Source organism: Streptococcus oralis, assembly GCF_001983955.1.
In the GTDB taxonomy this organism is placed as follows: domain Bacteria; phylum Bacillota; class Bacilli; order Lactobacillales; family Streptococcaceae; genus Streptococcus; species Streptococcus jiangnanensis.
The window spans coordinates 519,045-576,715 of the sequence record NZ_CP019562.1 but is presented as its reverse complement, the minus strand read 5'-3'; the positions used below and the strand labels follow the sequence as shown (position 1 = coordinate 576,715).

Annotated in this window: 51 protein-coding genes, 1 tRNA gene and 5 pseudogenes (2 of these 57 cut by a window edge); 11 read left to right on the top strand and 46 right to left on the bottom strand. The window is 38.9% G+C overall.

The window, feature by feature from the left end:
- Positions 1 to 503, top strand: the 3' portion of a protein-coding gene (locus tag BWR56_RS02730; RefSeq protein WP_076984422.1) for a 16S rRNA pseudouridine(516) synthase. 223 nt of this gene lie to the left of the window's left edge; only the last 503 of its 726 coding nucleotides appear in the window; its start codon lies off the left edge, out of view; its stop codon occupies positions 501 to 503.
- A gap of 39 nt (positions 504 to 542) precedes the next feature.
- Here BWR56_RS02730 and BWR56_RS02725 read toward each other — a convergent pair whose 3' ends face one another.
- The 3 genes from BWR56_RS02725 to BWR56_RS02715 form a co-directional block, all read right to left on the bottom strand.
- Entirely contained in the window at positions 543 to 776 is a 234-nt protein-coding gene (locus BWR56_RS02725) for a hypothetical protein (RefSeq protein ID WP_049504694.1), read from the bottom strand.
- Positions 777 to 862: 86 nt separating this feature from the next.
- On the bottom strand, positions 863 to 1,243 hold the full coding sequence (locus BWR56_RS02720) for a rhodanese-like domain-containing protein (protein ID WP_000158121.1): 381 nt from the start codon (positions 1,241 to 1,243) through the stop codon (positions 863 to 865).
- Positions 1,240 to 1,473, bottom strand: a complete 234-nt coding sequence (locus BWR56_RS02715; RefSeq protein ID WP_044135604.1) for a YqgQ family protein — start codon at positions 1,471 to 1,473, stop codon at positions 1,240 to 1,242. The genes BWR56_RS02720 and BWR56_RS02715 overlap by 4 nt, the downstream gene beginning before the upstream one ends.
- A 102-nt stretch (positions 1,474 to 1,575) precedes the next feature.
- On the opposite strand from BWR56_RS02715, the gene BWR56_RS02710 reads away from it, so the two are divergent.
- Both BWR56_RS02710 and BWR56_RS02705 read left to right on the top strand, forming a co-directional pair.
- Positions 1,576 to 2,484, top strand: coding sequence for a LysR family transcriptional regulator (locus tag BWR56_RS02710; RefSeq protein WP_001222584.1), 909 nt, complete (start codon positions 1,576 to 1,578; stop codon positions 2,482 to 2,484).
- Between the two features lie 51 nt (positions 2,485 to 2,535).
- On the top strand, positions 2,536 to 4,335 hold the full coding sequence (locus BWR56_RS02705) for an N-acetylmuramoyl-L-alanine amidase (protein WP_076984421.1): 1,800 nt from the start codon (positions 2,536 to 2,538) through the stop codon (positions 4,333 to 4,335).
- A gap of 31 nt (positions 4,336 to 4,366) precedes the next feature.
- Here BWR56_RS02705 and BWR56_RS02700 read toward each other — a convergent pair whose 3' ends face one another.
- From BWR56_RS02700 to BWR56_RS02605, 19 genes are all read right to left on the bottom strand, one after another.
- The gene (locus tag BWR56_RS02700; RefSeq protein ID WP_000734665.1) at positions 4,367 to 4,684 is read right to left on the bottom strand and encodes a LiaF transmembrane domain-containing protein; all 318 of its coding nucleotides are present in this window, start codon (positions 4,682 to 4,684) and stop codon (positions 4,367 to 4,369) included.
- Positions 4,685 to 4,909: 225 nt separating this feature from the next.
- Positions 4,910 to 5,779 (bottom strand): DUF6287 domain-containing protein, encoded by an 870-nt coding sequence (locus BWR56_RS02695; protein ID WP_076984420.1) that lies wholly within the window; start codon positions 5,777 to 5,779, stop codon positions 4,910 to 4,912.
- 417 nt (positions 5,780 to 6,196) lie between these two features.
- The gene (locus BWR56_RS02690) at positions 6,197 to 12,649 is read right to left on the bottom strand and encodes a S8 family peptidase (protein WP_076984419.1); all 6,453 of its coding nucleotides are present in this window, start codon (positions 12,647 to 12,649) and stop codon (positions 6,197 to 6,199) included.
- 431 nt (positions 12,650 to 13,080) lie between these two features.
- On the bottom strand, positions 13,081 to 13,866 hold the full coding sequence (locus BWR56_RS02685) for an ABC transporter permease (RefSeq protein WP_076984418.1): 786 nt from the start codon (positions 13,864 to 13,866) through the stop codon (positions 13,081 to 13,083).
- A 1-nt stretch (position 13,867) separates the two neighbouring features.
- Positions 13,868 to 14,686: an ABC transporter permease gene (locus tag BWR56_RS02680; protein WP_000240154.1), complete on the bottom strand. Its 819-nt coding sequence runs from the start codon at positions 14,684 to 14,686 to the stop codon at positions 13,868 to 13,870.
- Between the two features lies 1 nt (position 14,687).
- Positions 14,688 to 15,680: an ABC transporter ATP-binding protein gene (locus BWR56_RS02675; RefSeq protein ID WP_001240789.1), complete on the bottom strand. Its 993-nt coding sequence runs from the start codon at positions 15,678 to 15,680 to the stop codon at positions 14,688 to 14,690.
- A gap of 319 nt (positions 15,681 to 15,999) precedes the next feature.
- Positions 16,000 to 16,545: a histidine phosphatase family protein gene (locus BWR56_RS02665; RefSeq protein ID WP_001066186.1), complete on the bottom strand. Its 546-nt coding sequence runs from the start codon at positions 16,543 to 16,545 to the stop codon at positions 16,000 to 16,002.
- 51 nt (positions 16,546 to 16,596) lie between these two features.
- Complete coding sequence (locus tag BWR56_RS02660) at positions 16,597 to 17,529, bottom strand: alpha/beta fold hydrolase (protein ID WP_196769370.1); 933 nt, start codon at positions 17,527 to 17,529, stop codon at positions 16,597 to 16,599.
- 129 nt (positions 17,530 to 17,658) lie between these two features.
- Positions 17,659 to 18,540 (bottom strand): class II fructose-bisphosphate aldolase, encoded by an 882-nt coding sequence (locus BWR56_RS02655; protein ID WP_001018995.1) that lies wholly within the window; start codon positions 18,538 to 18,540, stop codon positions 17,659 to 17,661.
- A 139-nt stretch (positions 18,541 to 18,679) separates the two neighbouring features.
- Complete coding sequence (vncS, locus tag BWR56_RS02650; protein ID WP_076984415.1) at positions 18,680 to 20,008, bottom strand: sensor histidine kinase VncS; 1,329 nt, start codon at positions 20,006 to 20,008, stop codon at positions 18,680 to 18,682.
- Complete coding sequence (gene vncR / locus BWR56_RS02645; RefSeq protein WP_001166283.1) at positions 20,005 to 20,661, bottom strand: response regulator transcription factor VncR; 657 nt, start codon at positions 20,659 to 20,661, stop codon at positions 20,005 to 20,007. Before vncR ends, vncS begins: the two co-directional genes overlap by 4 nt.
- A gap of 141 nt (positions 20,662 to 20,802) precedes the next feature.
- Positions 20,803 to 22,182, bottom strand: coding sequence for an ABC transporter permease subunit Vex3 (gene vex3, locus BWR56_RS02640; protein WP_042902562.1), 1,380 nt, complete (start codon positions 22,180 to 22,182; stop codon positions 20,803 to 20,805).
- Positions 22,183 to 22,232: 50 nt separating this feature from the next.
- Positions 22,233 to 22,880 (bottom strand): ABC transporter ATP-binding subunit Vex2, encoded by a 648-nt coding sequence (gene vex2 / locus BWR56_RS02635; RefSeq protein ID WP_000173736.1) that lies wholly within the window; start codon positions 22,878 to 22,880, stop codon positions 22,233 to 22,235.
- Between the two features lie 12 nt (positions 22,881 to 22,892).
- Complete coding sequence (locus tag BWR56_RS02630) at positions 22,893 to 24,170, bottom strand: ABC transporter permease (RefSeq protein WP_001068266.1); 1,278 nt, start codon at positions 24,168 to 24,170, stop codon at positions 22,893 to 22,895.
- A 393-nt stretch (positions 24,171 to 24,563) separates the two neighbouring features.
- Positions 24,564 to 24,649, bottom strand: a tRNA-Leu gene (locus BWR56_RS02625).
- 80 nt (positions 24,650 to 24,729) lie between these two features.
- On the bottom strand, positions 24,730 to 25,305 hold the full coding sequence (locus BWR56_RS02620) for a cysteine hydrolase family protein (protein WP_076984414.1): 576 nt from the start codon (positions 25,303 to 25,305) through the stop codon (positions 24,730 to 24,732).
- Positions 25,305 to 26,093, bottom strand: coding sequence for a GTP-sensing pleiotropic transcriptional regulator CodY (codY, locus tag BWR56_RS02615; RefSeq protein WP_000940725.1), 789 nt, complete (start codon positions 26,091 to 26,093; stop codon positions 25,305 to 25,307). The genes BWR56_RS02620 and codY overlap by 1 nt, the downstream gene beginning before the upstream one ends.
- Positions 26,094 to 26,375: 282 nt before the next feature.
- Positions 26,376 to 27,953, bottom strand: a complete 1,578-nt coding sequence (locus BWR56_RS02610; RefSeq protein ID WP_049505228.1) for a degradosome RNA helicase CshA — start codon at positions 27,951 to 27,953, stop codon at positions 26,376 to 26,378.
- Between the two features lie 195 nt (positions 27,954 to 28,148).
- Positions 28,149 to 29,375, bottom strand: coding sequence for an L-lactate MFS transporter (locus BWR56_RS02605; RefSeq protein WP_076984413.1), 1,227 nt, complete (start codon positions 29,373 to 29,375; stop codon positions 28,149 to 28,151).
- 192 nt (positions 29,376 to 29,567) lie between these two features.
- Between BWR56_RS02605 and BWR56_RS02600 the strand changes: the two genes are divergently transcribed.
- The 4 genes from BWR56_RS02600 (at position 29,568) to BWR56_RS02585 (ending at position 34,319) form a co-directional block, all read left to right on the top strand.
- Entirely contained in the window at positions 29,568 to 30,884 is a 1,317-nt protein-coding gene (locus tag BWR56_RS02600; protein ID WP_000958953.1) for an FAD-containing oxidoreductase, read from the top strand.
- 99 nt (positions 30,885 to 30,983) lie between these two features.
- Positions 30,984 to 32,327 carry a lipid II isoglutaminyl synthase subunit MurT gene (gene murT, locus BWR56_RS02595; protein ID WP_076984412.1) on the top strand — a complete coding sequence of 448 codons (1,344 nt, stop codon included), beginning with the start codon at positions 30,984 to 30,986 and terminating at the stop codon, positions 32,325 to 32,327.
- On the top strand, positions 32,327 to 33,109 hold the full coding sequence (gatD, locus tag BWR56_RS02590; RefSeq protein WP_076984411.1) for a lipid II isoglutaminyl synthase subunit GatD: 783 nt from the start codon (positions 32,327 to 32,329) through the stop codon (positions 33,107 to 33,109). Before murT ends, gatD begins: the two co-directional genes overlap by 1 nt.
- Before the next feature lie 127 nt (positions 33,110 to 33,236).
- Positions 33,237 to 34,319, top strand: a complete 1,083-nt coding sequence (locus BWR56_RS02585; RefSeq protein WP_076984410.1) for a M24 family metallopeptidase — start codon at positions 33,237 to 33,239, stop codon at positions 34,317 to 34,319.
- 59 nt (positions 34,320 to 34,378) lie between these two features.
- On the opposite strand, the pseudogene BWR56_RS02580 reads toward BWR56_RS02585, so the two are convergent.
- Positions 34,379 to 34,867 (bottom strand): annotated as a pseudogene (locus BWR56_RS02580) (IS30 family transposase); the annotation flags it as partial.
- Between the two features lie 8 nt (positions 34,868 to 34,875).
- On the opposite strand from BWR56_RS02580, the pseudogene BWR56_RS09975 reads away from it, so the two are divergent.
- The 3 genes and pseudogenes from BWR56_RS09975 to BWR56_RS02570 form a co-directional block, all read left to right on the top strand.
- Positions 34,876 to 35,346 (top strand): annotated as a pseudogene (locus tag BWR56_RS09975) (iron chelate uptake ABC transporter family permease subunit); the annotation flags it as partial.
- A pseudogene (locus tag BWR56_RS09970) lies at positions 35,328 to 35,459 on the top strand (metal ABC transporter substrate-binding protein); the annotation flags it as partial. The pseudogenes BWR56_RS09975 and BWR56_RS09970, both read left to right, overlap by 19 nt.
- Positions 35,440 to 36,132: an alpha/beta hydrolase-fold protein gene (locus tag BWR56_RS02570; protein ID WP_076984409.1), complete on the top strand. Its 693-nt coding sequence runs from the start codon at positions 35,440 to 35,442 to the stop codon at positions 36,130 to 36,132. The pseudogene BWR56_RS09970 and the gene BWR56_RS02570, both read left to right, overlap by 20 nt.
- Before the next feature lie 186 nt (positions 36,133 to 36,318).
- Here the strand turns inward: BWR56_RS02570 and BWR56_RS02565 are convergent, their stop codons facing one another.
- The 5 genes and pseudogenes from BWR56_RS02565 to xerA all read right to left on the bottom strand — a co-directional run bounded on the left by BWR56_RS02565 (position 36,319) and on the right by xerA (position 42,137).
- Positions 36,319 to 39,432 carry a type I restriction endonuclease subunit R gene (locus BWR56_RS02565; RefSeq protein WP_076984408.1) on the bottom strand — a complete coding sequence of 1,038 codons (3,114 nt, stop codon included), beginning with the start codon at positions 39,430 to 39,432 and terminating at the stop codon, positions 36,319 to 36,321.
- A gap of 40 nt (positions 39,433 to 39,472) precedes the next feature.
- Positions 39,473 to 39,937: a hypothetical protein gene (locus BWR56_RS02560; RefSeq protein WP_076984407.1), complete on the bottom strand. Its 465-nt coding sequence runs from the start codon at positions 39,935 to 39,937 to the stop codon at positions 39,473 to 39,475.
- A 36-nt stretch (positions 39,938 to 39,973) separates the two neighbouring features.
- A complete protein-coding gene (locus BWR56_RS10070; protein WP_206285420.1) occupies positions 39,974 to 40,588 on the bottom strand; it encodes a restriction endonuclease subunit S in 615 nt (204 codons plus the stop codon).
- A 15-nt stretch (positions 40,589 to 40,603) separates the two neighbouring features.
- Positions 40,604 to 41,137, bottom strand: a pseudogene (locus BWR56_RS10065) (restriction endonuclease subunit S); the annotation flags it as partial.
- A gap of 13 nt (positions 41,138 to 41,150) precedes the next feature.
- Positions 41,151 to 42,137, bottom strand: coding sequence for a site-specific tyrosine recombinase/integron integrase (xerA, locus tag BWR56_RS02550; protein ID WP_076984405.1), 987 nt, complete (start codon positions 42,135 to 42,137; stop codon positions 41,151 to 41,153).
- A 70-nt stretch (positions 42,138 to 42,207) separates the two neighbouring features.
- On the opposite strand from xerA, the gene BWR56_RS02545 reads away from it, so the two are divergent.
- Positions 42,208 to 42,762 (top strand): restriction endonuclease subunit S, encoded by a 555-nt coding sequence (locus tag BWR56_RS02545; RefSeq protein ID WP_076984404.1) that lies wholly within the window; start codon positions 42,208 to 42,210, stop codon positions 42,760 to 42,762.
- Here the strand turns inward: BWR56_RS02545 and BWR56_RS02540 are convergent.
- From BWR56_RS02540 to rplA, 18 genes and pseudogenes are all read right to left on the bottom strand, one after another.
- The gene (locus BWR56_RS02540) at positions 42,747 to 43,304 is read right to left on the bottom strand and encodes a restriction endonuclease subunit S (RefSeq protein ID WP_076984403.1); all 558 of its coding nucleotides are present in this window, start codon (positions 43,302 to 43,304) and stop codon (positions 42,747 to 42,749) included. The two genes, BWR56_RS02545 and BWR56_RS02540, sit on opposite strands and share 16 nt — an antisense overlap.
- Positions 43,294 to 44,799, bottom strand: a complete 1,506-nt coding sequence (locus BWR56_RS02535) for a type I restriction-modification system subunit M (RefSeq protein WP_076984402.1) — start codon at positions 44,797 to 44,799, stop codon at positions 43,294 to 43,296. The genes BWR56_RS02540 and BWR56_RS02535 overlap by 11 nt, the downstream gene beginning before the upstream one ends.
- Before the next feature lie 103 nt (positions 44,800 to 44,902).
- Positions 44,903 to 45,409, bottom strand: a complete 507-nt coding sequence (locus tag BWR56_RS02530) for a methylated-DNA--[protein]-cysteine S-methyltransferase (RefSeq protein WP_076984401.1) — start codon at positions 45,407 to 45,409, stop codon at positions 44,903 to 44,905.
- Positions 45,410 to 45,435: 26 nt separating this feature from the next.
- Positions 45,436 to 46,341 (bottom strand): DNA-3-methyladenine glycosylase family protein, encoded by a 906-nt coding sequence (locus BWR56_RS02525; RefSeq protein ID WP_076984400.1) that lies wholly within the window; start codon positions 46,339 to 46,341, stop codon positions 45,436 to 45,438.
- A gap of 204 nt (positions 46,342 to 46,545) precedes the next feature.
- Positions 46,546 to 47,487, bottom strand: a pseudogene (locus BWR56_RS02520) (IS30 family transposase).
- A 76-nt stretch (positions 47,488 to 47,563) separates the two neighbouring features.
- The gene (locus tag BWR56_RS02515) at positions 47,564 to 48,034 is read right to left on the bottom strand and encodes an ECF transporter S component (protein ID WP_076984399.1); all 471 of its coding nucleotides are present in this window, start codon (positions 48,032 to 48,034) and stop codon (positions 47,564 to 47,566) included.
- Positions 48,012 to 48,785, bottom strand: coding sequence for a bifunctional hydroxymethylpyrimidine kinase/phosphomethylpyrimidine kinase (locus BWR56_RS02510; RefSeq protein WP_076984398.1), 774 nt, complete (start codon positions 48,783 to 48,785; stop codon positions 48,012 to 48,014). Before BWR56_RS02510 ends, BWR56_RS02515 begins: the two co-directional genes overlap by 23 nt.
- On the bottom strand, positions 48,775 to 49,524 hold the full coding sequence (gene truA / locus BWR56_RS02505) for a tRNA pseudouridine(38-40) synthase TruA (protein ID WP_076984397.1): 750 nt from the start codon (positions 49,522 to 49,524) through the stop codon (positions 48,775 to 48,777). The genes BWR56_RS02510 and truA overlap by 11 nt, the downstream gene beginning before the upstream one ends.
- Positions 49,525 to 49,621: 97 nt before the next feature.
- Complete coding sequence (locus BWR56_RS02500) at positions 49,622 to 50,773, bottom strand: MFS transporter (RefSeq protein WP_076984396.1); 1,152 nt, start codon at positions 50,771 to 50,773, stop codon at positions 49,622 to 49,624.
- 112 nt (positions 50,774 to 50,885) lie between these two features.
- On the bottom strand, positions 50,886 to 51,509 hold the full coding sequence (locus BWR56_RS02495; RefSeq protein ID WP_076984395.1) for a Pr6Pr family membrane protein: 624 nt from the start codon (positions 51,507 to 51,509) through the stop codon (positions 50,886 to 50,888).
- 2 nt (positions 51,510 to 51,511) lie between these two features.
- The gene (locus BWR56_RS02490) at positions 51,512 to 51,850 is read right to left on the bottom strand and encodes a zinc ribbon domain-containing protein YjdM (protein WP_001061600.1); all 339 of its coding nucleotides are present in this window, start codon (positions 51,848 to 51,850) and stop codon (positions 51,512 to 51,514) included.
- A gap of 209 nt (positions 51,851 to 52,059) precedes the next feature.
- Positions 52,060 to 52,578 carry a Dps family protein gene (locus tag BWR56_RS02485; RefSeq protein WP_049505238.1) on the bottom strand — a complete coding sequence of 173 codons (519 nt, stop codon included), beginning with the start codon at positions 52,576 to 52,578 and terminating at the stop codon, positions 52,060 to 52,062.
- Positions 52,579 to 52,767: 189 nt separating this feature from the next.
- A complete protein-coding gene (gene tpiA, locus BWR56_RS02480; RefSeq protein ID WP_049505239.1) occupies positions 52,768 to 53,526 on the bottom strand; it encodes a triose-phosphate isomerase in 759 nt (252 codons plus the stop codon).
- Between the two features lie 96 nt (positions 53,527 to 53,622).
- A complete protein-coding gene (locus tag BWR56_RS02475) occupies positions 53,623 to 54,300 on the bottom strand; it encodes a DnaD domain-containing protein (protein WP_076984394.1) in 678 nt (225 codons plus the stop codon).
- A gap of 8 nt (positions 54,301 to 54,308) precedes the next feature.
- Positions 54,309 to 55,253 carry a homoserine O-acetyltransferase MetA gene (gene metA / locus BWR56_RS02470; RefSeq protein WP_076984393.1) on the bottom strand — a complete coding sequence of 315 codons (945 nt, stop codon included), beginning with the start codon at positions 55,251 to 55,253 and terminating at the stop codon, positions 54,309 to 54,311.
- Positions 55,254 to 55,438: 185 nt separating this feature from the next.
- Positions 55,439 to 55,951 (bottom strand): adenine phosphoribosyltransferase, encoded by a 513-nt coding sequence (locus BWR56_RS02465; protein ID WP_001049316.1) that lies wholly within the window; start codon positions 55,949 to 55,951, stop codon positions 55,439 to 55,441.
- An 86-nt stretch (positions 55,952 to 56,037) separates the two neighbouring features.
- Positions 56,038 to 56,796 carry a class I SAM-dependent methyltransferase gene (locus BWR56_RS02460; protein WP_076984392.1) on the bottom strand — a complete coding sequence of 253 codons (759 nt, stop codon included), beginning with the start codon at positions 56,794 to 56,796 and terminating at the stop codon, positions 56,038 to 56,040.
- A 484-nt stretch (positions 56,797 to 57,280) separates the two neighbouring features.
- Positions 57,281 to 57,671, bottom strand: the 3' portion of a protein-coding gene (rplA, locus tag BWR56_RS02455) for a 50S ribosomal protein L1 (RefSeq protein WP_001085675.1). Its footprint extends 299 nt past the window's final position; 391 of the gene's 690 nt are visible here — the last part of the coding sequence; its start codon lies off the right edge, out of view — the gene reads right to left on this strand; it ends in the stop codon at positions 57,281 to 57,283.

Here is a 57,671-nt window from a genome sequence, read left to right as displayed (position 1 = left end):
AGGATAAGGACCTACCAACCGTCATGGACCTCCTTCCACCTGACATCCAGTCTGACCAGCTCTACGCTATCGGCAGACTAGACCGCGATACGACGGGACTGCTCCTTTTGACAGACAATGGACCTCTTGGTTTTCAACTCCTTCATCCCCAGTACCATGTTGATAAATCTTATCAAGTGGAAGTCAACGGACCACTCACGTCAGACCATATCCAAAAATTCAAAGACAGAATTGTCTTTTTAGACGGGACCACTTGTAAACCAGCAAAGCTAGAGATTCTAGCCGCAAGCCCAACAGAGAGCCGGGCCTCCATCACCATCTCAGAGGGGAAATTCCATCAGGTCAAGAAGATGTTTCTATCAGTTGGTGTCAAGGTGACTGCCCTAAAACGTGTCCAATTCGGTGACTTTACATTAGACCCAGAACTAGCAGAAGGGCAATACCGTCCCTTGAATCCAGAGGAATTGAAAATTATTAAAAACTATTTAGAGATGAGTCGATAAAACAAAAAAGCTTTATATTTAAAGCTTTTTTGTTTTTGATTATCTAAAAAATATTGCGATTGCTAGAATCCAGTTCAGAACAGAAACTACAAGTCCTACGATATTGAGAATCTTTTCTGTTTTATAGTCCAGTCCAGATTCTTTTTGGTATGAAAAAGCCAAGACCAATCCTATAATCCCCAAAATCAGACCCACTATTGGAGATAGCAAACCAAGGACGATAGATAAGATACCTAAAATAAGTGAAGGTTTTTTCTTTTGTTGTGAATTCATATTATAAAACCTCCTTAAATTTAATATAAATGATGATACCTTAAGATACTAGCTTTATCTACCATTCGACAGTTTTTAACAGAAGCTTAGCTCGTCTTGACCTTCCCGTTCCAAGAATCCAATCCATAAGAAAGGATATAAATTTCAGAGAAACCTTGTTTTTTCAGATAAAGTGCTGCATTGGTCACTCGTTGTCCGCGTTGGTTTTCGTAGAGAAGGACAGGTTTATCCTTACGAAGGGCTGCAAGGCTTGACTTCAACTGATTTGAAGGAATATTGCGAGCTCCAAGGATATGTTTTCTGTGAAATTCTGCTGGTTCACGGACATCAATCAACTGCCCTTTTCGAATCAAGGCTTCAAATTCTGCATTATCCACAATCTTAGCCGCACGACGAATACGAAGGTAGTTATAACCCATCCATGCCGCCATCGCCAATACGATTCCCCAAACAATCCAAATTGTCATAAGTTCTTATCTCCATTTTTCTCTATGTAGTCTAATTCTATCTTGTGCTCTCTACGAAGAACAGCTTCCGCCTCTAGATAGTCTAGCTTGTCCATCAGACCTGCATCATAGATCCGAGAGAGTTCGAGCTTCATCAGTTCAATATCATACAAGCGCTTCCCCATGTAAACAATAATGCCAAACTGTTTGAGAAATTGCTGCACATCATAGAATGTTTTCATAGCTTCCATTTTAGCAGATTCTAGACTTTTTTTCAATACTGGACCAGCTCTTTCCCCCTATTTTCTTCGTCTTCATTGCCCATTCTTCCGCAAGTGTGGTACAATAAAAACATGAGAATTCAACAACTACACTATATTATCAAAATTGTCGAAACTGGCTCTATGAATGAGGCAGCCAAGCAGCTCTTTATCACCCAACCCAGTCTCTCTAATGCTGTTCGAGACTTGGAAAATGAAATGGGTATTGAAATCTTTATCCGCAATCCCAAGGGCATTACCTTAACCCGTGATGGGATGGAGTTTCTCTCCTATGCCCGTCAGGTCGTTGAGCAAACTCAGCTTCTGGAAGAACGCTATAAAAATCCTGTCGCCCACCGCGAACTTTTCAGCGTTTCCTCTCAGCACTATGCTTTTGTAGTCAATGCCTTTGTCTCTTTGCTCAAGAAAAGTGATATGGAGAAATACGAGCTTTTCCTTCGTGAAACTCGGACTTGGGAGATTATCGATGACGTCAAGAACTTCCGTAGCGAGGTCGGTGTCCTCTTTTTAAACAGCTACAACCGCGATGTTTTAACGAAAATGCTGGATGATAACCACCTGCTAGCGCACCACCTCTTTACCGCTCAACCCCATATCTTTGTCAGCAAGACCAACCCTCTAGCTAAAAAAGATAAGGTCAAACTGGCTGATTTGGAAGACTTCCCTTATCTGAGTTATGACCAGGGGACGCACAACTCCTTCTACTTTTCAGAGGAGATTCTTTCACAAGAGCACCACAAAAAATCCATCGTAGTCAGTGACCGTGCCACCCTCTTTAACCTTTTGATTGGTTTGGATGGTTACACCATTGCAACAGGGATTTTGAACAGTAACCTCAACGGAGACAATATCGTTTCCATTCCGCTGGACATTGACGACCCGATTGAACTAGTCTATATCCAACATGAAAAAACCAGCCTGTCTAAGATGGGCGAACGCTTTATCGAATACTTACTAGAAGAAGTTCAATTCGATAATTAATAGAAAAATGAAAAATGAAAAAGGGAAAAAGAAAAAGTTAGGAAATAAAAAGTGAAAAAGATACTACTGACCAGTGCTTTAATCCTTTCAATCGTAGGATTAGCACCCGCATCCGTCTTAGGAGAAGAAAACACAACTCAATCTACATCTGCTGTCAAGGAAGCAATTGCCAAAGAAGAAAAGAAAGAGTCGAGTGTTGAGGAAAACTCTAAATCAGAAGTTCTTCCGAAAGTAGATGTGCAAGAAGACAAGCCCAAAAAAGAAGGATGGCACCAAGAAAATCACCACTGGCGTTTTTACCAAGATGATAAACCTGCTTTGAACTGGAAACAAATTCAAGGCAAATGGTACTACTTCGATCAAGATGGTAATCGTCTTCATTCTACTATCTACAAAGGCTATGCCTTTGACCAAGATGGAGTCATGACAGAAAATAGCTGGACCAAACTGGACAATCAATGGTATTATGCTGATTCCTCTGGACGACTAGCTCAGAACACCTGGAAAAAAATTAACGGCTCCTGGTACTATTTTGACCAAATTGGAAGTATGCTCAGCAACACCGCCGTTGACGGCTATCTTCTCACAAAAAGCGGAGCTATGGCAGAAAAGGGCTGGACTAAATTAGACCAAATTTGGTACTATGTCGCTCCTTCTGGAAAAATCTCACAGGATAAATGGGAGAAAATAAACGGTTCTTGGTACTACTTTGACAAAGACGGTGGAATGCTGAGTGCGACAACCTTCAAGGGCTACCTCTTCAACCAGAGTGGAGCTATGACAGAAAACAACTGGGTCAAAATCAAGGATACTTGGTTCTATGCGAACGGATCAGGGAGATATATCCGAGACAACTGGCAAAAGATTCAGGGTTCCTGGTACTCATTTGACCAGAATGGTGGGATGCTAGCAGACAAATGGAAAGGAAGCTACTACCTTAAAACCAGTGGAGCCATGGCGGAGAATGAGTGGATCTTCGATAAAGCCTACAAGAGCTGGTTCTATCTAAAAGCCGATGGCCGTTATGCAAATCAGGAGTGGATTGGAGCATACTACCTCAAGTCAGGTGGTTACATGGCAAAGAGCGAATGGATTTACGATAACTCTGACAAAGCACGCTACTACCTAGATGATAATGGGCATTATGTTTCAGGAACTTACAAGATAGACGGTAAGGAACACCTGTTCCAAAAATACGGCCAATGGATTTCAGAAGTTTCAACTGAAGGCGGATTTACAAAAGGCCTATACAGCAATACCATTTTCCTAGACCCTGGGCATGGTGGTCGAGATTCAGGTGCCTTTTACTACAATGTAGCTGAAAAAGATCTCAACATGCAGATTTACCGTAAGCTTCGTACTAAGTTAGAAGAACTAGGCTACAAGGTCCTCACTTCTCGTGATAGTGATATTGACGTTGATTTTGTTACCGAACGTTCTCGTATGGTTAATAAGACCAACTCTGATATTTTTATCAGTATTCACTTCAACGCTACTGGTAATACCTACTCAAAAGCGAGCGGTATTCAAACCTACTCCTATAGCGATGAACCTGATTATCCAAGTAAGATTAATCCATACTGGCACAACCATCCTGATCGCATTAGTGAAAGTAAGCGCCTCGCTGCTGCTATCCACTCCTCTCTCTTAGCCGAAACAGGGGCTAAGGATGCTGGTCAGTTAGAAAGAAGTTTTGCCGTCCTACGCGAAACAGCTAAACCAGCCGTCCTCCTTGAACTTGGTTATATGGATAATTTCACTGAAAGCCAACAAATCAGAGATAGTCGCTACCAAGATAAACTGGTGGCAGGCATTGTAAAAGGAATTCAAAAATATTACGCTGGTAAATAAAAATAAAGTCTCGAGAAACCTCGAGACTTTTCTATTTGTCTTCTTTTTTATCTTTATCAGGAAAGAGGTAGCCAAGTCCTACACAAGCTAGCACTCCCGCACCAATCACCAAACCACTTGAAATTGGCAAGAGATCAAAAATAGCATTTGCAATGATAAAAGCAATAATTAAGCACATCAGACTAGCCTTATAGTCTTTTTTCAAAAGATTTTCTAGAGTGAAATAGAGGAATAAGCCGACTGGAATCAGTGACCAAAGGTTGACATCCAAGCTTGGCCATCCAACAGATCCGAAATACAATACTAGCGCTGCTGCTACTAAAAATACAAGTCCCAATAATTTTTTCATTTTTTGTCTCCATTTTCTTTTTAATTGACTTGAGTTGTCTGATACTGACCTCTCACGTCCCTTACAAAAATCATTATAGCAGAGGAATTTCTCAAGAACAAGACCTTTTGCCTATCTGGTCAATATCTCTGTCTATGTGGTTGAATAGTGGTGATAAAAGAAAAAGAAGCCCGTTTGGGCTTCTTGATTCTGCCGATTGTAACAGTATTTTTGAACGAATACCATCTAGTTTTTCTTTTCCTTTGACTCTAGAGAAGATTTGATTGCTTCACTATCTGCTTGCAGTTGAGCTAAGTTCTTTTCTGCTTCCTCAAGTTTACTGGTATCTGGTTTCACACGATAATAAACATCTTCTGGTTTCATTAACATAGACCCATAATCTTGGCCCGAAAGTAGTCTTTCTTCAGCATGATTGCTTTTATCCGTAATCTTTCCGTCATCAGCAGGTTGCATAACAACTCCACTTGGCACAGCTACTACTACAAATCCTCCAGCAACAGAATCTTTTACCCACGCACTGATAGAAGCTGTCTCAGGGTTACGACTATCTTGACCTTTTGATACCTTTAATCCAACTACAGATTCGTACTTTTGATCATTTGTAAACCAAGTCGCATCTACTTCTCCAGAATTCTTAATAATGTATTCATTGCCAGATTGACTACGCCAAGTGCCATCTAAACTAGACAAATCATTGTTCTTGATTGCTTCAATATCTAGTTTTGGAACGGTAGTTTCTTTCTTCAACTTGCTAACAAGTGCTTCTGCTTCCGTAATTTTGGTATCTAAAGCAGTCAGTTGATCCTTGAGTTTCTGAATTTCCTCTTGTTTATCCTTATCAGTCTCATCCGTTTTTCCTTGGCTTGTAGAAGCTTGACTTGTTGTCTCTTTAGTTGAAACTGCAGACGATGCTTGATTTGACTCTTTCTTTCCAATCAGAAGATATGAGAAAATACTTACCAAGATGAGAGTGACTAAAACAGAGAGTGCTATGCCAATATAGATTTTTATATTTTTATTCGGAGCCGACTTTGATTCAGACCGCTTAGGTCCATTGATCTCTTCAAATTGTTTTTCCCGTTCTTTCTTATTCATAATTTTCTCCTTTTTGATTGATATTCAGCCAAGCTTACGATACTTCATTCGTTACTATCCATGAACTTTTATGACTTTTAAAAAAAAATCCAAGCAAAAATTTCTAGAATAAATAACTATAAAAATATCTCTAGATTGGTATCAAAACAAGTATTTATTACAATACATTATACCACAAAATATAAACAACCGTTTGTATTTATATTTTTATAAGCCAAAGAAATGGATTTTAAACAGAACCCATCTCCATTAGAAAAAGCCTGTCCTGAGACAAGGCTTTTACATATATCTCTTTAAAATCTCCTATTTTCATAGAAATCTAAATAATATATTTCTAAATCAATATTTTCACAAAACTATGTCATCACCTCACCATCTAATCTCAGTACATAAACCATTTTTTCTATAGCTTTTGTCTTAATCTTTATTTTTTCTCTTCAATCCAAGAAAAGCTCCTACTATAAACATGATTCCGGCAGCTAATAGTGTCTGGGCTCCGCTTGCTGTTCCGGTTTTTGGCAACTCATTAGGATTGTTACTAGTTGATTTACTATTGATGTTGGTATTTTTATTAGTTAAGTTCCCTTGTTCATTTAGATAAACGTTCTTGTTAATTTCAAAGTTTTTATCATTTTCATCAGAAACAATACTATTGACATCATTAGTTGAATTAGATTGTGTTTTTTCTTTCTTTTTCGATACATCAAAAGTAGGTTTATTTTCCTCCTCCTTTTTCTCCTCTATTTTCTTGAATACAGGTTTTATAAAGGTATCTTTTGATAGATTAATAACATAGCCGGCGTCTTTTTTACCTTCGAAACCAGAAATTTCCCAACCATCAAATTGGTATCCTTTTTCTAATTCACCCTTATAGACAGGTAACATAAAATCTTCTTCCGACACTATCGTTGAACTCATTTCTTTTCCATTTTGAATGGTCACAGTTACCCTATGAGGTTTTAATTCACTTACCTCTCCCGTATCTTTGTTTAAAATGAATTCTTTTACGGTAGTATTTCTTGCAAAATCTTTTACAACAATCTTAATGTTTAGTGTCTTGTCTGTTAGTTGTTTAATATCATCAAATGATTTGTATTCTTTTCCATTTACATAAATATGTTGTTCTTGAATCTCACCATCGAATCCATTATTTCTCTTATCATTAATATTAAACACTACAGATTTTCCGTTAGCATATTCGATACTAGTATTTCCCTTAGGATCAATGTTTACTGCTGGTTTTACATTATCATATAAAAATTGATAGTGTACTCCAACCGCTTTCGCATTCAAATCGCTATAGCCAGTTTGAAGATAAACATTTCCATCCATATCTGTTACCTTATCTGGAAATCCGTTTGCTTTATAGTCTTTCATCCCCCAGTCCATGATGTCACCGTCTTTAACATTAAGCTTAATGTTAAAATCTCTAGTGTTATCAATGTGTAAATCTCCGTAGATTAAATAATTATCTACAACCGATTCATTAACTCTCAACTCCCAGTTAAAACCACCCTTATCAGAAATCTTACCTCTTAAATAAAATTCTGGATTTCGTACATAAATTTTATTAGTTTTAGATGGATTAAAGTAGTTCTTGTCCATTGAAAGATTTACTGGTTTTGCATCAATAAATAACGTAGAGCCATCTTCTTTTATAGCTTCTACATTGGACTTATCCTCTCCTGTGTACTCTTTACCATCCTTACCAAATAATACCAGTTTAGAAGGATTTGTTACAAGATTGCCATCTTTATCGATTGCCTCCCCTTTATCATTCATTTTAAATGTAAACACTTGATATCTTACAATGTTAAAGCCGTCCAAAGCCGACATTAATACTGATTGAGTACTTCTTCCATCTTCAACATTTCTACTATCAGCATAAATTGTTGTTTCTGATAAGACTCTTAGATTAGGATTGGCCTTTTGGATTTTTGCTATATCTTCCTTGCTATAGACTCCATTCCCTTCTAACATATCCGTTTTCCCAGGATTATAGGTAGTCACTTTTAGTGCATAGCCTTCCCTTAGAATGATGTTATCCTTTAACAGATATTGTTGTTTTTCTGAGTCAGCATAGATTTTACCAGATTCCATGTCCGTTAAATTGTTTGGTTTGTTTTTTGAAAGATCTCCTTCTCCTAATTCTATTACATTCCCATAACTTGATGCATACGGATATTCTGTTTTAGTTTCCTTATTTTTTTCAGGCATTCTAATTTTAGTTTCAGCTTTTATCTGATCACCATCTTTAACAAAAAATCTCATATCTCCTGCAAAAGCTAATCCATCCACAATATCATTAATATTAGCGTATAAATCAAATGTCATCGCTTTTGAATGTGAATCATACTTGGTCGTTTTGATTTCTATCGATTTATAATTATTGCCATAATATACCTTGGCATTTTTAGAAACATTACTGATCTTTCCAAGAATTTCAAAGTGTCCATCTTTAGATGGGTTTAGAATGCCATAAATTTTTGATTTGATTTCATCAAGTTTTTCAGTTTCATATTGTAAGGCACTACCATCGTCATATGCAATAATATTTCCCTTATCATCGTATTTATAATCGTATTCCTCTATTCTCTTACCAGTTTCACTTGTAAAGTCATCAACTTCTCTGAATTTCTTTTTAATGAGTTTCTTTAAGTCTTTACTTTCAAAATCTCTAATTGTTGAAATAGTTTTATGAATAGTCAAGCTAGATTTTTCTTCGGTAGCCTCTTCATTTTCTTGATGATGTTCTACTTCCGTTGTATCTTTTTTAAGACTATCCTCTTTTCTATTTTCTAAATTTTTAAATTTAGATTCGGGAATCTCGCCAAGCTTTTGGTATTTAGATGAATCTTGATCAGGATCTACTAGATAATAGGAAATCATCCCCTTTTCATCAGCATGATCAGCAAATTTAATTCTATGAATCTTTGTGAAATTGCTAGAACCGTCTAATGCAATCACTTCAATGATTTTGCCCCTTAAATCTCCTGCACCTTTAATTTCATAAATGGTGTTTCCGTCTTTGTCAAGTTTTCTATTTCTTCCTTGACCCTCACCTGCATAAGTGACCTCAAGATTTTTCTCAACCTCTCCATCTTCATTAACAAGAGCGGCGCCAGCATACCAAACTTCGTTGGCAATCTCGTCAAATTTTTCAGGATGTTCTTTTTGATCTCTCGCAAATAGCGTTTCATTCTTGTATTGCTCTTTGACCTTGTGATAAGTATCCTTTGTAATTAACTTAATTTTTTCAGGGTTTGAAAAATCAATTGAAACAATCTTTGGAGGGGTGTTATCAATTTTTACAGGAATATAGGAAACCTGCCATGGGTAATCCTTGGTTAATCTATATTTAAATTTATAGAAATATTGGCCTTCCGCAATCGGTTCAAATTGTCCTCGTATCTTAGTAGCAGGATCTTTTTTGTCATTACTTTCTGGGGCATTTTCTTCTCTACCTCTAGGGTTATAAATGAGTCCATCCCATTTCAAGTCACCCCAAACTTTTAGTTTAGATGATTTAATGCCCTTTGCATCATTTCTTTTAGAGTTTAAAATTCCTTTAATAAAGTGTTCTCTCGAAATGACTTTTAAGTCTCTTTGATTTTCTCCTTCTTTATTTGTATTTACTATTGAAATCACTCCTTCTTCTGCACTTCTTAATACAAGTGGAGAAGGCGTTAATCCTCTCTCAAGTTGAGCATCTTGAGGATTTCCATTTGAATCTAAAGGATAAATTTTAGCAATATTAGAACCACTTGATGAGGGTGCGTTGATTCCTTCGTTATTGAAAGCAAATAATTCTGGATTTTGATCTAGAGATGTTGTATTTTTATCTTTTCTATTTTGGATAACTCCTGCTGGATTAAATTTATCTATACCATGTTCTCCACCAATCCCCTTATTTAAGGTACCTGGAATTTTTGGTTTGCCATCATCATCATAACCTTCCATCGCTTTTGATTTTGACCCTTCTTCCCAGGCCCATTTATCAAGTATTGGTTCGTGGTTCCAATTCCCAGCAAATCCCATTAGAGGCATCGATAAAGAAGGTTGGAAGTTTATTTTCTTCCCGTTGGAGTTTAGAGCTTCCATTTCTTCCACTGACTCAAAATGAATAAATGATTCTACAAATTTATTTTTATTTTTTGCTTCCCCAACATTTATAACCGCATTTAAATCAAAGCTGGAATTTGGACCTATAGTGAAAGTGTCATGCTCAAATGTGATATTTGCTCCTTTGACTTTTTCTGGGTGAATTTCTGGAACAATTTGCTTCCCGTCCGGAGATTTTTCATCTTTATATGTTTCATCGAGTTTTAGCCTATCAGTTAGAGCATCTGTAGTTACAGTTGATGCAGAAACTTTAAAGGTTAAAGGTCTATTTGAGGTATTGTGAAGCTTGATTGTAAAGTATTTTTTATCACCTTTTATTTCTTTAAGAGAAATGGAACCATATGAATTTACCAAACCTTTAGAATCTGTATTTTTGAAAGTTGCTACAACTTCATTTCTCAAAGCGTTGGCAACATTAATTAGTCCCGCTCCCTGCTGTCTAGGTGATGCAAAGTATTGACTCTTTTCTTTCCAAGAGGTTGCATCCATCATAGGTCTTGCAGTATTTTGTAGGGCTATTTTTGTAAGACTTGTAAGGTCTATTTTGTCATCTCCCTTAAGATTTTTCAAGACAGGTCTTTCAAGCAATTCCTTTAATTTTGGTCGAATCAAAACAGTAGAAGCTGCTACGATTGGAGTTGCCATACTAGTTCCTGACATATAACCATAAGTGGATTTACCATTAATAACATTTAGAGTAGATTTAATATTTTTACCAGGTGCTGAAACATCCGGTTTTAAAAGCAAATCTGTTCTTGGCCCCCAAGATGTAGACCCTGCTGGAACGATGATATCTTCTTTATAAAGTTCTTTGTCTGTGTCAGCTGCAAATTTAAAGTCAATTTCTTTTTCATCACCTACATTCGGTTTATTAGAATTATAGCTTTCCATATCAATTGGATAGTATTGTTCTAAGTTATCTTTAAAATCTTCCTTATTATTTCTTTTGACTTCAGTTTTTTTATCAGGGTTAATCATGTTCCATAATTTTACACCATCATCTCCTGAAATTGAAAATACTTGACTTTTAGTCCCTTCATCCGCTTCATATCCCATAGCTGGAAGGTCTGTCCAATTATCTCTATTGTAGTAATTTACAGTATTTACAACCATAATGGCACGTGCGCCTTTATCCGTAGCTCTTTTAAAAGCATCTTTTAAATCCTTGGTATAAATTCTATCCATTACTGCAATTTTGCCCTTAAGATCCAAGCCTATCAAATCTTGGTCTTGACCTTTGCCTATATATACAAATTTTAATTTATTTGGAGTTTTTGACCCATCCTCATTTGTTAGGATTTTATTCTTATCGAAAAAAGCACCTATATTTCTGTATTTAAAACTTTGTCCACCTATGTTAACTTTATCAAACTCAATTGTTTGATTTTTAGCAGAAGCGACCGCTATCGCATCTTCATGTGCAGCAGTTCGTGTTACATTTCCAGTATCTGTCATTTTCAGATTATTATTGGCTACTAAATCCCAAGAAGAACTTGAAGCAGAAGTCGCAAAGTTACCTGTAGCAACAACCATTGGGATTCCAGCTTTTCTTAATGCTCTAATAGCCTCCCAATATTTCTCGCCTACAAGACCGGTTCCCGTAAAGCCAGATGATACCGAAACAACATCGACATTGTGTTTGATCGAATCTTCAATAGCATGAAACATTGTTTCATCACCTGCAAACCCAGATCCTGCGTCAGAGTACATTTTATAAGAGAAAATTTGTGCATTAGGCGCAATTCCATCTATGCCATTAAAGTTCTTGATATCTTTTTCAGTATCATTTCCAGCAAGAATCCCTGCAATATGCATCCCATGTGGGTCAAAATAATCCCTTCCATCATCATATTTTTCTACAGTGATTTTACCACCATTATAATAATTGAACGCATGAGGGATTTTATCACTCAACCAATAATTCTTATCAGTGCCTTTTAAGTCATCTTTTTTAAATTTCATTGAGTCTTTGGCATCGTCATCAATCCTCATAGCCTTATGCCTATAATCTGTTCCAGTATCGATATTTGAAATGACCATACCTCTACCATCAAAATTTTTCCCAAATGGAGCATTGATAGACTTTAGGTAATCAATAGCTTCCTCAACTCCAATTTCCTTTCTGGCATGATTCATCATTGGTTGGAGTTTTTGTGATCGTTCAACCGACGAAACACCTTCTATTTGTTTAATTTTGTCCAAATTATCTGGAGTTGTTTCAATGGCAGCGCCATTAAAAATCGTATTATAGGTATATAAAACTTTTGTATCCTTAAGATTTGATAGTTCCTTAATTACTTTTTCTCCAGATTGTTTATCTTTAAATTCAGCAATATAGACAACTTTATCTTCTTTTTTCGGATTTTCTGTATCTTTATTTACAAATGAGTCCGCATCATTTCCTTGGGATTGATTGGAGTCTTCTTTGATACTTGCTCCTTCGTTACTAGTTTTTTTGTCTATCACAGACTTTTTACTAACAACCTCTTTTTCCTCAATAACTGTTGTCTTCTTCTCCTCAGTATCCTTTGAAGTTTCTATAACATTATGAAGTTCTTCAGATTGTTCATTGTTTTCTGTTTCTTTATCTGCTACTACTTTTTCTTTATCTGCTACTACTTTTTCTTTATCAGAAATTCTTAAAGCATCTTCAGAACTAGGTGCATCTGCTAAAATTACCTCATTGGGGGCATATGCTGCTAAAATAACTGCAGCAGTAGTTAATGACAATACCGTACTTTTTTTCATTTTAATTCCTTAATTTTTTATTTTAAACCCAATAGATAGAAAACTTTAACCTTGCTAGCCTTTGTTATAAAAAGTTTTATGACGTATCATCTAGTGGGGTAGAGTAGTACATTTATATATAATTGTTAGCTCTCTGAAAAACAGTATATCAATTAAAAAAATTTAAGTCAAGAAAAATTAACCCAGGTTAATTTTTTTTTTAATCCATGTTAACAAATAGTCTAGTCAATAAATATTATAGTTAACTGGCTACAATATAAACTCATTCCTACCATCAAAAATATTATCAATTAACCGGAATAACTACCAAAATCGCAAAAAGGGGGGATGGATACAACTTATACTTAAATAAATATGCAAAAACAACCGCTATAATTTTCAACGGTTGTTTGTAACATATTTAATTTTTAACTCTCATCCTATCTTATCTCTTACGAACCCGCACTTTCGTAGGCGTCCAAGCCCCTGTCCCAGAGTTTTAAAGAAATAACAAAGAAAACAAGGGAAATCAAAATCAACCCACCAATGTTAAAGATCCCGTCTTTGTCCTGCAAGAAATAGCTGGCAGGATAGTAGGCCGTAAAGGCGAAAGGCACGATAAAGCTAATCAACCAACGAAGGAGCGAATTGTAAATGGAAATCGGGTACTTGGCAAAGTCATTAAACATATAGAAAATGTAAATCATGGCTCCTGACTGCTTGGTCCAAAAAGCGATACTGGCAGTCGCGATTTTCAAGGAAGTATAGATCAAGGTCGCAAAAGGAATGCAGACTAGAAAAATCAGGAATTTTGGAAGAGTCCAACCAATGCTAGACACTGTGGTCGCTAACAAAATACCACCGACCAATAGTTCGCCCAAGGCATCAATCTGAAAGGTCTCAACCAAGATGTGAAAAAGAGGATTGATAGGACGCGTCAGGTACTTGTCAAACTCTCCTTTTCGCACCAAACGTTGCCCCAGAGCCCAGAGATTGTCAAAAAAGAGATGATCTAGTCCCTTGGGAATTAAGGAAAATCCATAGATAAAGGCGATTTCTTGAAAAGTCCAGCCTTCTAAAGAAGGAATGTGTTGAAAGAGCACATTGAGAAACAAGAGGTTCAGGCCTTGAGTCAGAAAAACTCCTAACACGCCCACCACAAAATCGACCTTGTATTCCATGATTTGCTTGATGTATTGTCTGATAAAAATCAAATGCATGCGTTGATATTTTTTCATACTAACCTCCTTGAATAGTGATAAAGGACTGGACTCGTTTCCATATCAACTGAGACAAGCCCACCATCACTATGAGCCAGAAGAACTGTAGCAAGAGTGCTTGAAGAATCTGACTGGCATCGTATTTCCCAACAATGATCATAACTGGAGTATAAATCAAAGATGAAAAAGGCAAGAAGGACAAAATATCAGAAACAATCTTTGGAAAGAAAGCCAAGGGAATCAGACTTCCAGACATAAAGGCCACTATAGAAGTCTTGAGTAGATTGGAACCCCATAGATTTTTAAAGACAAAGGCTGAAAATCCAAAGCAGATATTAAAGAAAAAGTTGATTAGGTAGGCTAGAGTTAAGCTAAAAAGATAAAGGATGGTTAAGCCCAGCAATTCTACAATTCCTTGTCCTGATAAGATTTTCATCAAGACAATGACACTTAAAAATGGCAGTCCAACAGAGATAAAAATCAACCACTTGGAACCAAGCTCCGTAAAGAGATAAGAGGCCGCAAAATGCACTGGTCGCAACAAGCGCATGATAATGGAACCATCCTTGACCTCCTCCCCGATCATAAAGGAGCTGTCCGACCTAGTCAAAAGATTAGTCACAAAGCTCATGATGATGTATAGGGTGATGTCTGCCATACTAAAGCCCTGAATCAAAGATTCTTGCGAGGAATCAAAGACAGCCTTCCAGAGATAGAAAGCAACAAAAGCTCCCATAACATCCCCAATCCGATAAAGTAGAAAGTTGACTCGATAGGTAATCAACTCCTGAATCCCTGCATTGATAAAGGGTTTATAACGTCTCCACAATTTGACCATCTTAGAGCTCCTTTCGGTAGAAGCGACGGATAATATCCTCAATATCCGTATCCAACATCTTCAAATCGCGAATTTCAAAATCAGACAGGGTTTGCTTGATAATATCAGCTGACTGGTAGCGGGAACTATCAAATTCAATATTGAGGCTATTTCCTTGTCTATCAATGGTCATATCAGGCAGGCCTTCATAGTGAGAAAGGAGATGACTTTGACCTGGTAGCAGTTCAAAGGAAAGAGTCTTCATCTTGCCAAAGGTCTCCTTGAGCTGGCTAACCGTTCCATCAAAAATCTCTTGCCCCTTATCAATCATAAAAATTCGATCACAGAGTTGCTCAATGTCGCTCAGGTCGTGAGTGGTCAAGAGGATAGTTGTTTCTTCCTCCTGATTGATCTGGGTAATAGCCCGACGAATGTTGTCCTTGACCGAAACGTCCAAACCAATGGTCGGCTCATCTAAAAAGAGAACTTTAGGATTGTGGAGCAAGGAAGCCGCAATATCCGCCCGCATCCGTTGCCCCAGTGAAAGAGTCCGCACGGGGTCTTTGATAAAGTCCTTCAAATCCAAGACTTCATTCAAAAAGTCCATGCGTTTATGAAAGAGCGAGTCCGGCACATCGTAAATCTCTTTTAAGACCGTATAGGTCTCTTGCAGAGCCAAATCCCACCATAGCTGGGTACGTTGTCCAAAGACCACACCAATATCTTTAACATAATCCTGACGATTGTCCTGCGGAATCTTGCCGTTAATCCGACAAAAACCAGATGTCGGTTTTAAAATCCCTGTCAGCATTTTGATGGTTGTTGACTTCCCAGCACCATTTGCGCCGATAAAACCTAGAATTTGGCCCTTGGGTACCTCAAAAGTCAAATCCTTGACCGCTTCAAAGGTCTGCTTTTCAGGATGAATAAAGGAGCGCAAAGCCCCTTTCAAGCCTGGTTCCTTAACAGTCTTCACAAAATTTTTCTGAAGATGTTCCACTTCTATCATTGCCATATCTATCTCCCTATCGCAAGGAATAGCAACATTGTATTTTTGACTACAAATATTCTAAGTCCTTACTTTCTAAACTTTCTAATTGTTATTCTTACAGAAGGCTTTATACCAACCTATTATAGTCCAATAAAAAACGGAATGCAAGCGTTTGCCTACAGATTATGAAATTAGAGATTTCACTCTTAAAATGCTATTTTAAATCCAAAATTCTGGTTTAATAGTTTCCTTAAAACACCAAAAAGACCTGCCCGATGGGCAGGTTACGAGTTGTAAAAAGCAAACTATTTTGATCAATATGATTCACTATTTAATCAACGAACTAATCTTTCAAAATTCTTTTCACAATCCCATCTCTATCAATTAGAAAACAATCTGGAAAGGTCATATGCTCCCATTTTTCATAATCAAAACTGGAATCAAAGTGATGTAGTAGTATTCCTATCAAATTCCCGTGTGAACTAAGTAAAATCATTTTTTCTGAGTATCTCTCTTCCAATTCCATTAAAAAATTTAGTACTCTAGCTAGTGCGTCTTGATTTGATTCCCCTTCTAAAAGAGATTCACTAGGATTTTGCCATAAATATTTAATACTGTCTTCAAACTCAGAATCTTTTATAAAGGTTGAAGATAATTTTCGCTCTCGTAACCGATTATCAAGAACTATTTTATCAAATTGAATTGGCGAGCTATTAATCGTTTCAAATGCTCGTTTATAAGGACTAGAAAAATAATAATCAATATTAAAAGAATTCAAAAAATCTAACTGGTCAAGAGATGAGAATCCTTTTTCTGATAAAGTTCTATTGAAATCATCACTTGAAAATCTTGAATGAGCATGTCTAAGTAAAATATAAGAATTATTCATAAGTCATTACCTTTCAATTATTATCATCAGTCTCAATGGATTTTTAAGCCCTCAATTATTCTCTAAAAATTCTTTAATGCGAGAAACAATAGCATCGCTTTGATAATGATAGAGGTCGTGAGGCGCATCCATATAGACGACTTGAACATTAGACTGGTCGCTTGCAAATCTCTCTGCATAACGTTGCCACTCAGATTGGCTAAAGCTAGTACCTTCACCGTTAGACACCAGTAATAAGGTGGGAATTTTCGGATTGATGCTAGAAGTAACTTTCTTAGCATTTTCCTTTACCGTTTGGGATTCATGAAACATAGCTTGTGACATCAACTGCTTATAAGCTAGAAGTTTATATTGTTTTCGTTCACTTTCGATCAGAGTTTGATTTTTTATATAAAAGGACTCAGGGAAATAACGTAATAACCCAATCTTACTGCTACAATAGGCCAACGTAAGCAAGGCCTGATTATCCTTTAAATTCTCATAACTTGACGGCAGTGCCCAATCTAAACCAATCAAGGCTTTCACTTCATCAGGATACTTCTCCTGCCAAGCCAAACTCTCTAGACTAGCCATGGAATGAGACAGAATGATAAACGGCCCTGTGATATTTGCTTGCGAAAGAGCTTGGCGAGTCTCAGACAAAACCTCCATCACATCTCTTGAATAATTGCTATCATCACTATAACCATATCCCGCCCGCTCCACGATGACTACTTTATACTGTTTCGATAAGGATTCCGATACTTCTTTAAAATCCAATATAGGAGAAGCAATACCAGCACCTGAGAGAACTACAATAGTCTCAAGACCATCTCCTTCAACGTAAACATTTATTTGATGTCCATTGACGAGAACTTGTTGCCCCATAGGTGTCAGTGAGGCTTCTTCCTTTTCCAAACTGATACGGTGAAAGATGAATGTAGCGAGTAAAAACAAAAGAATGAAACTAAGAATGCCAAGAAACCATTTTTTCAGTATTTTCATAGCATTATTGTACAAAAAATAGGTCCTTTTAGCAACTTAAGATTGGTTCTTCTACAGTATATTCGCTATATATTCAGACACAAAAAACCCACCTTCGCAGGCAGGTTTTATCTGTATTGTTCAGCTAGATTATGCTTTACCTTCTGAACCGAATACGTCGATACGTTCTTCAACTGATGCTTGGATAGCTTTTACACCGTCAGCCAAGAATTTACGTGGGTCGAAGAGTTTTTTCTTGTCGTATTCTGCTTCGTTTGCTTCGTAGTCACGAGCAAATTTACGAGTTGCGTTAGCGAATGCGATTTGGCATTCAGTGTTAACGTTAACTTTCGCAACACCAAGTTTGATCGCTGCTTGGATTTGGTCATCAGGAATACCTGAACCACCGTGCAATACGATTGGGAAGCCTGGAAGAGCTTCTGTCAATTTCTTCAAGTGGTCAAGGTCAAGACCTTCCCAGTTTGCTGGGTAAGGACCGTGGATGTTACCGATACCAGCTGCCAAGAAGTCGATACCAGTTGCAACCATTGCTTTAGCGTCTTCGATTGGAGCCAATTCACCTTTACCGATGATACCGTCTTCTTCACCACCGATAGTACCAACTTCAGCTTCTACTGAGATACCTTTAGCGTGTGCTTTTTCAACAACATCTTTAGCCAATTTAAGGTTTTCTTCAACTGGAAGGTGTGAACCGTCAAACATGATTGAAGTGTAACCAACTTCGATACACTCAAGTGCATCTTCGTAGTGACCGTGGTCAAGGTGGATAGCTACTGGTACAGTGATACCCATTGACTCAACAAGGTTAGCGATCAAGTTGCGAGCAACTTTGTAACCACCCATGTATTTAGCAGCACCCATTGAAGTTTGGATCAAAACTGGAGCTTTTTTAGCTTCTGCTGCACGCAAGATAGCTTGAGTCCACTCAAGGTTGTTTGTGTTAAATCCACCAACTGCATAACCGTTGTCACGAGCTGCTTGGACAAATTTTTCTGCTGAAACGATTGCCATTTGTCAGGCCTCCTATATATTTTTTGGGACATCCCATTTACATTGTTCATTTTATCACTTTTTGATAAAAAAAGCTAGTTTTTCCCATACTTTAGATTGAATTTCTTCCAATCCAATCAATGTAAACCCTTTCTTTTCCTTAGTCCTGAGTGACTTTGGGATAACGTATGAAGAAGGTCAAGCGATCGCCCTGCATCTCAAAATGATAAGGTAATTTCTCGTGTTCTAATAAACTTTTGACCACAAAGAGTCCCATCCCCGAACCCTTGGCCTTGCGACTAGCATTGTCAGAAAAAGACTGGGCCAATTTTTCTTGTTCCTCAGGACTACAGCTATTCTCGATATAGAGTTCCCCTTCTCTCTCTCCGATACGAACCAAGCCGCCTGGAATAGAGTGCTTGATAGCATTACTGATGAGATTAGATAGAATCAATTTCATGACAGATGGATTTATGTAAGCCTGCTGATGAGTTAGGCTAATGTCTACCTGAAGTTCTCTATCCTTGGCGAGTAAAGCATAATCCTTGACCAGACTTTGAGTCATCTGAAGGAGGTCAACCTCTTCTTTCTCGTCTCGCAATTCCTGAACAGAAGAAAGAGACAATATCTGGAGAACGTGGTGACTGAGGTCGTCCACAATCCCCAAGGCAACTCCAAGATAGTGGTCTCTATCCTTATAACGGCCGACATTTTCTTTCATATTTTCGATTAGGATTTTCAAACTAGCCAGAGGTGTTTTCAGTTCATGAGAAGCCCCTCGTAGGAACTCAACCTTCATCTTCTCCAGCTGGAGAATAGCTTCATTCTTGTCATGCAAGTCCGCAATGACAGTCAAGAGATGCTGGTATAGGCTATTGATTTGTTCCTTGAGATCGCCAATCTCATCCTTAGAATCCACGCGCAATCGCACTTGGGCATCCAAATCCATCATCCGACGGGTCACCCGCTTGATTTCCAAAATCGGGGCAACAATGGTCCGAGCGTAGATGTAGGCCACCAAAAGAGAAATCAGAAAGGATGCCAACAAAGTATAGGGAAGAAACTGGAGACTAATCTGCTCTGCTTCCTTTTGCAAGTCCATTGAAGCTAGAAATTGGAGAGTCATGGTGCTACCATCTTGCGTTTTCACCTCACGCTCCTCAATAAAAAGGGAAGTAGTTTGACGTTCCGTATCCAGAGGAAGATTGTCCTTGACTTCTAACTTGTCCTCGGTCATCTCTCCCTTGACAGCTCCTTTGATATCACTGCTCTGGGAATACAAGTCCAACACTTGCTCGATGCTTTGCCTATCTTTTCCGTCTAGGGATTGGGCAATAGCAGTCGCTTTCTGGCCAATGGTTTCCTGACGATGGCTCAGATAAGTAGAGGGAAAGAGAAAATAAATGGCTAAATGAAGACAAATAACCAGAACACTAAAAATCGAGAAGGTATAGATAAATATCTTTGTAAACAAACCTGTTCGTTTCATTTTCGCTCCAATTTATAACCAACATTGCGCACCGTGAGGATACAATCCAAGTCTAGCTTTTTCCGCAGTTCCTTGATATAGACATCAATGACACGATCAAAGGGAACCTCATCTGTCGCCTTCCAGACAGCATCGATAATCTGAGAACGAGTCAATGCCCGTCCTTCATTTTTCACCAGATAGTCCAGAATTTCCAACTCTTTGGCATTAATGGCCACTTCTTGACCTGCGAGGCTTGCACTGTAACTCTCAAAGTCCACCTTGGTATCTTTATAAGAGAAGACTCGTCCTGTATCGTAGTAGCGCTTGAAAATCGCGTCCACCCTTACTTTTAAAAGGGAGAGAGAAAAGGGCTTTTCCAGATAACCGTCTGCTAGCGAAGCAAAAGCACTCATCTTGTATTCTTCATCCTGAAAGGCGGTCAACATCAAGACAGGAACCTGACTGGTCTTACGAATCTCGGCTAGGACTTCTAAGCCATTAAGCTTGGGCATCTGGATATCCAGCAGTACTAGAGCAACTTCATGGCTGGAAAATTTTTCCAGAGCTTCTTGACCGTCCGCAGCCTCAATGGTTTCATAACCACAATCCGTCAAATAGTCACTGATTCCCTCACGGATCATCTCTTCATCTTCTACAATTAAAATTTGCATAGAAAAAACGTTTCACATTCCTTTAAATTTCTTGTAAATCTCTCTATTTCATCCTGATAAAACCACTTCCTATCAAGGCGAAATAGATAAAAATGCTACCTATATTATACCCCATTTAGGGGAGAATAGGTAGCAAGTTTTTTATTCGCTATCGAGCAAGAGCTCTTTTGGTTGTTTTCTGAGGAGATTGCTTGAAGCAAGCGCCATAACAAGAACGACTAGAACTAAAGCAAGGACAAAGACGATGATAAAGTCTGATGTCTGAATGGAAATATCTAGGCTCGACAAGGTCTTGCTAAAGCCATCTACTTCTGCACCACCACCAAGGTTAGAAGCTTGAGCCGCCTTGCTGGCTTGCTTGGCAACACCTGAAGTGACATTGGCAAGAACAGTATTTCCGATTGCACGAGCTGTGTAGTTGGCTAGGAAGTAAGCAGAAACAAGAGCAGGGATGGCAATCAGGATCGATTCGGTGATAAATTGCCCCAAGATACTTGCCTGCTTGAGACCGATAGAGAGGAGAATTCCCACTTCCTTGCGACGGGCGTTGATCCAAAGACTGAGCAAGAGTGCAAGGAGAAGAACTGAGAAGCTCAAGCTACCCCAGAAGAGGAGGTTGGCCATCTTGTACATACCAGAGATGGATTGCTCTAGAGCTGGGTAGTTAGAGGAGCTCTTCACAAGTGTGTAGCTCTTCCAGTTGATACCGCTGATACCATTCAACTCTTTCATGACGTCATCCAAGTTCTTGTCCGCTGTTACAAAGAAGGTTGCGTCCCCATAAATAGCTGTGTCTTCTGTGTATCCATAAAGTTTTGCAGCAGTGTGAATGTCTGTGATAGCTGTGTTTTCATAGAGCTCTTGTGAGTAGGTTACTGCCGACTTATTGTGCCCATCAAAGAGTCCCTTGATTGTCACTTCGACTGTTTCCTTAGCCCCTTTTTCATTGTCTGCATCGTAGACATTAGAGTCCAATTTGACCTTATCTCCGACTTTCCAACCGTGTTTGGCTGCCAAGTCCTTGTGCATGAGGATCTTGTCCTTGTCGTCGTTGGTTAGGTGCTCACCTTCAACCAGCTTATATGAGCCAGAGACAAACTTGTCTTCTTTAGAGGAGTCATTGACACCTGTAATCATCAAACTACTTCCAAACCGTTTTGCTCGGTCAGCAGTGAGATTTTTCTTGGTTTCTGGCGTTTCGATGAGGTCGTATCCAGTCAAATCTCCGATGGCGTTGATGCGTTTAACATAAGACTCGATGGCCTTATTTTCGGTGATTTTTTTGATATCCTCACCCTTGATATTCCCAGAACCACGTGGCGTTCCTTGATTGACGCGACGATTGATTTGCATGGAGAAGCTATTGGTGATATTTTTAAAGGTCTCCTGAGAAGCCTTGGCAGTAGCTCCCTTGATCGACAAACCGACCAAACTCAAGCTCGCCATGAGGAGAATAATCAGGAAGATAACAATCGATTTGAAAAACTTCCTTGTAACATAGGCAAATGCGTTGTGTAACATAGGTTCCCTTTCTAGATTTGATTTCATAATTCTATCAAAACAAGCTCATCTTATTTTGTAGTATTGCGAGTTTCAGTTAATTTCTTATTCTTCAATTCAAGTGTAATATCTGACGCTTGTGCCACTTCTTTACTGTGGGTGACGACGATCACACATTTACCTGTTTTCTCGGCAAGTGATTTGAGCAGTTCGATAATATCTCCGGCAGTTTTAGGGTCCAGATTTCCTGTTGGCTCATCAGCTAGAATAACTGGAGCTTCTGATACTAAACTGCGAGCGATGGCTACACGTTGCTGTTGACCACCTGATAACTGGAGAACGTTCCGCTTGATCTGACTTTCATCCAAACCAAGCTCAAGAAGTGTATCCTTGCTTGCTTTTTTGTTGACCAAGCGGATATTTTCCAGCGGAGAAAGATAATCTATCAAGTTATAATTTTGAAAGACCAGGGAAATATGGTGCATGCGATGGTAAGAATATCCCTTATTCCGAATGTCCTCTCCTTGGAAAAGGATAGAACCCTCGACAGGACTATCTAGACCAGCCAGTAGGGACAAGAGAGTGGATTTTCCTGCTCCTGACTCACCAATGATACTATAAAATTTTCCGGGTTCAAAATTATACTTGATCTGATATAAAACTGCTTCAGCAGTGTTCTTATAACGGTAGGTAACATCTTGCAATTGTAATAAAGTCATGATTTCTCCTTCTTAACTAATAGATGATAAAATTTCTTTCGGCGATTTTCTAAATAGAAATACGAAACAAAGGGCTACAGACAAGCAACCAATCAGGAGCAGAAAGACATAGGATTCTGCAAAGGATAGGAGACTGGTTGATAGACCACTTGCTTTGGCCAGAGTGTCCTGTAAGGTTGCCTGATCTCCACTGGCTAGTACAGTTTGGAGTAGATAGGATGTGATGGCATTTCCTGCAACAAATGCTGGAAGCAAAGCTCCAAGAGATACCAACACCACTTCTAAACAGAATTGTAGGAAGATTGAACTCTTGCCTTTTCCAAGTGCGAGTAGAATCCCCACTTCGTAGACCCTTTCTCTCAACCAGAGGGACAAGACCAAAATCAAAGCTCCTGCTCCAGCTATCAACATCCCATAAAGGAAGATGGTGAGGAAGGTTTGGAAGGTTGCCACTGAGTCTTTAATTTGTTCAAAGGCCTTGTTTTCCTTCTCAACTTGGTAACCTTGACTTTCTAAAGCCAAGTTTTCTACCTGCTTCATGAGTCCGTCCATTTCCTTAGGATTTTCTACATAGAAGCGCGCTGCACTGACTTGCGGTTCACTATTTCCCAGAAGGGTTTGGCTGCTTTCATAGTCTGTAAAGACCTGGTTTTCACTGAAGTCGGAAGACAAGCCTGTGAACTTTTCTTGTTTTTTACCAGAAAAGATGCCGACAATTTCAAACTCTACTGTTTGCCCCTTTCCAGCTTCGGACTGACCAGCATCCAAGCGAATCTTGTCGTGAAGCGAAAGACCATTCTTCTTGGCCAACTCTTCGTGGATCAGGATTTTCTTGGAGTCCCCTTTTTGAAGGTGTCGCCCTTCTTTTAGATTGAAAGCCGAACTGGTAAAGGTGACATCCTTGGATGAATCCTCGAGAGCCGTTAAGCTAACCAAGTTCTTGTCTGCAGCTGACAAATCATCACGTTCTACGCTCTGCTCACCACTCACCGCTTCCTTGTCTTTCAGTTTTGCGACCGTCTCAAGTTCAGGAGAGACATTTTCCAGTCCCTTAATCTTGCTCACGGATGCAAGGTCAGACAACTTGAAGGTCTGTCCATTTTCTATCTTTTTGATAGAAAAAGATGTGTTGAGTGATTTGTAAAGATTGCTTTCTACTGTTTTGTTGGACTTCATCAGAGTCAAACAGGCTGACATTCCTGCTAAAAGGACAAATAAAATCAGAAATAAAATAAAACTTCTCAGTCGTTTTCTGCTGACATAAGCCCAAGCTCTTTGGATTGGATTCATTTGTCACCTCCATATTTGTAAGACTATTATAAAATCCAAATATGAAATGTTTATGAAATCAAAAATTTTTTTTGATTTATTTTTTGAAAAAACAAAAAAGCTAGCAAACGCTAACTTTCCTTCATATATAAGGATAAATAGTACCAATCAAAAATCTACTTCATTTTAAAAATGATAGTCACATCTTTCTGATTAGTATTTTTCCATCTCCTAAGTTCTTCATTTTCTGACTTGTGTTTGAGGATATTCTTGATAGAATGAAATGGAAAACTCAGTTTAAATGTTCTGATACAATGACTGTTCTTGATACCAATATTATTCGATATAGGAAACGTAGCCTCTAATCTTCTTTGTAAAAACAAAAAGAGCTAGCCAAAGCTAACTCTTACCCTATGCGGAGAGAGGGACTTGAACCCTCACGACCTAAAGCGGTCACAGGATCCTTAGTCCTGCGCGTCTGCCAATTCCGCCATCCCCGCGTCGATTACTTTACTAGTATATCAACTTTCAAAATCTTTGTCAACACTTTTTTCAGATTTTTTTCATTTTTCCAACAGTCTTATAATTCAATTTCAGCAAGGTTTTCATCCAGTAATTTTGCTCCCAATGTGTTCTTAAAATGCCCAAGAGCAAACTGATGATTTTCTGGCCAAATAGAGGCAACCGCAGGCTTGACAATCTCGATTTGATAACCTAAATTATAGGCATCAATAGCCGTATGAAGAACACAAATATCCGTCAAAACACCTGTTAAGATAACAGTATCAACCCGACGTTCCCGCAAACGGATATCTAAGTCCGTTCCTGAAAATGCTGAATAGTGACGTTTGTCCATCCAAAAGACGCGACTATCCGCCTCATGCTCAACATAAAAGTCAGCTAGGGGGCCATAAAGGTTACGACCACTAGTTCCGATGATGTTGTGTGGTGGAAAGAGCTTGCTTTCTGGGTGGAATGAATCCTTCTCTTCATGAGCATCAATGGTGAAAAAGACATAGTCTCCACGATCAAAAGCTAATCTGGTTGCCTGATCAATGGCTTTTGATATTGCTTGAGCAGGTGCTCCAGCAGTTAGCTTTCCATGGTCTGCTACGAAATCCTCTGTATAGTCAATCGAGATTAAAGCTTTTGCCATTAGTAGTCCCTCTTTTTCACTTCCTCAAAAATATCACCAATTAGAACTTTGAGATAAGTCCCCTTCATTCCTAATGAACGACTCTCAATAATTCCCGCAGACTCCAATTTACGAAGCGCATTGACAATCACTGAGCGTGTAATGCCAATACGGTCTGCAATAACTGATGCCGTCAGCTGCCCTTCATTTCCATCCAATTCAGCTAAAATAGCTGATACGGCACGAAGTTCTGAATAGGAAAGGGTGTTGACCGCCATGGTAACAGCCGTACGACGGCGAATATTCTTCTCATCTTCTTCACGTTGGAAGTTCAATAGTTGAATTCCCACAACCGTGCTCGCAATCTCGACAAGAATCAAATCTTCATCTTCAAACTTCTTGTCATTACGCCAAATGATCAACGAACCTAGGCGAATCCCTGATACATGAATCGGAGCGATGGTCGTCAACCCATCTGGAAAGTCCGCACGGCTCTCTACAGGGAAAATAGTCAAATCATGTTCAACAGGAAGATTGGCTTCCGTATCATAAATCATGTTTGCGCCTTGTACATAGACCTCAGGGAAGGTTTTGGTTTGGAAGAATTGTTCTACACGGTCATTATTGGTCTTATAACGCATAAAGTAGCCTAAGAGACGTCCCTTGTTATTCACAATACAAGCGTTACAATCAATAATATCAGCTAACTGGCGTGTGATCGCATTGTAAGGAAGTTCATCTTGGAGTTGCTCCTCAGAGCGCTTTAGAATAGACGTGATTTTTCTTGTTTTTTCTAATAAATGTGCCATTTTTTACCTCGCATATAATCGCTTCCATTATAACATAGAAAAGTCTTTATTTCAATAATTATCTGAAAATTGCTTATTTAATTGCAATTTTGAACAGCAAAAATATTTTAGAAAAAAAGCAATTTTTTTATTGACATCCTATTTTATTTTTGATATCATAACATTATAAGAAGATGACATGATAAATCCCTTTCCGTTTCACCTATCCTTTACTATCACCATCTTCTTTTACTATCGGTCTCCTTATATATAAAAGCGATTCACAGTGTGAATCGCTTTTTTCTATTTGTCTCCTTTGTTACGAATAACAAAGCCAGTCTTCTTTTCGCTTGAAGTGTTGCGAGGTTTTTTATTGTCTTTATTACGGTAACGTCTGTCTTTATCAAAACGATCGTTCCCACGACTGCCTTTCTTGAAATCATCACGGCGACCATTGCCACGGCGATCACGATCTCGACGGTCGTCTCCACGACGGCCTCCTCGACCTCCCTTGCCTTTGCCACCAAAGCCATTACCTGATGGTTTAAATGGCAGTGGTTTTTCACGCGCAATCTCCACTTCAGGAAGGCTGTCTGGATCTTGGACTGTCAGACTCAAGATATACATAGCCAATTCTTCTGGACTAAATTCAGCAGCTAACTTACGAGCGTCTTTAGCAAATTTCTCAAAGTTCCCACGAATGGCTTCGTCTGCGAAGTCTCGTTCGATTTTCTTGAGCGCTACTTGTTTCTTAGCTTGGAAGGCTTCTTCTGCTGTCGCTGGTTTCAAGCCTTTCATGCGCTTCTTAGTCAAGTTTTCAATAATTTGAAGGTAGCCCATTTCATTTGGAGAAACAAAGGTAATAGATTGACCTGACTTACCAGCACGACCTGTACGACCGATACGGTGAACATAACTTTCAGGATCTTGTGGAATATCGTAGTTGTAGACGTGGGTCACACCTGAGATATCCAAACCACGTGCTGCTACGTCTGTCGCAACTAGAACATCAAGATTCCCATTTTTAAAATCACGAAGGACACGAAGACGTTTGTTTTGGTCCAAATCACCATGAATCCCTTCTGCACGGAAGCCACGGATTTTAAGACCACGAGTCAATTCATCTACACGGCGTTTGGTGCGACCAAATACGATAGCAAGTTCTGGTTGTTCCACGTCCATGAGACGGGTCATAGTATCAAATTTTTCTTGTTCCTTAACACGGATATAGTACTGATCCACTAGCTCTGTTGTCAATTCCTTGGCAGCAATCTTCACATGCTCAGGGTCTTTCATAAACTGAACACCGATACGTTTGATAGCATCTGGCATGGTTGCTGAAAAGAGCAAGGTTTGACGATTTTCAGGGACACGGGAGATGATGGCTTCAATGTCTTCAAGGAAGCCCATATTGAGCATTTCATCCGCTTCGTCAAGAATCAGAGTTTCAATATCTTGTAATTTCAAGGCCTTGCGTTTAATCAAGTCCAAGAGACGGCCTGGTGTTCCTACCACGATGTGAGCACCAGATTTAAGGGCCTTGATTTGTTTTTCAATGCTGGAACCACCGTAAACTGAGCGAACTTTCACTCCCTTGCTACGGCCAAATCGGAAGAGTTCTTCTTGGCTTTGAACAGCGAGTTCACGAGTTGGAGCGATGACCAAGGCTTGGATGGTCGCTTCTTCTGTACGGATTTTTTCAAGGGTTGGCAAGCCAAAGGCTGCAGTTTTTCCTGTACCAGTCTGAGCTTGACCGATAACGTCTTTTCCTTCGAGAGCCAAGGGAATGGTCTGTTCTTGGATGGGACTGGCTTCTACAAATCCAGCTTTTTCAATCTCTGCTAGCAATTCAGCAGACAAGTTAAATTCATTAAATTTCACGTTATTCTTCTTTCTAAAGATGGTGCGAAGCCATCCTATAGCGCTTAGTATATACTTTTCTTTTCATGATGTATCTTCTTAAAAAACGAGATACCGTGTTGCTTCTTTTCCACGAAAGAAAAGTACGAGTTTCTTTGCAACCTATCTAGTATAACACAAGAGCGGGGCAAAAGATAGTAGAATCCATTAGAAAAATCATGTAAGCGGTTTTTGGATTTCCTTTTTGATTGAACGACCTAGATAATAAGACAAAGCCAAGGCTATACTATATAAAATGAGAAAAACAAACAAGGTTTGTGTGTAAGAATGAGCTATTTTATAAGTCTCTGCTAATAAAATAGGCCCTGCTAAACCAGCCACTGCCCAAGCTGTTAAAATATATCCATGCAGAGCGGCCAATTCCTTGGTTCCAAAAATATCACTGAGATAAGCCGGAATCAATGAAAAACCAGCTCCATAGCAAGTCATCAAAATAGACATAGCAACTACAAATAAAACGGAATCTGTAAAGAGCCAAAGTGAGAGAGAAAAGAAAAGATTGACAAGCAGTAATATACTAAAGGTTAGAGGGCGACCGATATAGTCAGATAAACTCGCCCAGAGCAAACGACCAAACCCATTGAAAATCCCTAAAACGCCCACCATTACTGCTGCATGACTTGTAGACAAGCCAGCCATCTCCTGTGCCATTGGCGATGCCGCTGATATTAAGCCTAAACCACAAGCTATGTTGATAAAGAAAATAATCCAAAGTATATAAAACCGATTGCTTTTCAGGGCCTGATTCGCAGCCATTCCTTGCGTCAAAGAGGCTGTTTTTTCTTTCCCTGAAACAGATAAAATTGCAAGCTCTTGCTCATTTGGACGCTTAATGAATTGTGAAGCGAGGAGCATGATAATAAAGTAACTTGCGCCTAAAATATAAAAAGTTTCTACAACCCCTACCCCTGCGATGAGATGTTGCGCTATGGGACTAGTCAATAAAGAAGCAAAACCAAACCCCATAATCGCTAAACCTGTTGCGAGACCACGTTTATCGGGAAACCATTTTATAATCGTTGACACAGGGGTAATATAGCCTGCTCCCAAACCAAGTCCACCTAAAATACCATAAGCGAGATACAATAACCACAGCTCCTGACGGTCTATTGCAAATCCTGTTAAGATATTTCCACCTGCGTATAGAAAAGCAGATAGACTCCCCATGACTCTCGGACCAAATTTTTCTACCAAACGCCCCATAAATGCAGCCGATAATCCCAAACAAAAAATTGCTAGACTAAAGGCAAAGGCAACAGAAGCCTGATCCCATCCCGTTTTTTCAATAATAGGGTTGCGATAAACACTCCAAGCATAAGTCGAACCCAGCATTAAGTGTAAAATGACCCCAGCAAAGGCAATAATATAACGATTCGATTTCATAAAACCTCCTATTTTCGAACATTTATTCTATTTTATATAAAAATAGATAGGATTTTAGTTTATCAACCTTGTCAAAAAATTACTAGTTTTTTGTCTGGAAAGCGTTTTTATCTTTTTCTGTCTTTTTCGTAGCAGATTTGTGCAAAAAGTGTTTTCTTATGCTAGAATGAAAATCGAATAGGAGGACTATAAATGTTAACATATGATTTAATCGTTATTGGATTTGGTAAAGCTGGGAAAACACTAGCTGGTAAATTAGCTTCAGCTGGCAAAAAAGTTGCCCTCGTTGAACGTAGCAAAGCTATGTACGGTGGAACTTGTATCAACATCGGATGTATTCCAACTAAAACCTTGCTAGTTGCTGCTGAGAAAGATTTGTCTTTTGAAGAAGTCATTGCTACCAAAAATACTATCACTAGTCGCCTCAATGGTAAAAACTATGCGACTGTTGCGGGTACAGGTGTGGATATCTTTGATGCGGAAGCTCACTTCCTTTCAAACAAAGTCATCGAAATCCAAGCTGGTGATGAAAAACAAGAACTGACTGCTGAAACTATCGTTATCAACACTGGTGCTGTTTCAAACGTCTTGCCAATCCCTGGACTTGCTACAAGTAAGAATGTCTTTGACTCGACTGGTATTCAAAACTTAGACAAATTGCCTGAAAAACTTGGTGTCCTTGGTGGTGGAAATATCGGTCTTGAATTTGCAGGTCTTTACAACAAACTTGGAAGCAAGGTAACAGTCCTAGATGCCTTGGATACTTTCCTACCTCGTGCAGAACCTTCTATCGCAGCTCTTGCTAAACAATACATGGAAGAAGACGGTATTGAATTGCTTCAAAACATCCGTACTACTGAAATCAAAAACGACGGAGACCAAGTTCTTGTCGTAACTGAAAACGAAACTTACCGTTTCGATGCCCTTCTCTACGCAACTGGACGTAAACCAAACGTCGAACCACTTCAACTTGAAAATACAGATATCGAACTTACTGAACGTGGTGCTATCAAAGTAGACAAACATTGTCAAACAAACGTTCCTGGTGTCTTTGCAGTTGGAGACGTCAATGGTGGACCTCAATTTACCTACATCTCACTTGATGACTTCCGTGTTGTCTACAGCTACCTTGCTGGAGATGGCAGCTACACACTTGAAGACCGTCTCAATGTGCCAAACACTATGTTCATCACACCTGCACTTTCACAAGTTGGTTTGACTGAAAGCCAAGCAGCTGATTTGAAACTTCCATACGCAGTGAAGGAAATCCCAGTTGCAGCAATGCCTCGTGGTCACGTAAATGGAGATCTTCGCGGTGCCTTCAAAGCAGTTGTCAATACTGAAACAAAAGAAATTCTTGGAGCAAGTATCTTCTCAGAAGGTTCTCAAGAAATCATCAACATCATCACTGTTGCTATGGACAACAAGATCCCTTACACTTACTTCACAAAACAAATCTTCACTCACCCAACCTTGGCTGAGAACTTGAATGACTTGTTTGCGATTTAAGTTGAGACTGATTTGTTAGCCAACAGCCCTCTTTGGGCTGTTTTTGTTTCTGCGAAATCTCAAATCTGTCTTTTCCCTCTTTTATGATATAATAGAAACATGAAATTAAAAACTACTTTGGGCCTCCTTGCTGGGCGTTCTTCTCACTTCATATTGAGCCGTCTTGGCCGTGGAAGCACGCTCCCAGGAAAACTCGCCCTTCAATTTGATAAAGATATTTTACAAAATTTAGCTAAGAACTACGAGATTGTCGTGGTCACTGGAACCAACGGGAAAACCCTGACAACTGCCCTCACTGTCGGCATTTTAAAAGAAGTTTATGGTCAGGTTCTTACTAACCCAAGTGGTGCCAATATGATTACAGGAATTGCGACAACCTTCTTGACTGCCAAATCGTCTAAAACTGGGAAAAACATTGCCGTCCTCGAAATTGACGAGGCCAGCCTATCTCGTATCTGTGACTACATCCATCCTAGCCTTTTTGTCATCACTAACATTTTCCGTGACCAGATGGACCGCTACGGTGAAATTTACACAACTTATAACATGATTTTGGATGCCATTCGTAAGGTGCCTACTGCTACTGTTCTCCTCAATGGTGACAGTCCACTTTTCTACAAGCCAGCTATTCCAAATCCAGTTCAGTATTTTGGTTTTGACTTGGAAAAAGGACCAGCCAAACTAGCTCACTACAATACCGAAGGAATCCTCTGTCCTGACTGTCAAGGCATTCTCAAATATGAGCACAATACCTATGCCAACTTGGGTGCCTATATCTGTGAAAATTGTGGCTGCAAACGTCCTGACTTGGACTACCGTCTGACAGAATTGGTTGAATTGACTAACAATCGCTCTCGCTTTGTCATTGACGGACAAGAATACGGAATCCAAATCGGTGGGCTCTACAATATCTACAACGCCCTTGCTGCGGTCGCTATTGCCCGTTTCCTCGGTGCCGATTCACAACTCATCAAGCAGGGATTCGACAAGAGTCGCGCTGTCTTTGGACGTCAGGAGACCTTCCATATCGGTGATAAGGAATGCACCCTTGTCTTGATTAAAAATCCAGTCGGTGCAACTCAGGCTATCGAGATGATCAAACTAGCGCCTTATCCATTTAGCCTATCTGTCCTTCTCAACGCCAACTATGCTGATGGGATTGACACTAGCTGGATCTGGGATGCTGACTTTGAACAAATTGCTGACATGGACATTCCTGAAATCAACGCTGGTGGTGTTCGTCATTCTGAAATCGCGCGTCGTCTACGAGTGACAGGCTATCCAGCTGAGAAAATCACTGAAACAAGCAATCTGGAACAAGTTCTCAAGACCATTGAGAACCAAGATTGTAAGCATGCCTATATCCTGGCTACCTATACTGCTATGCTAGAATTCCGTGAACTGCTGGCTAGTCGTCAGATTGTTAGAAAGGAGATGAACTAATGGTTTATACTTCACTTTCCTCAAAAGCTGGCAACTACGCTTATCAGCTCAACATCGCCCACCTCTATGGAAACCTCATGAATACCTACGGGGACAACGGCAACATCCTCATGCTCAAGTATGTGGCTGAAAAACTGGGGGCTCATGTGACAGTTGACATCGTTTCTCTCCATGATGACTTTGATGAAAACCACTACGACATCGCCTTTTTCGGTGGCGGTCAAGATTTTGAACAAAGCATCATTGCTGGCGATCTTCCTGCTAAAAAAGAGAGCATTGACAACTACATCCAAAACGACGGAGTGGTTCTAGCTATCTGTGGTGGTTTCCAACTATTGGGCCAATATTATGTTGAGGCTTCAGGTAAACGCATCGAAGGGCTCGGTGTCATGGGTCACTACACCCTCAACCAGACTAATAACCGCTTTATCGGTGACATCAAGATCCATAATGAAGAATTCGATGAAACCTACTATGGATTTGAAAATCACCAGGGACGTACCTTCCTTTCTGATGACCAAAAACCGCTGGGACAGGTTGTCTATGGAAATGGAAACAACGAGGAAAAGGTCGGCGAAGGGGTTCATTATAAGAATGTCTTTGGTTCCTACTTCCACGGACCTATCCTCTCTCGTAATGCCAATCTAGCTTATCGCCTAGTCACTACTGCCCTCAAGAAAAAATACGGTCAGGATATCCAACTCCCTGCCTATGAAGACATTCTCAGTCAAGAAATCGCTGAAGAATACAGCGACGTGAAAAGCAAGGCAGACTTTTCTTAAACTAAGGAAAATTAGATAAAAGAACTCCCCTATCTTGTCGGAGTTCTTTTTACCTGTTCTTTTACCCTTCTCCCTTGCATTTTCTCTCATTTTTTGCCAAAATAGAGGGGTAGAAAGAAGGTAGCATATGTCTAAATTACAACAAATCGTAACATATCTTGAATCAGAAAAACTAGACGTCGCTGTCGTATCTGACCCCGTCACTATTAATTACCTCACTGGCTTTTACAGTGATCCCCATGAACGCCAAATGTTCCTCTTTGTTCTAGCGGATCAAGAACCCCTCCTTTTTGTTCCAGCTCTTGAAGTAGAGCGTGCAAGTAGCACCGTTTCCTTCCCAGTTGTGGGCTATGTGGATTCTGAAAATCCATGGCAAAAAATCATAAATGCTTTGCCTCAACACGACTTCAAACGTGTCGCTGTTGAGTTTGACAATCTCATTTTGACAAAATACCATGGTTTGAAAACAGTCTTTGAAACTGCTGAGTTTGAAAACCTCACTCCTCGCATCCAACGCATGCGCCTCATCAAATCGGCTGATGAAGTCCAAAAAATGATGGTTGCAGGTCTCTATGCCGACAAGGCGGTCAAAGTTGGTTTCGACAATATCTCTCTTGATAAAACAGAGACAGATATCATCGCCCAAATCGACTTCGCCTTAAAGCGTGAAGGCTATGAAATGAGTTTTGATACCATGGTCTTGACTGGTGACAATGCTGCAAATCCACACGGAATTCCTGGTGCAAACAAGGTCGAAAAAGACGCCCTTCTCCTCTTTGACCTGGGTGTCATGGTTAATGGCTACGCATCAGATATGACTCGTACGGTCGCTGTCGGCAAACCAGACCAATTCAAAAAGGATATCTACAACTTGACCCTTGAAGCCCAACAAGCTGCCCTTGACTTTATCAAACCAGGTGTGACTGCTCATGAAGTAGATCGCGCTGCTCGCGAAGTCATTGAAAAAGCTGGTTATGGAGAGTACTTCAACCACCGTCTCGGTCACGGTATCGGTATGGATGTCCACGAATTCCCTTCTATCATGGAAGGAAACGACATGGTCATCGAAGAAGGTATGTGCTTCTCTGTTGAACCTGGTATCTATATCCCTGGTAAAGTTGGTGTTCGTATCGAGGACTGCGGTGTTGTCACTAAGGAAGGGTTTGACCTCTTTACCAGCACCAGCAAGGACTTGCTTTATTTTGATTAAACTAGACAAACAAAAAGTCAGCTCAAATAGCTGACTTTTTTATTTCCTAAATTGTCAAATTAAGCTAGACTTTTCAAGTAACTCAGAAAAACTTGGTAAGGTGATTGATAATTCAATGATTTTCTAGGAATTCTATTTCTTTTATCAGCTATAGCTGATAAATAATTTTGAGAAATATTAGTAAAATCCATTTGTTTCGGTAATCCATTTCGTCTTAATAAGCCATTAGAATGTTCATTGAGATCTCGTTGACCAGGACATCCTAGATTCGCAAAGAAAATATCAATGTCATGTACATTCGAAATAGATTTCCAATTAGAAAATTCTTTCCCACAATCAAACGTTATCGATTTAAAGAGATGACTGGGAACTTGAGACAACCATTGATTGATTGATGGAGGCCTCAATATCACTTGCTTTCCGTCCATTGGTTTTCAATGTGATGATGGCTTTTGAGAGGCGTTCTACTAAGGTAATGACTGCACTTTTGTGTTTTATCCTACAATTGTATCCCCTTCTAGATGACCGAATTCCGTCTTAAAATTAGGAGAACTGTCTGATTTTGCTTCTCACCATTTTTCTGGCTTGTTCCCTCTTTTTAGCTGTTTCTTTGGGTTCAATTACTATTGACATACAAGATACTTACCAGATTATTTTCAGCAAGCTTGGCTTTTCCCTTGGCACAGACAAACTATCGCCCTCTACAATAGCTATTGTTTGGAACATGCGTGTTCCAAGAGTGATCTTGGGAATCCTAGCTGGTGCTGGCCTTTCTGTCTGTGGCAGCGTCTTGCAATCTACTGTCAATAATCCTATCGAAGAGCCTTATATCCTAGGAATTTCAGCGGGTGCAACCTTCGGATCCACACTGAGCATTATCTTAGGACTCAAATCCATTACTGGCACAGGTGCCTTTATAGGAGCCATTCTGGCATCGGCAGTGGTCCTTTTTATCGCCTTTTCCAACTTTATCATTTCTGTCGGTGCTAATGCTGACAGCCTTATGACAATCCAGTTCTGGAAGATGTCCCAGCGGTCAAAAATCAGAAAATCATGACCATCTCCTATGATGAGTTCATGGATTATGGACCTACTGTAATCGACTCACTCGAGAAAATCAATGACTTTGTTAATAAATAAGACCTTTGTCTGGGAGGGTATCACTGTCAATATTGCCCTGCCCCAAGATTATGACGGATCACGACCTTATCCAGCAATCTTGCTAAATGATGGACAGACAAACTACCTGAGCAAGCTTTCTTCATCAGTAATCTTGATCGGACTAATATCAAACAACAGGCTGGATGATTATACACCCTGGAAAGCCAATGCTCTAAAGCCTGGCAATCCCGATTTTGGTGGTAGAGCAGATAGCTACCATCAGAAACTATTCAACGGTATATTAGCAGAAATCAGACGGCACTACCTACTGGATGATAAGAGAATTGCCTATGGTGGCTACTCTCTCGGTGGACTAGCAGCTGTTTACAGTCTCTATAGTGTCTGCGAAGTTCCCTGTGTTTTTTCTATCTGCGGTTCCTTTTGGTACCCAGGTTTTACCGACTTTTGCCGGACACAGGACTTGAAAAACAAGGACTGTCTAGTCTATTTGCAGAATGGAAAGACTGAAGGCGCGAATCACTCAAATCGACTTTCCAAAGCTCCTTTTTATGCTGTAGAAATTCATCGCTTGATTCAGAAAGAAATCCTTACCACTTGCTCCGTCTTTGATCCTTACGGTCATCATGAGGCTCTCAAAGAGCGCTATGCTGACTTTGCCGACTGGCTGGCCACACAATGGCATATCAACTAATGAAAATCCACTTTGTCAGCTGCTGTAAGTGACAAAGGGGATTTTTAGTTTATTAATGCAAGCAAAAGGCTCTCACCAGTAAAATGTAAAAGTCTTGAGTAGAAAGATTTATTCAATCTTCTCCCCAGCCTCCAACTCCAGTAGGAAGGCTTTTTTATCAAGGCCGCCGGCATAGCCAGTCAAATTTTATTTCGATTTAAATTCTACCCTACTTTCAGCAGCCATCAGTTGGTCAGAAAACGAATAGGATTCATAATTATTATCAGGGTTATCCGTCCACATTTCACATTGCTTGATAACAGTCACAATAGCGTCTTCAACACCCTCTGGTGGATATTTGTATTTCCTAAGGAGCCGTTTAACAAGCATGCGCATACGAGCACGCGCAGAATGTTTTTTCTGCCAATCAATAGTTCTGCTTTTGCGCAATGTCTCCGTTAATTCATGAGTCATTGCAACAAGCTCATCATTTTCATAAAAATCTTTGACTGCTTGTGGTTGCGTCAAAGCATCATAGAAAGCTAATTCTTCATCTGTAAGACCCAAAGAATCTCCCTCTTCGTGAGCCTTCGCCATTTCTTTGGCCATTTTCATTAATTCAGCAATAACTTCTTCATTCGAAAGCATGCCATTCAGATATGCTCTCATCGCTCGCGAAAGAATTTCAGAGAACTTTTCGGATTTGACTAAATTTGTTCTTTGATATAAGGTAATCTGCTCTTGTAATAATTTTTTTAAGAGTTCTACCGCTATGTTTTTTTCCTTCATTTTAGAGATTTCATCTAAAAATTTAGGATCAAATAACGAAAATCCTGTATCAATATCTGAGAATAAATTAATGACACCTTCACTCTTGATAGAAGCTTTTAGTAATTCATTGATACGATCATTAATATCTTTCAGAGAAAGCTTTTTACCCTCCCCAGTTATTCGTGTCAGCAATGTTCTGACTGCTTCAAAATAAGCTGCTTCAAAACGTTGCTCAGGAGTAAGCAAAGAACGACAAAGTGATAACGCTTGGCGTAAGAGTAACGATTCTTTTATGAAGAGCTCTTTCTTCTTCTCCTTGTCTACACTTGACAAGAAGTTTACCCCGCCACTAATTGTTTTAGCTCTGATTAAATCACTTGATTTAGAGAGCATGAATTCTGAATAGTCAAACCCATAAAACAAATCACGGCAGACCTCTAGTTTTTCGACAAACTTTGGTAAAGCTGTCTTAGCTATATCAGTGTCCCCAAAGTTATCTTTGTCTCGATTTGTATAATCGTTCATGGCTTGCTTTAAAGCACTTGCAATACCGATATAATCAACTACAAGTCCACCCTCTTTATTTTTGTATACACGGTTAACACGAGCGATTGCCTGCATAAGATTATGACCTTGCATTGGCTTATATACATACATAGTTGCAAGGCTAGGAACATCAAATCCAGTCAGCCACATATCAACGACGATAGCAATCTTAAATGGGCTTTCATTGTCTTTAAACCTTTTAGCCATCTCTTCTTTATGTCGCTTATTCCCTACTATATCATGCCATTCTTCCGGATCATTATTACTAGAAGTCATGACAACTCCAATTTTTTCTGTCCAATTCGGACGCTTTTCAAGTAAGGTACGATAAATTTTCATCGCAATCGGACGAGAATAAGCAACAATCATTGCTTTTCCAGTTAATTCCTGCGCACGATTTTCTTCATAATGGGTAATGATATCTTCACACAAGGCACTAATAGTTTGATCGGCCCCTAAAATACTATCAAGACGACCCAATTCCTTCTTGCTTCTATCAATCGCATGTGATTCAGCGCTTTGTGCCATCAAGTCATACTCTGTGTCAATCAAACGCAAGATACTTTCATCTAGTTTTAAATGCATGACGCGACTTTCATAATAGACAGGCCGAGTGGCGCCATCTTCAACCGCCTGTGTCATATCGTAAACGTCAATGTAATTACCAAAAACCTCTGTTGTAGACTTATCTTTAGTAGAAATAGGAGTTCCAGTAAATCCAATATAAGTCGCATTAGGCAAGCTATCTCTAATCAGTCTGGCTGCTCCGACGACTAGTTTCGCTTCGCTTTCTCCATCTTTTCCTTTGGTAATTTTAATCTTTTCTTCAAGTCCATACTGACCACGATGAGCCTCATCTGCCATGACAACAATGTTTCTTCTATCAGAAAGCGCCTCTTCTGACTCTGAAAACTTCTGCATAGTTGTAAATATAATGCCATTGGCTTGGCGACCAGTCAATAGTTCTTTCAGATGCAAACGGCTCTCTGCCCGAATCGGTGTCTGTCTCAGAAAATCTTGGCATTTGGAAAACTGTCCATATAACTGTTCGTCTAAATCATTTCGATCAGTCAAAACGACAATAGTTGGCGAGTCTAAAACTTTCTGCAGCAGATGAGCATAGAAAACCATGGATAGAGATTTCCCACTCCCTTGCGTATGCCAGAAAACACCTCCCCGTCCATCGCTTTTAGTTGCATTCAAAGTAGATACTGCAGCCTTATTCACTGCAAAATACTGATGATAAGCCGCTAAAATCTTAGCATCCTCAGAAAAGCAGATAAAATTCCTTAAAATATCCAAAAATCTAGTCTTATCAAAAATACCTTCAATGAACGTGGTAAAATTAGCATACTGAGTATCTTCAAAACTACCATCAGTGGTCTTCCACTCCATAAAGCGGTCTTCACCAGCAGTAATTGTCCCCGCCTTTGAAGTGGCTAGATCCGTCATTACGCAAAAAGCATTATAGTTAAATAAATTTGGAATTTCTTTCTGATATGTTTTAAGCTGACGGTAAGCATCAGAAGCATCTGTTTCTTGGCGAGAAGGACTTTTCAACTCAAAAACAACTACTGGCAAACCATTCAAAAACACTATAATATCAGGACGTTTATTACTCTTCTCTACAATTGTCCATTGATTAATTACAGTAAAAGAATTATTATTTACATTATCGAAATCAACTAAATAAACGAGATTAGATTGTTTTCTTCCTTGATGAAAATAGGAAACTTCTATACCGTTTTGAAGATAATTTGTAAAAATCTTATTTTTTTGAAGCAAGGAACCTGTTTCAAAACGCTGTAACTTTTCAATTGCCTCTTGAATTGCAACAGTCGGTAGCTTAGCATTGATCCTTTCTAAAGCAGAATAAAGCTCTTCCAAATATAAAGGTGTTCTATAATCACGCTCTACATCTGGACCATAAACATATGAATAGCCCAAACTATCACGAAAAAGTTCAATGACCGCGTGTTCGTAGTTGTCCTCAGTGAATCCCATAAATTAAACTCCATTCTATAAATAGTATACTAAACTTACACTATTCATCAAATAATACAAACTTTTTTGAAAAATATATTTTCCCTAGGGAATCAATAGCATAGCCATAAGCTTTTTTTCCACTTAAATGCTTATTAATAAACTGTTGTCTCAAGTTTTCTTGAATACATCCAAAATCAGCAAACTCACCAGTTTTTAAATAACTAGGCAGCGTATTATTAAAAACCCCCATGTTTGTTATAAAGGCAAATCTCTTTTTTGCATATCTTGAATGAGTAACTCCGATCTGAGTAATGATTACTTCCTGTCTCCCAACATTAGTAATCGTTACATTAGTATAAATTTTTTTATCCAAAGAACCTACTGGAATGATTACTTGTGTACTTACCCGTATTTTATTTATCGAATCTTTACGAGAAAGATACAATGAAACAACAACTGCACCAATCGTACCAATTGCTGAAAGTGCTTCCCAAATATTTCCTAAATCAATTATAACTTTCAATTTTATACTACCTTTTTCATTTTGTACGCTAAATCATCATTTACTGGCTTGATTGACAGAGAGTTCACCAGATAAAAGTTTGGGTAGGAGAGTATCTCTTAGTTTAGATAACCTTTGAATTTCTGAAAGGTTGAAACAAAATAACTCATAAAGAGGAGAGAGTACTTTGTCTAACTCAATTAAATCTTTAAATGTTACATTCAAGTCATAACTATTCACTGAAAATGGACTCAAGTTTGCTTGTGCAGAACCGCTAGAAAGTTTGATTAAGTCTGTAATTATATTTTGCTGTTGCAAAATAGACCAAAGGACTGCATAAGAAAGTTCTGTTTTAGCATAAAATAAACCAACACGCTGATTTACATATCCCTTAAAATTTTTTGGAATAACGCCGATTTTTCCAGTAGTCGCCCCCGTTAGAGCCATTACAATTTCTTTTCCAAACACCTCAAAGTTTGAAGCCTTTGATAATTGAGACTTATTTTTTACATAATTTAGATTAGTAATATCAACAGTTATCCCATCTATATCTTTTATTTTGATTACTGGTTTACCTTCGTCAACCCAGTCTTTACTCTTAAACGCATAGCCTGATTTTAATTCAAATATATCTCCTAATTTAATAGAATTACTTGAATAGAAAATCTTCAAATAATTCTTACTAATAGCCGCTAAATGATGATTTATCTTTTTATTATTCTCAATTTTATCATCTAGCACCTTAAGAATTTTACCAATTCTAATTTGTTCTTTTAACGGAGGACATAGAATTTCGTGATTTTTGAGAACATCTAGCTGAACTCTTTGTCTGCCTGAAGTTCCTACCATTGATTTAATAGCAACTCCTCTGATATTTGGAGCAATCATTAAATAATAAACGAAATTTTCATCACTAATATTTTCTTTGGCTCTTACAACAATAAACTCAGTAGACCCAAACCCTACTTCATCTTTGTCTAATAAATTTACCTTAGACGTTTTTCCATTTTCAAGACTTGGAGTAATACGTGCCATTAAAGTATCCCCATTTCTGAATTTGGTACCACCTCTAAATTCAAAATACTCAAACTCGGGAATATCGCGCGTAAAAGGTTCTAATTTTTCCATCGCTATTTTTTTAGCAATAGCTCCCTTTGACAAAGTTTCTCGGGGATTAAATTCTATAATATCTGAAAGTTTCACTTTCTTCCAATTATTCAATTTCTACTTCTCCTCAACCTATATATTTCCTATGCGAATTTTTTACATTCGCTTGATTGACCATGGCATAGTGCATGGTGGTATCTATCTTGACATGGCCAAGTAAGTGCTGGACTTGTTCGATGGGCATGCCCTTGTCTATGGCGCGTGTCGCCAATGTCCGTCTGAATTTATGCGGATGGACTTTATTTAAATCTGCTTTTACACCGAGTTGTCTCAATCTTGTTTCTACCCCTCCGATTAGCAATCTATCATGTGGAGATGACAAGGAAACGAACAAAGCTGGATTATCATCCTGACGACTGTCCAAGTAGTTTATCAAGTGAATCTTTGTTCTAGCGTCGAAGTAGACGATTCGCTCACTATTCCCTTTACCAAAGACAATACATTCTCTTTCATAAAAATTAATATCCTCTCTATTCAATCTCACTAGTTCACCTACCCGCATTCCAGTTGAAGCCAATAAATCAATCATGGCCAAATCACGAATTTCATGACAGGTATCTCTCAGCAGTTCTAATCCTTCATCAGAAAAAGTTTCTTTAATCGTTTTATCCGTCTTTATCTTACGAATCCGGCGCACAGGGCTTTTGAGAATGAAATCCTCATCTTCAAGCCAACTAAAAAAACTACTAAAAATCCGACGCATATTATCAATAGTTACTTTGCTAGATTTTCGTTCTCGTTGATAATGTGCAAGATAAGTCCGTAAGTCACTAGTCGCTATATCTCTTACAATCAAATTAAGACTGGTAAACATATTCTCAATGACCATTCTATAATATTTTAAAGACTTTTCACTACAACCTTCAATCCGCTTTGCAGAAATAAATAACTCAAGCAATTTCTCATTACTCTTCTGCTTATTTACTGTTTTTATTTCTGCAATTTCTACATTGATAAAAGCCGCCATTAGTACCTTTTGCAGATTTTCTAATTGTTGAGTACTTAAATGATTGGCCATATCTGTTGTAATTTGTGTGATTAATTTATCTTTCATAAGCTACCTACCTTTCGTTTTTATTATACTCTATGGATAGCTTAAAACGATAAATCATCATTTAGAGCAGATGGCCTTATCTATTTTTAAAGAAGAGTTTAGTAAAAAAGAAGTCACCAACAAATTAGGAGATTTCTTCCCTGTTATTACCGGCAAAAAAGATGCAAATATTGCAAAAGGAGGAGAATATCCGTTTTTTAGTTGTTCTCAAAACATTTCTTATACGGACAATTATTCATTTGATGCTAGAGCAATTTTATTGGCAGGTAATGGAGACTTTAATGTTAAAATATTTAATGGAAAATTTGAAGCTTACCAAAGAACTTATGTTCTAATCCCTAATAATGATGAACACTTTGGCTATCTGTATTATGCAATTAAATATTTTTTAAACGATATTACTTCTGGACATAGAGGTTCTGTCATAAAATTTATAACAAAAGGTCAGATAGAACATTTTGATATTTTTATGACAAGTAATAAAGAAAAATTATTTTTATTCAACTCCTTTATTGAGAATATAGCCAACAACAATAAAGAAATTGATAAACTAACTAATATTAGGGACACTCTCCTCCCAAAACTTCTGTCTGGCGAAATTTCTATTGATCAAGCCAGTAAATGATGATTTATCTTTTTATTATTCTCAATCTTTTCATCAAGTGAAAAGAATAGTCTGGAAATATCTTGTTGTAATTTTCTTGATTCAGGAAATTGTATAATAATATCATTCAATAATCGTTGTCGATTTAACTCAGTCTGCCCAGTTGATCCTTCTTGTAATCCTTCAATTTTTACTTGTTGTGCTTTAAGAGCATAACCTAAATACAAAGGATCTATTTTCTCTTCATCTGGTCTAACAATTATCATATGTCCATCTACAGTAGTCAATTCAGGTACTTTTACTAATTGAGCAACTCGTCCTGCTGTTCCAACGCCTGTAGAATTTATCAAAATATCATAATCTATTAGTATCTTATTTGTAGGTACTTTTTTCTTCAATAAATCATTTAACCGTGACAAAGAGTAATCAATTTGAAAATTTCTATTCGTCCTTTGATTAAGTACAACGATAGTATTATCGGATTTAGTCTCAATATATTTTGGTGGAATACCTTTTGAAACAAAGCTAACAAGTTCACCTAAATTTACCTCCTTATATTTCAAACCCAATCTCCCCCAATCTTTCTCGAATCTCATCTTCTAATTTATGGGATTTAATAAAAAGTTCTGATAGTTCTGTCGTCAGTCGGTCCATCTTCTCTTCAAATGGTTCTCCGTCATCTTCTTTTTCCTCAATACCTACATAACGCCCTGGCGTAAGAATAAAATCTTGCTTTGCAATTTCTGCTGTTTCAACAGACGCACAAAAACCTTTAACATCTTCAAGGTTTCCATTTTGAAAGGCTTCAAAGGTATCTGCCAACTTCTTAATGTCTTCGTCGATAAAGTCGCGATGCTTACGGTCAATCATTTCTCCCATATTTCGAGCATCGATAAACAGCGTCTTTCCTTTTTGTTTTTTATTTTTACTGATAAACCAGAGACAGGCTGGAATAGTTACACTGTAAAAGAGATTAGCTGGAAGAGCTATAATTCCCTCAATTAAGTCATCTTCGATAATTTTTTTACGAATGTCCCCTTCACCGCTCTGAGTCGATGAGAGTGAGCCGTTTGCCAGAACCAAGCCAACCTTGCCATTACTAGGATCCATGTGATGAATCATGTGCTGAATCCAAGCATAGTTTGCATTGCTATTAGGTGGCGTTCCGTATTTCCAGCGAATATCATCTTGCAGTTTATCTGCTCCCCAGTTGGAAATATTAAAAGGGGGATTAGCCATGATATAGTTAGCTTTTAGTGTCGGATGTAAATCATTGAAAAAGCTGTTCGCTTGGTGCTCACCAAAATCCGCATCAATACCTCGGATAACCATGTTCATCTTGGCCATCTTCCAAGTATCTGCATTAGATTCTTGACCAAAAACAGATAAATTATTAATATTCCCACTATGATTCTCTATAAACTTAGCTGACTGAACAAACATACCACCTGAGCCACAAGCAGGATCATAAACACGGCCTCTATAAGGCTTTAATATTTCTACAATCGTTTTTACGATACTGGTCGGAGTATAAAATTCACCGCCTCGTTTTCCTTCATATGCCGCAAACTGTTCAATACAATATTCATAAGCACGCCCAAGTAAATCTTTTTCATTCTCACCTTCATACATTTGAATATTAGTAAAAATATCTACAACTTCCCCTAAAACTCGCTTATCTAAGTCTGGACTTGCATAGATTTGAGGAAGGACATTCTCTAGACTAGGATTATCCTTTTCAATTTCACGCATAGCTGAATCCAAGACTGTGCCAATTTCCGAAGAATGGGCATGACTCGCAATAAATTGCCATCTAGCTATTTCAGGGACGAAGAAAATATTCTCCTCTGAATATGCATCAGGATCATTCTCAAATCCGTCACCCTCTGCAAGTAATTGTTGGTATTTTTCTTCAAAAGCATCTGATACATATTTTAAAAAGATGAGACCGACAATAACTTTTCTGTACTCTGACGCTGAAATGTGCCCCCGAAGTGAATCTGCAGCATCCCATAGTTCCTTTTCAAATCCAATATTTGCGTTTGATTTTTTCGCCATTTTATACTCTTTTCCTATTTTAATCACATCCATTTTACCATATTTAAAGTAAGTTAAAAAGCACCGAACGATGCTTTTTTAGCTTATCAATAGTTTAAAACAGTCATTCTCTTGTTTTCTCCCCTGCCTCTAGTTTCAACAAGAAGGATTTTTTATCAAGGCCGCCGGCATAACCGGTCAATTTGCCGTCGCTTCCGACAATCCGGTGGCAGGGAATCAGAAGGGAAATGGGATTATGACCGATGGCGCTACCAACTGCTCTAGCAGAGCCAATTTTTCCATACTCAGCCTGCAACTCCCGCAAAATATCTGAATAGGTAGCCGTTTGCCCATAGGGAATCTTCTGCAGCACTGTCAGAACCTTGCTTCTAAACTCAGTCACTTGAGGTGCCAATAGAATTTCATCTGTCGCGGGATTTTCTCCCTTGAAATAAGCATCCAGCCAAGCAGAGACGCGTCGGCTGACTTCTGTCTCTTCCTGTTGCGCTTGCTCCAAATCGTAGCCTGCCCCAAAATATTTCTGTTCCTCAAGCCAAAGTCCCAGCAAGGCATTTCCGTCTGTCAAGATGAGAATACGGCCGATTGGGGATTTGTAATAAGTTTTGTACATTTCTTCTCCTTTTCGATGAAAATCAACTAATAAAGTAAACGCCAAATATAAAAAACTGCATATGAACACCATGTGCCCCACTCTTTTTTTAACTTTAATAGCAATTCCTTAGACGGTTTCTCATCTAGACCAAGTATATAAGATATGCCATTCTGCAATCCAATGTCAGCCATCGGAAAAGCCGATTGTATACGAAAACATCGCATCATCACATAATGAGCCGTCCACGGACCGACACCGTAAAGTTTAAGCAACTCTTTTTCAATTTGCTCAGCTGTATCTAACTTTTGATAATAACTTCTTGAAATGGTCCCCTGATACAAGAGCATTGATATTGTTTGTAAATATTCTGCTTTTTTACGAGTCATTTGCAACTCCAATAACTCCTCAGCCACACTATTTGCAACCATCTCAGGCTTTGGATAAAGCCAGTAAGTTTCATGGTTATAGTGAAAAGCTTCGCCATATTTCTTGACAAAACGTTCTTTTAGGGTATAAGCATAAGCAAGATTTACCTGCTGTCCTAAAATTCCCCAAGTAATAGCCTCATAAAAATCTGGGACACCAATCAAACGAAGTCCGTAAAACTTCTGAACCAAAGGAGATAAAATATTATCTTCTTGTGCAAACTGATAAAAGTCATCTAACAACTGATCTAAATCCAACCAATCTCTGACAAAATTGCTAATAACTTTTCTAGCCTCAGCAGAAAAAATAGGCTGATTTTCCGCCTGGATACATATCTCTTGAACTTGCTCATTGTAAAAAATCGTACAAAGATAAAATTCATTTTCGACTTTAAACAAGCGCTTAATTCTGTCATTTGCAACTTGGTACATCACTTCCTTTTCCTCTCTTGATAAGTAGGAAATAATTTGTACCCAGTCAAAGATAGATGACGTTTCTAAATAGATTATATTTTTAGCTAACATATCTACACCTTTCTTTTAATTATTATACCATCATTTTGGAAGCGGAAATATAACAATCTGGCTTTCTCATCAGAAAAACAAAATCCCCGTATCTTTAACAGATGGGGGATGATCTCGTATTTAACTAGGTGACTTGGAGCTTTGCCACAATCCCATCTGGGTCTGTGACTTCTAGCTCTTGGGAGCTAATCCTAAATTGTCAAATTAAGCTAGACTTTTCAAGTAACTCAGAAAAACTTGGTAGGGTGATTGATAATTCAATGATTTTCTAGGAATTCTATTTCTTTTATCAGCTATAGCTGATAAATAATTTTGAGAAATATTAGTAAAATCCATTTGTTTCGGTAATCCATTTCGTCTTAATAAGCCATTAGAATGTTCATTGAGACCTCGTTGACCAGGACATCCTGGATCCGCAAAGAAAATATCAATGTCATGTGCATTCGAAATAGATTTCCAATTAGAAAATTCTTTCCCACAATCAAACGTTATCGACTTAAAGAGATGACTGGGAACTTGAGACAACCATTGATTGATGGAGGCCTCAATATCACTTGCTTTCCGTCCATTGGTTTTCAGTGTGATGATGGCTTTTGAGAGGCGTTCTACTAAGGTAATGACTGCACTTTTGTGTTTCTCTCCCACAATTGTATCCCCTTCTAGATGACCGAATTCCGTCTTAAAATTAGGTTAACTGTCTACTCTCTCACGTAAATCTCTGCGCAACGCTTGTTTTCCTCGTTTTTCGCTATGACCATTTGGGTTTTTTTTGCCTTTCCAAGGTAGATCCTCTTTCTTTAGAATACACGGTCTGCTAGTCGATAGAGAGTTCTCATAGAACAAGAAATCCTATCTGGATAAACTCCCTTAATGACATCAAGGATCCAGCTTAGATCTAAATGAGTTTGAATAAAGTCTTTTTCTGCTTGCGTAAGACTTGTTTTATTCCTGCCACAGCGTTTCTTATTGACTTTATATCGCTTATAGTAATCATAAGCAGAGTGTCTCTTTCAGATAGTTGATGACATTGTAGATTGTCTGTTTTGATCTGCCAAATGAAGTCACAATATTTGAAACTTTTATGTTTTCTTGATAGTAAGCCTCTATCATTACAAGCTCGTTTGTGGTAAGATGAGTATAGGTCATTTATGTTAGCTCCTTTCAGACAAATGTGGTGTTTATCTGAGCCTAACATAGATGGCTTTTTCTGTCTAGCTTAATTTTACAAATTGGGCTTTATCTTCTTAACGCTCTGAAAGACTACAAATCCCACAACCATTCCCAAGGTATTTTGTAGGAAGTTTGGAAGGATTTCTGGCAAGGCTGCTGACCAGCCATTCATTAGAGTTGAGCCCAGAGCGTAGCCACTTACCATGACGATAGTAGCTAAGACTAAGCCCAACCATTGCCATTTCCCTTTAAAACCTGCAAAATAACCTTGCAAGCCATGGTTTAACAAGCTAAAGAACATCCACTGTGGAAAGCCTGATAAAAGGTCAAGCAGAAAAGCTGCTAGTCCTCCAACGACAGCTCCTTCTTTACTGCCAAAGTAAAAAGCAGTAAAGAAAATACCTGCGTCCAAGAGAGTCAATATTCCTGTTGGCGTTCCAATTTTCAAGTAATAACCTAGAACTACTGAAAGAGCGGTTAGAAGAGATACAAGTGCGATTTTAGTTGTTTTGGTTTGCTTCATATTGTCTTACTCCATATTGATCTGCTTGTGCAATGGCACGGTAAACGAAAGCTTTCGAGCTCTCTACTGCTGGTAAAAGTTCATCCCCTTTAACCAAGTGACTGGCGATGCTTGAGGCAAAGGTACATCCTGCACCAGCATTTTGGCCTTGAATGACTGGGTTTTCTAGAACAGTGAAAGTTTGTCCATCATAAAAGACATCCACTGCCTTGTCCTGACTGAGGCGATTGCCTCCCTTGATAATGACTGCTGGCGCTCCTAAATCATGCAATTTCTGAACTGCAGCCTTCATATCTTCCAAAGTTTTAATTTCCTGACCAGCTAACAATTCTGCTTCAGGAAGATTTGGCGTAATCACACTGACATGAGGGAAAAAGCGAATCAACTCTTGACAGAGTTCACTGACAGCTACATCGTGAGTTTCTTTGCAGACCAAGACAGGGTCCAATACCACAGGCACTCCTGGACGTTGCTTGATAAAGTCCAATGCTTTCTCAGCCACACTGACAGTAGGGAGAAGGCCAATCTTAATCCCTGCAAACTCCACATCACGCAAACTATCCAACTCATGTTGGAAAATAGTATCATCCGTAGGAAAGACTTCAAAGCCCTTTTCGGTCAAAGCCGTCAAACAAGTCACTGCAACAAAGCCATGCAAGCCGTTTAAGGTATAGGTGGCCAAATCAGCTGACAAACCACCACCACTAAAAATATCATTCCCAGAAAGGGCTAAAATACGATTATTCTTCATAACGAATCTCCTTTAAATACAAGCCATTTGGTGCCGCCGTTGGACCTGCAAGTTGCCTGTCCTTCTTCTCCAAAATCAAGTCAATCTGCTCAACTGGCATTCGATTATTTCCGATTTTGAGCAGCGTCCCCACCATATTGCGAATCTGCTTATACAAGAAACCATTTCCTGAAAAGGTAAAGGTCAAAAACTGCCCTATCTCATCAACACTAAGACTGGCTTCTGTAATGGTACGAACCTTGTCCTCTACACTGGTTCCAGATGCTGTAAAACCGGTAAAATCGTGGGTTCCTTCTAGCTTTTTGATTGCCATCTGCATCCGCTCTACATCAAGCGGATAGGGAAAGTGAGTAGCGTAGTGACGACGCATAGGATTTTTGGGACGTCCTCTATCCACGATAAACTCATAGGTCTTGCTGTGTTTGGCATAACGGCAATGAAAATCATCGGTCACAATCTCAATTGAAATCACATCAATATCTTCTGGAGACTGGGTATCCAGAGCAAAACGGAGTTTTTCCTCATCCATCTGATAGGGCAGATCAAAATGAATGACCTGTCCCAGAGCATGGACCCCACTATCCGTCCTACCAGCACCATGAACAGCGATGGCTTGCCCCTTATTGAGTCTTATTAAGGTTTTCTCAATTTCCTCTTGCACGCTCCGCGCATAAGGCTGGCGCTGAAAACCAGCAAAGGCATAACCATCATAGGAAATAGTTGCTTTATATCTTGTCATAACTTCTATTTTATCAGGAAATAAAAGTGTAAACAAGTTTAAAAACCAATAATTGTCTGGGTACAAATTTCAAAAAGAAAAACTTAGGAAATTAATCCTAAGCTCTCTTTTGAAGTGCGTACATAACAAAGATAGAAGTGACAATCAACCAGCAGCCTAGAATGGTGAAGACCAACATACCGTTTTGAGTCACCAAGCCAATCGCCCCAAGAATGAAAGGTGTCGTAAAGGCTCCAAAGCTGCATCCTAGCACTGCAAAAGATGTTGCTTGATTAAGGAGCTTAGCTGGGATTCTTTCAGAAAGAAGCTGAAAGACAGTGGTCAAGGCCACACTATAAGAAAAACCTGCCACAACACTTCCAACCACCATCACACCCAATGACGGAGATAAGGCAATCACAATCTGCCCCAATCCAAAGGTAATACCTGACCAAAGGAGCAACCTTTCTTTAAACAGAGAGATAAAGAAAGAAAAACTCACACCTGCCAAGATACCAATCAACTGCATGATACTTAAAACCAAGCTCGATAACTGGGCATCCCCTAGACCTCTTTCCACCATCAGACTAGGAATACGAATGGTGATAGCTGTGTTGGTGCAGACAACAACTGCTGCTTCGACAGCTAATAGAAAAATTAATCCTTTCATCTTTCCTGTCAAACGAGTCGTTTCGGCCTCTTTTTTCTTTGTTTCTTTCTTTTCTTTCCCATAAGGGACAAAGAGCAGATAAAGAATCAATACTAAAAATCCCGCACTGTAGGCCAAGAAGGTCACTGTCCATCCCAAGGATAAGAGTTGACCTACCACTAGAGTCAAAATCGATGCCCCGACAACTTCTGCTGATCCGCGAAGACCCAACATCTGGATCCGTGTCTTTCCATGATAGCGTTCGCTAATGATGGAAATGGCCTTGGCATTAATCATTCCAACACCCAAGCCAAATAAAATCCGCATCGCAAAGACAAAGTTGTACTCCTGATACCAGAAAGGGGCAGTTCCACCGATAGAAAGGATGAGAAGTCCTAGACTAATCTGAAGTCGCTCAGGAAATAACCGCTCCAAAAACCCATTTAAAACCAGCATAATCATAATTCCAAAAGAAGGAAGACTGACCAGGAGCTCGATTTGTTCTTTGGGATAGCCTTGATAGTAGTCAAACATGGCTGGCAGAGCACTTGAGATGGAAAAGGAGGTAATCAAAACGAGGGAGAGGGCCAAAATACTAGCCCGTTCTAAATATTGTTTCATGAATTTTCTTTCTGTATATTTCTCACTGTTGATCCTTTTAAAAGGAAGATGGCAAGAAAAGAAGGAGCCCGATTGAACTAGAGACTCCGTCCTAACTTTCCTAATAGGAAGACTATTTTCGCTTGATTTGCTTGATTAGGTAGAAGATAAATCCTGCAACCATATACGCCGCAAAAATGATCAAACACCATTTGATAACCACGTCCCAACCCTTGTTCACATTTAAAAAGAAATAAGGGAAGGGATTGTCCTTGGAATTCGGAATATTGAGTTTTAAGACCAGGCCATTAAACAAGGCAAAAATCATATAAACCAAGGGCAAAATGGTCCACAAGACTGGATCCCAGATCTTGTATTGACCCCGTTTATCAAAGAAGAGGGTGTCAGCTAAAAACCAAAGTGGAACGATATAGTGGCAAAGGAAATTTTCCACTCGGTAAAAGTCTGTCGCAATCGGAGCAAGCATAAAATGGTAAATCACACAGGTAATCATGATACTCATGGTGACACCACCCTTGAGACGAAGCAAGATCGGACTTTGCCAATTTTCACCTGAACGGCTCATCACACGGAGCAGATAGCCCGTGAAAATCGTTACCAAAAGATTGGACAACACTGTGTAGTAAAGGAGCATACCAAAGCCACCGTGCTTGGTAATCTCCAAATAAACTCCTGTAAATGCTGCTAAGAACAAGAGCACACGGCTATAAAAGATAAATTTATAATTCAGTTTCATGGCTAGATTTTCTTAACAAATTCTGATTTGAGTTTCATAGCTCCAAAACCATCAATCTTACAGTCGATGTTGTGGTCACCTTCTACGATACGGATATTTTTAACACGAGTTCCTTGTTTCAAATCCTTTGGCGCACCTTTTACTTTCAAGTCCTTGATAAGGGTCACAGTATCGCCGTCAGCCAGTTTATTTCCATTGGCATCGATAGCAACTACACCTTCTTCTACTTCTGCAACTTCTGCAGGATTCCACTCATAGGCACACTCTGGGCAGACCAAGAGACTTCCGTCTTCGTAGACATATTCTGAATTACATTTTGGGCAATTTGGTAAGTTGTTCATAAGTCCTCCTTAAACTAACAATTATTCTTTAAAATTCATATGTTATTGAACAGCAACTATTATACCGTAAAATCCTACTTTTGACAATGTGTCCTAAGTCCAGCAAACAAAAAAATCATGCAACTGTTTACAGTTACATGACTTTTAAAAGATGATTGGTCATGGGCACTTATCAAGCACCTCATGATAAAAGGGGTAGCAACTATATCTTACAGACCAGGAGCTTGTCCAAGTTCTGCTGTAAGCATCCAAACTGTTTTCTCAAGTTCAGCCTTAGCCCCAACAAAGATATCGTTTGTAACATCATCACCTTCTTCATCAGTTACATCCAAAGCTTTTTGGAAAAGAGTGATGAGGTAGCGATAAATTGCTAGAACACGTTCCAAGCTTTCTTCAACGTTACGGAATTCTCCTTCTTCTTCTTCGATTTCACTGTGTTGAAGGAACTCTGTCAAAGTTGAGTAAGGTTTGCCACTAAGAGTGATCAAACGTTCACTGATTTCGTCAAGATAGCCATCAAGGCTGTCCATGTATTCATCCATTTTTGGATGCCATACGAGGAAACCACGACCACGCATATACCAGTGAACTTGGTGAAGGGCAATGTGAGCCACATACAAGTCTGCTACTGCTTGGTTCAATACTTCCTTTGTTTTTGCCAATGCTACTGGCGCTGTTTTAGATAATGTTGTTACGTCTTTTACTGCTTCTTTTTTCAATTCAACCATGTTGATCACCTCATAATATTATTTTTGCAACCATATTTATTGATTACTATCTCAGTATACTACTCCTAGTAGACAAAAGCAAGAAAATTAACCCATATTAAAAAAGTTGTAATAGACTGATAATTTAAGAAAAATATATGACCTCTATAAAAAAAGACAGTCTTAGAAGACTGTCTGGAATAACTTAAATTATTTTACAAAATCAAGCAATGCCAAGAAGCTTTCAGCTTCAAGTGACGCACCACCTACAAGGGCACCGTCAACGTCTGGGCAAGCCATGTATGAAGCAACGTTTTCAGGTTTAACAGAACCACCGTATTGAACACGAACTTTTTCTGCAACTTCTTGACCAAAGTCAGCAGCTACAACGTCGCGAACAACTTTACACATTTTTTGTGCATCGTCTTGTGAAGCTGATTTACCAGTACCGATAGCCCAGATTGGCTCATAAGCGATAACGGATGCAGCAACTTGTTCTGCAGTCAATCCAGCAAGAGCAGCTGAAACTTGAGCACCTACGAATTCAGCAGCTTTACCAGCTTCGTAAGTTTCAAGTGACTCACCACAACAGATGATTGGAAGCATACCGTTTGCAAAGATTGCTTTTGCTTTTTTGTTGATATCTTCGTCAGTTTCATGGAAGTAGTCACGACGTTCTGAGTGACCGATAACAACGTAGTCAGTACCGATTTCTTTCAAAACTTGTGGGCTTGTTTCACCAGTGAACGCACCTGCATTTTCAAAGTAGCAGTTTTGAGCAGCAACTTTAAGGTTTGAACCTTTAGCAGCAGCAAGAACAGCTGTCAAATCAACTGCAGGAGCTGCGATACCTGCTTCAACAAGGTCTGATGAAGGAAGTTTTGATGCAACGGCCTCAACGAATGCTTTTGCTTCTTCTGGATTTTTGTTCATTTTCCAGTTACCAGCGATAAATGGTTTACGTGACATTTCACATACCTCTTTTTTCATTTTATTCACTATTATTCTATCATATTTATAAGGAGCTTGCAAACCTTACTCTAATTTTCAAGATTTTTCAAGCGGCTAATCTTGCCACAAATTCATGGCATCGAGGAAATCAGCCGAAGCCTGAACTTGTTTGGGATTGTTGGCTTCTCGCTCTGCTCGTTTGGCCTCTACTTGGGCAACAGACTGGATGCCTTCATGGCGCCAGTTTCGTAGGATTGCCTGAATATATTTCCAGTTTGGCTTCCCATTGAGGACGGCCTCTCGGAGAGCTTCCTTAATCAAATCCGCCTTAACTCCGTCTTCTTTGACCGTCTTGGAAAGATCCTCGATTTCAAATGGTGTTAATAAGCGTCCCAATTCCTGCTGAAAAGTTTCAACCAGATCCTTCAATTGATTTTGCGGATTTGGGGCAGTTGTAGCTGGAGTTTGGGTATCTAGCAAGCTATCCAAGCGTTCAAAAGCCAAACTAGCATCAAAAATCAGCTCAATTTCCCCATTTAGTTCAATGGTCCGATATTGTAGCAAACCATTTTCAGTCAAATTCGAAATGGATTGGTTGACATCTGCCACCTCTTTCCCAATGATTTCAGCAATCTGACTAGGCGAAACATCTCCTAGTGCTGTGGTATTTTGTAAATAGAAAAATTGCCAGACGAGAAAATCTTCGCTGGAAGGAAAGAGTTCCTTAAAATGCAAGAGCAGGGCACTTGGCAAAACCAAGTTCCCTGATTTAAAAGCGTCAAAATATGTCATAATTCCTCTTATAGATATCCAAATGCAGCCGCATCATCCTCTACCTTTCTCCAGTCAAAAGGGGTTTCTTGATAAACTGCATAGTTTACCCAATTGCTGAAAAAGAGGGCAGCTGATGAAGACCAACAAAGACAGGGCGTCTCATTTACATCATCATTTTTAAAGTAGTTCTCTGGGATATGAGGATTGAGTCCCGCCTCATAATCACGAAAATACTCTCTTGCCAAAGTGTCACGATCATACTCCAAATGACCAAAACTATAAATCTCACGCAAATCTCGACTAGCTAAGATAGAAACCCCAACCTCAGGACCTTCTGACAGAATCTCCAGATTGGTCTTGTTTAAGATTTCTTCTTTTAAAATCTCCGTATGACGAGAATGAGGTGCTACATAGCGATCATCAAAACCTCTAAAAAGAAGATGCCCTTCTTTCAAGGTGTCCTGTGGATAAATGCCTGATAGTTTCCGATCCATCTGGTGCTTTTCAACGCCATAGCGAACATAAAGACCTGCTTGAGCTCCCCAACAGATATGGAGTGTTGAAAAAACATGCGTCTTGGACCATTCGATGACCTGTTTGAATTCCTCCCAGTAATCTACCTCTTCAAAAGGTAAATGCTCTACTGGTGCTCCTGTGATAATCAGTCCATCAAAAAAGTCATCCTTGACCTCTGGAAAGGTCTTATAGAAGGTTTCCATATGTTCGGCACGGGTTGTCTTGGAACGATGTGTTTCCATATATAAGAAATCAATATCTAGTTGCAAAGGGGTATTAGCCAAATGCCGTAAGAGTTGCGTTTCTGTTACCATTTTTTGAGGCATGAGATTTAAAATCAGAATCTTCAAGGGGCGAATATCCTGATGAGCGGCCCGTTGGTCGTCCATAACAAAGATATTTTCTGTCCTTAAAATCTCCACAGCTGGTAATTTTTTATCAATTCGAATCGGCATAATACCCTCCTAACAGTTCTCTATTTCGGGAATGATGTTGTCTGTTTGAAAGTAAAAACCTCCAAATACTTCTTCCCTTTATTATACTGTATGAAGATATAGTTTTCAATTATAGTTTTTCTCTAACTAGCTATAGTTAATTTATATAGCAGATGAAGAGAAAACAGCCCCAAGGACTGTTTTCATTAATAATGCATAAGAACCTTGTAATCGTAGTCTCCGATTTTTTCACGGCCTTTAAGCTCATCCAACTCAATCAAGAAAGCACAACCGGCTACAACTCCACCAAGTCTTTCAATCATCTCAATCGTTGCCTTGACAGTTCCGCCTGTTGCCAAAAGATCATCTACGATGAGAACACGTTGGCCTGGCTTGATCGCATCAGCATGCATGGTCAAGGTATCAATACCGTACTCTTTCTCATAATCAGCAGAAATGACTTCACGTGGCAATTTTCCTGGCTTACGAACAGGTGCAAAACCAATTCCCAACTCAAAAGCAACTGGGCAGCCAACAATAAATCCGCGAGCCTCTGGACCCACGATCATGTCGATTTTCTTGTCCGTTGCATACTGAACGATTTCACGAACAGCGTAGCTATATGCATTTCCATCTGCCATCAAAGGGCTGATATCACGGAAGGTGATGCCTTCCTTAGGATAATTTTCAATCGTTGCGATATAATCTTTTAAATTCATCTTTTTCTTTCTTTCAAAGTTTTTTACTCTCTATTATAGCATATTTTTTAAGAAAGAAAAAAGGAAAAGTTAACTTCAATAATTATCTAACGATTTGACGATTTATAACTAGCCATAGCAATAAAGCCCAATTTCTGTTTATTCTTAGCAAACATTTTATACATAGTTAAAAACTGCTTTCTATTCTCCTTTTTACAAGCATTTACGCAAATTTTCAAAGTTCCTAGCCAACCTTCGTCATAAATCATACCTGATAATTTCATTAATGTCATTTCACCAGTCAATATTTTCACATCATGGTAACCTGATTCTCTCATCACCTGTTCCCAACCATCTTGAGTTAAAGGACCTACATTTACATGAATTGCTTGTGACAATTCCTGTCTGACAGACTCTTTAGCTTCCTTAAGAAGCACATCATGTGTCAAAAGAAGACCTTCAGGTTTTAAAACCCTTAGATACTCCATTACACATTTTTTCTTAGCTTGATCGGTTTGCATAGTCAGCATAGCTTCATTTATAACAATATCAAAACTAGCATCTTCATAAGGAAGTTTCATTGCATTTGCTCTTTCAAATCTGATCAAATGACCAACACCTGCCGTTTCAGCAGATTTTTTAGCCACTTCTAAGGCTTGTCCATCCATATCAACAGCAGTTATCTTACAACCAAAACGCTGTGCCAACTCAATTGCTGTAGTTCCCCTATTGCACGCAACTTCTAGTATTCTCTTTTCTTTTGAAAATCCTCCTTCCGCAATTAACCAATCTGTAGCACGTTTTCCACCTGGACGTAAGCGTTTTTTCCCCAGTTTTGCTAAAAACTTATGACCTGCTTCTGACATTTGAACACCTCTATTTTTTCTTCATTATAACACAAAATTATATTATCTGACAATTCTAATTTATTATTTGATAAACTAGAATCAAAAGCATACAAGCTGCCATGACTATAGGCATAAATCTATTAATCACCTCTCTAGTTCGAATTCAATTGCTCACGTAGTTTACGCATATAGGTTACGGCTACATATTTGTACTTTAGAGTTGCTGGCCTCCTTATCCGCTATATACGCTTTACTATCACATGCCTATTCGTATAGCCAAGATTTCTCTATCTCTTTCTCTGTCGATTCTTATTTCCAACGTCAGACTTAAACAGTCTATCCTAATGCCGTTCGATCAGCTACTCACAATAGTCAGGCTTGGGAATCACTTTTGGGTTTACTAGTATATGGTAGCCACAGAGGACTTACACCTCAGATGAACGGAATGCTCGTTGTACCTAAAAAACGAGCACATTCGTACTCGTTTTTAAAAATCTGTTAATTAAAGTGAGTTTACATCAACCTTGATACCAACACCTTGAGTAGTTGTGATTGTCAAGTTTGTTACGTAAGTTCCTTTAGCTGTAGCTGGTTTTGCTTTTTGAATTGTTTCGTTGAAAGCTTTGAAGTTTTCAACCAATTTTTCAGCTTCAAATGATACTTTACCGATGATTGCTTGAACGTTACCTGCACGGTCAGCACGGTAAGTGATTTTACCACCTTTAGACTCTTCAACTGCTTTAGCAACATCCATTGTTACAGTACCAGTTTTAGGGTTTGGCATCAAGTTACGTGGTCCAAGGACACGTCCAAGACGTCCAACAAGAGCCATCATGTCAGGTGTAGCGATAACTACGTCGAAGTCCAACCAACCGTCGTTGATTTTCGCAACA

What these genes read in the sequence shown, in the direction of transcription:
- BWR56_RS02725 (WP_049504694.1), bottom strand. Translation starts at nt 776, where the DNA reads ATGAATTCACAACAAAAGAAAAAACCTTCACTTATTTTAGGTATCTTA.
- BWR56_RS02720 (WP_000158121.1), bottom strand. Translation starts at nt 1,243, where the DNA reads ATGACAATTTGGATTGTTTGGGGAATCGTATTGGCGATGGCGGCATGG.
- BWR56_RS02715 (WP_044135604.1), bottom strand. Translation starts at nt 1,473, where the DNA reads ATGGAAGCTATGAAAACATTCTATGATGTGCAGCAATTTCTCAAACAG.
- BWR56_RS02710 (WP_001222584.1), top strand. Translation starts at nt 1,576, where the DNA reads ATGAGAATTCAACAACTACACTATATTATCAAAATTGTCGAAACTGGC.
- BWR56_RS02700 (WP_000734665.1), bottom strand. Translation starts at nt 4,684, where the DNA reads ATGAAAAAATTATTGGGACTTGTATTTTTAGTAGCAGCAGCGCTAGTA.
- BWR56_RS02695 (WP_076984420.1), bottom strand. Translation starts at nt 5,779, where the DNA reads ATGAATAAGAAAGAACGGGAAAAACAATTTGAAGAGATCAATGGACCT.
- BWR56_RS02690 (WP_076984419.1), bottom strand. Translation starts at nt 12,649, where the DNA reads ATGAAAAAAAGTACGGTATTGTCATTAACTACTGCTGCAGTTATTTTA.
- BWR56_RS02685 (WP_076984418.1), bottom strand. Translation starts at nt 13,866, where the DNA reads ATGAAAAAATATCAACGCATGCATTTGATTTTTATCAGACAATACATC.
- BWR56_RS02680 (WP_000240154.1), bottom strand. Translation starts at nt 14,686, where the DNA reads ATGGTCAAATTGTGGAGACGTTATAAACCCTTTATCAATGCAGGGATT.
- BWR56_RS02675 (WP_001240789.1), bottom strand. Translation starts at nt 15,680, where the DNA reads ATGGCAATGATAGAAGTGGAACATCTTCAGAAAAATTTTGTGAAGACT.
- BWR56_RS02665 (WP_001066186.1), bottom strand. Translation starts at nt 16,545, where the DNA reads ATGAATAATTCTTATATTTTACTTAGACATGCTCATTCAAGATTTTCA.
- BWR56_RS02660 (WP_196769370.1), bottom strand. Translation starts at nt 17,529, where the DNA reads ATGAAAATACTGAAAAAATGGTTTCTTGGCATTCTTAGTTTCATTCTT.
- BWR56_RS02655 (WP_001018995.1), bottom strand. Translation starts at nt 18,540, where the DNA reads ATGGCAATCGTTTCAGCAGAAAAATTTGTCCAAGCAGCTCGTGACAAC.
- vncS (WP_076984415.1), bottom strand. Translation starts at nt 20,008, where the DNA reads ATGAAACGAACAGGTTTGTTTACAAAGATATTTATCTATACCTTCTCG.
- vncR (WP_001166283.1), bottom strand. Translation starts at nt 20,661, where the DNA reads ATGCAAATTTTAATTGTAGAAGATGAAGAGATGATCCGTGAGGGAATC.
- vex3 (WP_042902562.1), bottom strand. Translation starts at nt 22,182, where the DNA reads ATGTTACACAACGCATTTGCCTATGTTACAAGGAAGTTTTTCAAATCG.
- vex2 (WP_000173736.1), bottom strand. Translation starts at nt 22,880, where the DNA reads ATGACTTTATTACAATTGCAAGATGTTACCTACCGTTATAAGAACACT.
- BWR56_RS02630 (WP_001068266.1), bottom strand. Translation starts at nt 24,170, where the DNA reads ATGAATCCAATCCAAAGAGCTTGGGCTTATGTCAGCAGAAAACGACTG.
- BWR56_RS02620 (WP_076984414.1), bottom strand. Translation starts at nt 25,305, where the DNA reads ATGGCAAAAGCTTTAATCTCGATTGACTATACAGAGGATTTCGTAGCA.
- codY (WP_000940725.1), bottom strand. Translation starts at nt 26,093, where the DNA reads ATGGCACATTTATTAGAAAAAACAAGAAAAATCACGTCTATTCTAAAG.
- BWR56_RS02605 (WP_076984413.1), bottom strand. Translation starts at nt 29,375, where the DNA reads ATGAAATCGAATCGTTATATTATTGCCTTTGCTGGGGTCATTTTACAC.
- BWR56_RS02600 (WP_000958953.1), top strand. Translation starts at nt 29,568, where the DNA reads ATGTTAACATATGATTTAATCGTTATTGGATTTGGTAAAGCTGGGAAA.
- murT (WP_076984412.1), top strand. Translation starts at nt 30,984, where the DNA reads ATGAAATTAAAAACTACTTTGGGCCTCCTTGCTGGGCGTTCTTCTCAC.
- gatD (WP_076984411.1), top strand. Translation starts at nt 32,327, where the DNA reads ATGGTTTATACTTCACTTTCCTCAAAAGCTGGCAACTACGCTTATCAG.
- BWR56_RS02585 (WP_076984410.1), top strand. Translation starts at nt 33,237, where the DNA reads ATGTCTAAATTACAACAAATCGTAACATATCTTGAATCAGAAAAACTA.
- BWR56_RS02570 (WP_076984409.1), top strand. Translation starts at nt 35,440, where the DNA reads ATGACTTTGTTAATAAATAAGACCTTTGTCTGGGAGGGTATCACTGTC.
- BWR56_RS02565 (WP_076984408.1), bottom strand. Translation starts at nt 39,432, where the DNA reads ATGGGATTCACTGAGGACAACTACGAACACGCGGTCATTGAACTTTTT.
- xerA (WP_076984405.1), bottom strand. Translation starts at nt 42,137, where the DNA reads ATGAAAGATAAATTAATCACACAAATTACAACAGATATGGCCAATCAT.
- BWR56_RS02545 (WP_076984404.1), top strand. Translation starts at nt 42,208, where the DNA reads ATGGCCTTATCTATTTTTAAAGAAGAGTTTAGTAAAAAAGAAGTCACC.
- BWR56_RS02535 (WP_076984402.1), bottom strand. Translation starts at nt 44,799, where the DNA reads ATGGCGAAAAAATCAAACGCAAATATTGGATTTGAAAAGGAACTATGG.
- BWR56_RS02530 (WP_076984401.1), bottom strand. Translation starts at nt 45,409, where the DNA reads ATGTACAAAACTTATTACAAATCCCCAATCGGCCGTATTCTCATCTTG.
- BWR56_RS02525 (WP_076984400.1), bottom strand. Translation starts at nt 46,341, where the DNA reads ATGTTAGCTAAAAATATAATCTATTTAGAAACGTCATCTATCTTTGAC.
- BWR56_RS02515 (WP_076984399.1), bottom strand. Translation starts at nt 48,034, where the DNA reads ATGAAGCAAACCAAAACAACTAAAATCGCACTTGTATCTCTTCTAACC.
- BWR56_RS02510 (WP_076984398.1), bottom strand. Translation starts at nt 48,785, where the DNA reads ATGAAGAATAATCGTATTTTAGCCCTTTCTGGGAATGATATTTTTAGT.
- truA (WP_076984397.1), bottom strand. Translation starts at nt 49,524, where the DNA reads ATGACAAGATATAAAGCAACTATTTCCTATGATGGTTATGCCTTTGCT.
- BWR56_RS02500 (WP_076984396.1), bottom strand. Translation starts at nt 50,773, where the DNA reads ATGAAACAATATTTAGAACGGGCTAGTATTTTGGCCCTCTCCCTCGTT.
- BWR56_RS02495 (WP_076984395.1), bottom strand. Translation starts at nt 51,509, where the DNA reads ATGAAACTGAATTATAAATTTATCTTTTATAGCCGTGTGCTCTTGTTC.
- BWR56_RS02490 (WP_001061600.1), bottom strand. Translation starts at nt 51,850, where the DNA reads ATGAACAACTTACCAAATTGCCCAAAATGTAATTCAGAATATGTCTAC.
- BWR56_RS02485 (WP_049505238.1), bottom strand. Translation starts at nt 52,578, where the DNA reads ATGGTTGAATTGAAAAAAGAAGCAGTAAAAGACGTAACAACATTATCT.
- tpiA (WP_049505239.1), bottom strand. Translation starts at nt 53,526, where the DNA reads ATGTCACGTAAACCATTTATCGCTGGTAACTGGAAAATGAACAAAAAT.
- BWR56_RS02475 (WP_076984394.1), bottom strand. Translation starts at nt 54,300, where the DNA reads ATGACATATTTTGACGCTTTTAAATCAGGGAACTTGGTTTTGCCAAGT.
- metA (WP_076984393.1), bottom strand. Translation starts at nt 55,253, where the DNA reads ATGCCGATTCGAATTGATAAAAAATTACCAGCTGTGGAGATTTTAAGG.
- BWR56_RS02465 (WP_001049316.1), bottom strand. Translation starts at nt 55,951, where the DNA reads ATGAATTTAAAAGATTATATCGCAACGATTGAAAATTATCCTAAGGAA.
- BWR56_RS02460 (WP_076984392.1), bottom strand. Translation starts at nt 56,796, where the DNA reads ATGTCAGAAGCAGGTCATAAGTTTTTAGCAAAACTGGGGAAAAAACGC.